This is a genomic window from Nocardia sp. NPDC050713, assembly GCF_040654315.1.
Taxonomy (GTDB): Bacteria; Actinomycetota; Actinomycetes; order Mycobacteriales; family Mycobacteriaceae; genus Nocardia.
In genome coordinates this window covers 1-56269 of sequence record NZ_JBFAHS010000019.1, presented here as the reverse complement: position 1 = coordinate 56269, position 56269 = coordinate 1, and the positions used below count along the sequence as shown (strand labels likewise).

General features: G+C 67.8%; 55 protein-coding genes and 1 pseudogene (1 of these 56 cut by a window edge). 30 read left to right on the top strand and 26 right to left on the bottom strand.

Features of this window, described 5'->3' with window-relative positions; genetic code table 11:
- The 4 genes from argB to AB0H49_RS29050 form a co-directional block, all read left to right on the top strand.
- Positions 1–522, top strand: the 3' portion of a protein-coding gene (gene argB, locus AB0H49_RS29065) for an acetylglutamate kinase (RefSeq protein WP_357255985.1). 405 nt of this gene lie to the left of the window's left edge; the window shows 522 of its 927 coding nt (coding positions 406–927); its start codon lies off the left edge, out of view; its stop codon occupies positions 520–522.
- On the top strand, positions 519–1718 hold the full coding sequence (locus tag AB0H49_RS29060; protein ID WP_355004025.1) for an acetylornithine transaminase: 1200 nt from the start codon (positions 519–521) through the stop codon (positions 1716–1718). Before argB ends, AB0H49_RS29060 begins: the two co-directional genes overlap by 4 nt.
- Positions 1718–2659 carry an ornithine carbamoyltransferase gene (argF, locus tag AB0H49_RS29055; protein ID WP_355004024.1) on the top strand — a complete coding sequence of 314 codons (942 nt, stop codon included), beginning with the start codon at positions 1718–1720 and terminating at the stop codon, positions 2657–2659. The genes AB0H49_RS29060 and argF overlap by 1 nt, the downstream gene beginning before the upstream one ends.
- A 180-nt stretch (positions 2660–2839) precedes the next feature.
- Complete coding sequence (locus AB0H49_RS29050) at positions 2840–3352, top strand: arginine repressor (RefSeq protein ID WP_355004023.1); 513 nt, start codon at positions 2840–2842, stop codon at positions 3350–3352.
- Between the two features lie 17 nt (positions 3353–3369).
- Here the strand turns inward: AB0H49_RS29050 and AB0H49_RS29045 are convergent, their stop codons facing one another.
- Positions 3370–4443 carry a YncE family protein gene (locus AB0H49_RS29045; RefSeq protein ID WP_357255982.1) on the bottom strand — a complete coding sequence of 358 codons (1074 nt, stop codon included), beginning with the start codon at positions 4441–4443 and terminating at the stop codon, positions 3370–3372.
- Positions 4444–4798: 355 nt separating this feature from the next.
- Here AB0H49_RS29045 and AB0H49_RS29040 point away from each other — a divergent pair, with 355 nt between their 5' ends.
- Genes AB0H49_RS29040 through AB0H49_RS29030 form a run of 3 tightly spaced genes read left to right on the top strand, consistent with a single transcriptional unit; the run spans position 4799 to position 6078 of the window.
- Positions 4799–5230 carry an SRPBCC domain-containing protein gene (locus AB0H49_RS29040; protein WP_357255980.1) on the top strand — a complete coding sequence of 144 codons (432 nt, stop codon included), beginning with the start codon at positions 4799–4801 and terminating at the stop codon, positions 5228–5230.
- A complete protein-coding gene (locus AB0H49_RS29035; protein ID WP_355004020.1) occupies positions 5220–5549 on the top strand; it encodes a metalloregulator ArsR/SmtB family transcription factor in 330 nt (109 codons plus the stop codon). Before AB0H49_RS29040 ends, AB0H49_RS29035 begins: the two co-directional genes overlap by 11 nt.
- A gap of 16 nt (positions 5550–5565) precedes the next feature.
- Positions 5566–6078: an SRPBCC domain-containing protein gene (locus AB0H49_RS29030; protein ID WP_355004019.1), complete on the top strand. Its 513-nt coding sequence runs from the start codon at positions 5566–5568 to the stop codon at positions 6076–6078.
- Between the two features lie 256 nt (positions 6079–6334).
- Here AB0H49_RS29030 and AB0H49_RS29025 read toward each other — a convergent pair whose 3' ends face one another.
- On the bottom strand, positions 6335–6733 hold the full coding sequence (locus AB0H49_RS29025) for a GNAT family N-acetyltransferase (RefSeq protein WP_357255978.1): 399 nt from the start codon (positions 6731–6733) through the stop codon (positions 6335–6337).
- A 56-nt stretch (positions 6734–6789) separates the two neighbouring features.
- Positions 6790–7219 (bottom strand): annotated as a pseudogene (locus AB0H49_RS29020) (transposase); the annotation flags it as partial.
- 59 nt (positions 7220–7278) lie between these two features.
- Between AB0H49_RS29020 and AB0H49_RS29015 the strand changes: the two are divergent.
- From AB0H49_RS29015 to AB0H49_RS29005, 3 genes are read left to right on the top strand one after another with little or no spacing between them, the layout of a single operon-like run.
- Entirely contained in the window at positions 7279–7467 is a 189-nt protein-coding gene (locus AB0H49_RS29015; protein WP_357256123.1) for a hypothetical protein, read from the top strand.
- Positions 7458–7814: a hypothetical protein gene (locus AB0H49_RS29010; RefSeq protein ID WP_357255976.1), complete on the top strand. Its 357-nt coding sequence runs from the start codon at positions 7458–7460 to the stop codon at positions 7812–7814. Before AB0H49_RS29015 ends, AB0H49_RS29010 begins: the two co-directional genes overlap by 10 nt.
- Positions 7805–8323 (top strand): hypothetical protein, encoded by a 519-nt coding sequence (locus AB0H49_RS29005; RefSeq protein ID WP_357255974.1) that lies wholly within the window; start codon positions 7805–7807, stop codon positions 8321–8323. The genes AB0H49_RS29010 and AB0H49_RS29005 overlap by 10 nt, the downstream gene beginning before the upstream one ends.
- A gap of 286 nt (positions 8324–8609) precedes the next feature.
- On the opposite strand, the gene AB0H49_RS29000 is transcribed toward AB0H49_RS29005, so the two are convergent.
- Both AB0H49_RS29000 and AB0H49_RS28995 read right to left on the bottom strand, forming a co-directional pair.
- Positions 8610–9098 carry a hypothetical protein gene (locus tag AB0H49_RS29000; RefSeq protein WP_357255972.1) on the bottom strand — a complete coding sequence of 163 codons (489 nt, stop codon included), beginning with the start codon at positions 9096–9098 and terminating at the stop codon, positions 8610–8612.
- Positions 9099–9916: 818 nt separating this feature from the next.
- Complete coding sequence (locus tag AB0H49_RS28995) at positions 9917–11098, bottom strand: hypothetical protein (RefSeq protein ID WP_357255970.1); 1182 nt, start codon at positions 11096–11098, stop codon at positions 9917–9919.
- Between the two features lie 487 nt (positions 11099–11585).
- On the opposite strand from AB0H49_RS28995, the gene AB0H49_RS28990 reads away from it, so the two are divergent.
- The 5 genes from AB0H49_RS28990 to AB0H49_RS28970 all read left to right on the top strand — a co-directional run bounded on the left by AB0H49_RS28990 (position 11586) and on the right by AB0H49_RS28970 (position 15391).
- Positions 11586–12182 (top strand): Uma2 family endonuclease, encoded by a 597-nt coding sequence (locus tag AB0H49_RS28990; RefSeq protein ID WP_357255968.1) that lies wholly within the window; start codon positions 11586–11588, stop codon positions 12180–12182.
- A gap of 125 nt (positions 12183–12307) precedes the next feature.
- Positions 12308–12838, top strand: a complete 531-nt coding sequence (locus AB0H49_RS28985) for a DUF3558 domain-containing protein (RefSeq protein ID WP_357255966.1) — start codon at positions 12308–12310, stop codon at positions 12836–12838.
- A 15-nt stretch (positions 12839–12853) separates the two neighbouring features.
- Complete coding sequence (locus tag AB0H49_RS28980) at positions 12854–13246, top strand: hypothetical protein (protein ID WP_357255964.1); 393 nt, start codon at positions 12854–12856, stop codon at positions 13244–13246.
- A gap of 5 nt (positions 13247–13251) precedes the next feature.
- The gene (locus tag AB0H49_RS28975) at positions 13252–14541 is read left to right on the top strand and encodes a hypothetical protein (protein ID WP_357255962.1); all 1290 of its coding nucleotides are present in this window, start codon (positions 13252–13254) and stop codon (positions 14539–14541) included.
- An 82-nt stretch (positions 14542–14623) separates the two neighbouring features.
- Positions 14624–15391, top strand: a complete 768-nt coding sequence (locus tag AB0H49_RS28970; RefSeq protein WP_357255960.1) for an ESX secretion-associated protein EspG — start codon at positions 14624–14626, stop codon at positions 15389–15391.
- Between the two features lie 115 nt (positions 15392–15506).
- Here the strand turns inward: AB0H49_RS28970 and AB0H49_RS28965 are convergent, their stop codons facing one another.
- The 3 genes from AB0H49_RS28965 to AB0H49_RS28955 all read right to left on the bottom strand — a co-directional run bounded on the left by AB0H49_RS28965 (position 15507) and on the right by AB0H49_RS28955 (position 19263).
- Complete coding sequence (locus AB0H49_RS28965; RefSeq protein WP_357255958.1) at positions 15507–17864, bottom strand: arylsulfatase; 2358 nt, start codon at positions 17862–17864, stop codon at positions 15507–15509.
- A 156-nt stretch (positions 17865–18020) separates the two neighbouring features.
- Positions 18021–18977 (bottom strand): HAD family hydrolase, encoded by a 957-nt coding sequence (locus tag AB0H49_RS28960; RefSeq protein ID WP_357255957.1) that lies wholly within the window; start codon positions 18975–18977, stop codon positions 18021–18023.
- Between the two features lie 133 nt (positions 18978–19110).
- Positions 19111–19263: a hypothetical protein gene (locus AB0H49_RS28955; RefSeq protein WP_355004001.1), complete on the bottom strand. Its 153-nt coding sequence runs from the start codon at positions 19261–19263 to the stop codon at positions 19111–19113.
- Between the two features lie 245 nt (positions 19264–19508).
- Between AB0H49_RS28955 and AB0H49_RS28950 the strand changes: the two genes are divergently transcribed.
- Both AB0H49_RS28950 and argH read left to right on the top strand, forming a co-directional pair.
- The gene (locus tag AB0H49_RS28950; protein ID WP_141812801.1) at positions 19509–20711 is read left to right on the top strand and encodes an argininosuccinate synthase; all 1203 of its coding nucleotides are present in this window, start codon (positions 19509–19511) and stop codon (positions 20709–20711) included.
- 234 nt (positions 20712–20945) lie between these two features.
- Entirely contained in the window at positions 20946–22367 is a 1422-nt protein-coding gene (gene argH / locus AB0H49_RS28945) for an argininosuccinate lyase (RefSeq protein ID WP_355004000.1), read from the top strand.
- 216 nt (positions 22368–22583) lie between these two features.
- On the opposite strand, the gene AB0H49_RS28940 is transcribed toward argH, so the two are convergent.
- The 4 genes from AB0H49_RS28940 to AB0H49_RS28925 all read right to left on the bottom strand — a co-directional run bounded on the left by AB0H49_RS28940 (position 22584) and on the right by AB0H49_RS28925 (position 25579).
- On the bottom strand, positions 22584–23138 hold the full coding sequence (locus AB0H49_RS28940; RefSeq protein ID WP_357255954.1) for a Uma2 family endonuclease: 555 nt from the start codon (positions 23136–23138) through the stop codon (positions 22584–22586).
- A gap of 250 nt (positions 23139–23388) precedes the next feature.
- A complete protein-coding gene (locus tag AB0H49_RS28935; protein ID WP_357255952.1) occupies positions 23389–24150 on the bottom strand; it encodes a 2-phosphosulfolactate phosphatase in 762 nt (253 codons plus the stop codon).
- A 267-nt stretch (positions 24151–24417) separates the two neighbouring features.
- The gene (locus AB0H49_RS28930) at positions 24418–25089 is read right to left on the bottom strand and encodes a hypothetical protein (RefSeq protein ID WP_355003997.1); all 672 of its coding nucleotides are present in this window, start codon (positions 25087–25089) and stop codon (positions 24418–24420) included.
- A 46-nt stretch (positions 25090–25135) separates the two neighbouring features.
- The gene (locus AB0H49_RS28925) at positions 25136–25579 is read right to left on the bottom strand and encodes a hypothetical protein (RefSeq protein WP_357255950.1); all 444 of its coding nucleotides are present in this window, start codon (positions 25577–25579) and stop codon (positions 25136–25138) included.
- Positions 25580–25662: 83 nt separating this feature from the next.
- Here AB0H49_RS28925 and AB0H49_RS28920 point away from each other — a divergent pair, with 83 nt between their 5' ends.
- Positions 25663–25986 carry a multidrug efflux SMR transporter gene (locus AB0H49_RS28920; protein ID WP_355003991.1) on the top strand — a complete coding sequence of 108 codons (324 nt, stop codon included), beginning with the start codon at positions 25663–25665 and terminating at the stop codon, positions 25984–25986.
- A gap of 183 nt (positions 25987–26169) precedes the next feature.
- Here the strand turns inward: AB0H49_RS28920 and ilvA are convergent, their stop codons facing one another.
- The 4 genes from ilvA to AB0H49_RS28900 form a co-directional block, all read right to left on the bottom strand.
- Positions 26170–27390: a threonine ammonia-lyase gene (ilvA, locus tag AB0H49_RS28915; protein ID WP_357255948.1), complete on the bottom strand. Its 1221-nt coding sequence runs from the start codon at positions 27388–27390 to the stop codon at positions 26170–26172.
- A gap of 50 nt (positions 27391–27440) precedes the next feature.
- Entirely contained in the window at positions 27441–28619 is a 1179-nt protein-coding gene (locus tag AB0H49_RS28910; RefSeq protein ID WP_357255946.1) for a serine hydrolase domain-containing protein, read from the bottom strand.
- Between the two features lie 173 nt (positions 28620–28792).
- Positions 28793–29143 carry a hypothetical protein gene (locus AB0H49_RS28905; protein WP_355003988.1) on the bottom strand — a complete coding sequence of 117 codons (351 nt, stop codon included), beginning with the start codon at positions 29141–29143 and terminating at the stop codon, positions 28793–28795.
- 471 nt (positions 29144–29614) lie between these two features.
- Positions 29615–30538: a zinc-binding alcohol dehydrogenase family protein gene (locus tag AB0H49_RS28900; RefSeq protein WP_357255944.1), complete on the bottom strand. Its 924-nt coding sequence runs from the start codon at positions 30536–30538 to the stop codon at positions 29615–29617.
- Between the two features lie 82 nt (positions 30539–30620).
- On the opposite strand from AB0H49_RS28900, the gene AB0H49_RS28895 reads away from it, so the two are divergent.
- A complete protein-coding gene (locus AB0H49_RS28895) occupies positions 30621–31076 on the top strand; it encodes a MarR family transcriptional regulator (RefSeq protein ID WP_355003986.1) in 456 nt (151 codons plus the stop codon).
- A gap of 32 nt (positions 31077–31108) precedes the next feature.
- On the opposite strand, the gene idi is transcribed toward AB0H49_RS28895, so the two are convergent.
- From idi to AB0H49_RS28875, 4 genes are read right to left on the bottom strand one after another with little or no spacing between them, the layout of a single operon-like run.
- Positions 31109–31687, bottom strand: a complete 579-nt coding sequence (gene idi, locus AB0H49_RS28890; protein ID WP_355003985.1) for an isopentenyl-diphosphate Delta-isomerase — start codon at positions 31685–31687, stop codon at positions 31109–31111.
- Positions 31684–32556: a geranyl diphosphate 2-C-methyltransferase gene (locus AB0H49_RS28885; RefSeq protein ID WP_355003984.1), complete on the bottom strand. Its 873-nt coding sequence runs from the start codon at positions 32554–32556 to the stop codon at positions 31684–31686. Before AB0H49_RS28885 ends, idi begins: the two co-directional genes overlap by 4 nt.
- A gap of 31 nt (positions 32557–32587) precedes the next feature.
- On the bottom strand, positions 32588–34234 hold the full coding sequence (locus AB0H49_RS28880; RefSeq protein ID WP_357255941.1) for a family 2 encapsulin nanocompartment cargo protein terpene cyclase: 1647 nt from the start codon (positions 34232–34234) through the stop codon (positions 32588–32590).
- A gap of 15 nt (positions 34235–34249) precedes the next feature.
- Complete coding sequence (locus AB0H49_RS28875; protein ID WP_357255939.1) at positions 34250–35656, bottom strand: family 2B encapsulin nanocompartment shell protein; 1407 nt, start codon at positions 35654–35656, stop codon at positions 34250–34252.
- A gap of 329 nt (positions 35657–35985) precedes the next feature.
- Between AB0H49_RS28875 and AB0H49_RS28870 the strand changes: the two genes are divergently transcribed.
- From AB0H49_RS28870 to AB0H49_RS28860, 3 genes are all read left to right on the top strand, one after another.
- Positions 35986–36771 (top strand): hypothetical protein, encoded by a 786-nt coding sequence (locus tag AB0H49_RS28870; protein ID WP_357255937.1) that lies wholly within the window; start codon positions 35986–35988, stop codon positions 36769–36771.
- A 172-nt stretch (positions 36772–36943) separates the two neighbouring features.
- A complete protein-coding gene (locus AB0H49_RS28865; protein ID WP_357255935.1) occupies positions 36944–39889 on the top strand; it encodes an acyl-CoA synthetase in 2946 nt (981 codons plus the stop codon).
- A gap of 186 nt (positions 39890–40075) precedes the next feature.
- On the top strand, positions 40076–40675 hold the full coding sequence (locus AB0H49_RS28860) for a methionine biosynthesis protein MetW (protein WP_357255933.1): 600 nt from the start codon (positions 40076–40078) through the stop codon (positions 40673–40675).
- Positions 40676–40731: 56 nt separating this feature from the next.
- Here AB0H49_RS28860 and rffA read toward each other — a convergent pair whose 3' ends face one another.
- Positions 40732–41871, bottom strand: a complete 1140-nt coding sequence (gene rffA, locus AB0H49_RS28855) for a dTDP-4-amino-4,6-dideoxygalactose transaminase (protein WP_357255931.1) — start codon at positions 41869–41871, stop codon at positions 40732–40734.
- Positions 41861–42946 carry a glycosyltransferase family 2 protein gene (locus tag AB0H49_RS28850; RefSeq protein ID WP_357255929.1) on the bottom strand — a complete coding sequence of 362 codons (1086 nt, stop codon included), beginning with the start codon at positions 42944–42946 and terminating at the stop codon, positions 41861–41863. The genes rffA and AB0H49_RS28850 overlap by 11 nt, the downstream gene beginning before the upstream one ends.
- A gap of 179 nt (positions 42947–43125) precedes the next feature.
- Between AB0H49_RS28850 and AB0H49_RS28845 the strand changes: the two genes are divergently transcribed.
- From AB0H49_RS28845 to AB0H49_RS28835, 3 genes are read left to right on the top strand one after another with little or no spacing between them, the layout of a single operon-like run.
- Complete coding sequence (locus AB0H49_RS28845; RefSeq protein ID WP_355003976.1) at positions 43126–45378, top strand: hypothetical protein; 2253 nt, start codon at positions 43126–43128, stop codon at positions 45376–45378.
- Between the two features lie 19 nt (positions 45379–45397).
- Positions 45398–45877, top strand: coding sequence for a GtrA family protein (locus tag AB0H49_RS28840; RefSeq protein WP_357255927.1), 480 nt, complete (start codon positions 45398–45400; stop codon positions 45875–45877).
- A 10-nt stretch (positions 45878–45887) separates the two neighbouring features.
- Positions 45888–46106 carry a Trm112 family protein gene (locus AB0H49_RS28835; protein ID WP_067793020.1) on the top strand — a complete coding sequence of 73 codons (219 nt, stop codon included), beginning with the start codon at positions 45888–45890 and terminating at the stop codon, positions 46104–46106.
- 7 nt (positions 46107–46113) lie between these two features.
- Here the strand turns inward: AB0H49_RS28835 and AB0H49_RS28830 are convergent, their stop codons facing one another.
- The 4 genes from AB0H49_RS28830 to AB0H49_RS28815 all read right to left on the bottom strand — a co-directional run bounded on the left by AB0H49_RS28830 (position 46114) and on the right by AB0H49_RS28815 (position 50118).
- Positions 46114–46791, bottom strand: coding sequence for a TetR family transcriptional regulator (locus AB0H49_RS28830; RefSeq protein ID WP_357256118.1), 678 nt, complete (start codon positions 46789–46791; stop codon positions 46114–46116).
- 214 nt (positions 46792–47005) lie between these two features.
- The gene (locus AB0H49_RS28825; protein ID WP_355003974.1) at positions 47006–47791 is read right to left on the bottom strand and encodes an ABC transporter permease; all 786 of its coding nucleotides are present in this window, start codon (positions 47789–47791) and stop codon (positions 47006–47008) included.
- Positions 47788–48519 (bottom strand): ABC transporter ATP-binding protein, encoded by a 732-nt coding sequence (locus tag AB0H49_RS28820; RefSeq protein ID WP_357255925.1) that lies wholly within the window; start codon positions 48517–48519, stop codon positions 47788–47790. Before AB0H49_RS28820 ends, AB0H49_RS28825 begins: the two co-directional genes overlap by 4 nt.
- A 75-nt stretch (positions 48520–48594) precedes the next feature.
- On the bottom strand, positions 48595–50118 hold the full coding sequence (locus AB0H49_RS28815; RefSeq protein ID WP_357255923.1) for a multicopper oxidase domain-containing protein: 1524 nt from the start codon (positions 50116–50118) through the stop codon (positions 48595–48597).
- 181 nt (positions 50119–50299) lie between these two features.
- Here AB0H49_RS28815 and AB0H49_RS28810 point away from each other — a divergent pair, with 181 nt between their 5' ends.
- From AB0H49_RS28810 to tyrS, 5 genes are all read left to right on the top strand, one after another.
- Complete coding sequence (locus tag AB0H49_RS28810; RefSeq protein ID WP_357255921.1) at positions 50300–51475, top strand: FAD-dependent oxidoreductase; 1176 nt, start codon at positions 50300–50302, stop codon at positions 51473–51475.
- 41 nt (positions 51476–51516) lie between these two features.
- Entirely contained in the window at positions 51517–52398 is an 882-nt protein-coding gene (locus AB0H49_RS28805) for an RNA polymerase sigma-70 factor (protein ID WP_357255919.1), read from the top strand.
- A 550-nt stretch (positions 52399–52948) separates the two neighbouring features.
- Entirely contained in the window at positions 52949–53653 is a 705-nt protein-coding gene (locus AB0H49_RS28800; protein ID WP_355003969.1) for a DNA-3-methyladenine glycosylase, read from the top strand.
- Between the two features lie 71 nt (positions 53654–53724).
- Positions 53725–54144 carry a DoxX family protein gene (locus tag AB0H49_RS28795; RefSeq protein ID WP_357255917.1) on the top strand — a complete coding sequence of 140 codons (420 nt, stop codon included), beginning with the start codon at positions 53725–53727 and terminating at the stop codon, positions 54142–54144.
- A gap of 331 nt (positions 54145–54475) precedes the next feature.
- On the top strand, positions 54476–55768 hold the full coding sequence (tyrS, locus tag AB0H49_RS28790; RefSeq protein ID WP_357255915.1) for a tyrosine--tRNA ligase: 1293 nt from the start codon (positions 54476–54478) through the stop codon (positions 55766–55768).
- Positions 55769–56269: the final 501 nt, after the last annotated feature.

Sequence of the window (56269 nt, the reverse complement as noted above, 5' to 3'; positions counted from 1 at the left end):
CTGTTCACCGCGACCCGGCGCACCGTCGACGTGGACGGCGAGGCGACCGACATCGGCCTGGTCGGCGACGTCACCGAGGTCAACCCGGACGCGGTGCTCGACCTGATCGGCGCCGGGCGCATCCCGGTGGTCTCCACCATCGCGCCGGACGCGGACGGCGTGGTGCACAACATCAACGCCGACACCGCCGCCGCCGCGCTCGCCGAGGGCATCGGCGCCGAGAAACTGGTCGTGCTGACCGACGTGGAGGGCCTCTACACCGACTGGCCCGACCGCTCCTCGCTGACCAGCCGCATCGACGCCGTCGAGCTGGCCGCCTTGCTGCCGAGCCTCGACGCGGGCATGGTGCCCAAGATGGAAGCCTGCCTGCGCGCCGTGCTCGGCGGGGTGCCGACCGCGCACGTCATCGACGGACGGGTCCCGCACTCGGTCCTGCTCGAGCTGTTCACCGGAGAAGGAATCGGAACGATGGTGACGCCCGCCCCGGCCGGGACCGGCGCACCGAACGGAACGAAATCATGAGTACTGTCGACGAATTGCAGCAGCGGTGGTCCGCCGCGTTGATGAACAACTACGGCACGCCGAAGGTCGCGCTGGTGCGCGGCGCGGGCGCGGTGGTCTACGACGCGGACGGCAAGCGCTACGTCGATTTCCTCGGCGGTATCGCGGTCAACAGCCTCGGCCACGCCCACCCGGCGATCCTCGCCGCGGTCACCCAGCAGCTGGGCACCCTCGGTCACGTCTCGAATCTGTATGCCAGCGAACCGGTCATCGAACTGGCCGAGCGGCTGCTCGCGCATTTCGGCGACGGTGAGGGCAAGGCGTTCTTCTGCAACTCCGGCACCGAGGCCAACGAGGCCGCGTTCAAGATCGCGCGGCTGACCGGGCGGACCAAGATCGTCGCCTGTGAGGAGGCGTTCCACGGCCGCACCATGGGCGCGCTGGCGCTCACCGGCCAGCCGTCCAAGCGGGCGCCGTTCGAGCCGATGCCGCCCGGCGTGGTGCACGTGCCCTACGGCGACGCGGCCGCGCTGGAGGCGGCGGTCGACGACGAGACCGCCGCGGTGTTCCTCGAACCCATGATGGGGGAGAGCGGCGTGGTGGTCCCGCCGATCGACTACCTGGTCAAGGCGCGCGAGATCACCGCGCGACACGGCGCGCTGCTGGTGCTCGACGAGGTGCAGACCGGCATCGGCCGCACCGGAAAGTTCTACGCGCATCAGGCCGTCGGCATCGTGCCCGACGTGATCACGCTGGCCAAGGGCCTCGGCGGCGGTATGCCGATCGGCGCGGTGCTGGCCAACGGCCGGGCGGCCGAACTGCTCACGCCAGGCCTGCACGGCACCACCTTCGGCGGCAACCCGGTGTGCGCCGCGGCCGCGCTCGCGGTGCTGCGCACCATCGACGAGACCGATCTGCTCGCCCACGTCGAATCGGTCGGCAAGCGGCTCAGCGACGGCATCGAACTGCTCCAGCACCCGCTGGTCGATCACGTGCGCGGTGCGGGTCTGCTGCTGGGAATCGTACTGACCCAGGATGTTTCGGCGCAGGTCGAGGCGCGGGCCAGGGAGGCGGGCTACTTGGTGAACGCGCCGAAGCCCAATGTCATCCGGCTGGCGCCGCCCTTGGTGCTCACCGAGACCCAGTCCGACAATTTCGTCGCCGACCTGCCGCTGATCCTGGACGGCGCTGCGGCGGACGCGAAGGAGATCCGGTAATGAGCGATCTGCGGCATTTCCTGCGCGACGACGACGTCTCGCCCGCCGAACAAGCCGAAATCCTCACGCTGGCAGCGGCGCTCAAGAAGAACCCCTTCGCGCAGCGCCCGCTGGAGGGGCCGCGCGGGGTCGGCGTGATCTTCGAGAAGAACTCCACCCGCACCAGGTTCTCCTTCGAGATGGGCATCGCCCAGCTCGGCGGGCACGCGGTGGTGGTCGACGGCCGCGACACCCAGCTGGGGCGGGAGGAAACCCTCGCCGACACCGGACGGGTGCTCTCCCGGTATGTCGACGCCATCGTCTGGCGCACCTTCGAACAGGTTCGCCTGGACGAAATGGCTTCGGCGGCAACGGTCCCGGTGGTGAACGCGCTGTCAAACGAGTTCCATCCCTGCCAGGTGCTCGCCGACCTGCTCACGCTCCGCGAGCGCAAGGGCGACCTGACCGGGCGCAACCTCACCTACTTCGGTGACGGCGCGAACAACATGTCGCACTCGCTGCTGCTCGGCGGCGTCACCGCGGGGTTGAACGTGACCATCGCCGCCCCAACGGGTTTCGAGCCGCTGCCGTGGATCCTCGAGGCCGCGCGCAAGCGGGCCGCCGAGACCGGCGCGACGATCACCGTGACCGACGACCCGGTGGCCGCCGCCGCGGGCGCCGACGCGCTGGTCACCGACACCTGGACCTCCATGGGTCAGGAGAATGACGGGCTCGATCGGGTCGGCCCGTTCCGCCCGTTCCGGCTCGACGCCGCCCTGCTGGCCAACGCCGAACCCGATGCCGTTGTGCTGCACTGCCTTCCGGCGCATCGCGGTGAGGAGATCACCGACGAGGTGCTCGACGGACCGCACAGCGTGGTCTGGGACGAGGCAGAGAACCGGCTGCACGCGCAGAAGGCGCTGCTGGTGTGGTTGCTGGGCAGACGCGGCGGTGCGGCGTGACCGGGCGACGCACCGCCGGGGTGCGGGGGAGGCGACGATGAGCGAACGAACGACCTGTCAGCGCGCCTCGCACGCCCGAACCGAGCGTCGGCGAAGTGGCGGCATGAGCGAATGGAGTGAGCGAATCATGTGCCAGCGCGCATCGCGCATGCCGGAGCCGAGCGGCAGCGAGGCGCAGGCATGAGCATCGATGCGACGGTGCCCGGCAAGGGCCCCGCGATCGCCCGCACCCGCGCGGGCAGACAGTCGCGCATCATCGAACTGCTCTCCGCGCACGCGGTGCGCAGCCAGACCGAACTGGCCGCGCTGCTGGCCGCCGAGGGCATCGATGCCACCCAGGCGACCCTCTCACGCGACCTCGACGAACTGGGTGCGGTGAAACTCCGCGCGGCCGACGGCGGCGCGGGCGTCTACGTCGTCCCCGAGGACGGCAGCCCCGTCCGCGGCGTCACCGGCGGCACCGACCGCCTCTCCAAACTCCTCGGCGACCTGCTCGTCTCCACCGACGCCAGCGGCAACATCGCCGTCCTACGCACACCCCCCGGCGCCGCCCACTACCTCGCCAGCGCCTTGGACCGCGCCGCCCTCCCGTACATCGTCGGCACCATCGCGGGCGACGACACCATCGCCGTCATCGCCCGCGAACCGTTGACCGGCGCCGAACTCGCCACCCGCATCGAACAACTCGCCTGAGTGGCTGCGGTTTTCGCTCACTCGGGCGCGAAGACTTCGATGGTCGGGCCGGGCTCGGCGAACGGGATGTACACATGATGGGTCGTCGGGTCGACGGCGATACCACCCATGGAGGAACTACCGGACCGGCGCACGCGGCGCGACGCGGTGACCTGGCGGCTCTCGGTGTCGATCATGGTGACGCTGTCCGTCATATTGGTGACGTAGACGGTGTGCTCTGCCGGATCGACCGCAATCGCCGCGGATACGTCACGCCCCAGCGAGACAGTCCCTGACAGGGAACGCTTTTCGGTGTCGATGAGCGTGACGGAGTGCGCCGCGAGATCGGTCACGTAGGCCGTGCGAGTCCCAGGGACGATGGCGATGCCCTGCGGGTCGTCGGTGACCGTGATCGTGTCGGTCACGGTGTAGGTGCCGGTATCGACGACGGTGACGTCGTTCCCGTTGACGACCCAGAGGTGGTGGGTGTTCGGGTCGACCGCCAACGCCAGGGGGTTGTCACCGACCGGAATCGTGGCGACGAGGGCGCTCGTTCCGGTATCGATGGCCGTCACGGTCCGGTGGTAGTGGTTGGCGACGTAGACGACGTGGCGTTCGGGGTCGATCGTGACCGCGAAGTGGTCGCCTCCCGCCTCGATCTTGTCGCGGACAGACCGGGTAGTCGGGTCGATGACGGACAACTTGCGGGGCGAGGCCAGATAGATCAGATGTGTCCAAGGATCGATCGCCATCGATTGGTAGCCGGGCGATTTCACGCCGACCGGAATGGTATCGCTGATCATCCGAGTGTCGGTGTCGATGACGTACAGCGACTCGTCATCATTGCTGAGGACATATGCTCGCCGCACCCCGGAGTCGATGGCGACGGTCTGAGGGTCCGGTACGGCCTGCAGCGAAGCCAGAACTCGGTAGGGGCCTGGACCGACCTCCGCGTACCCGTTGGTGGCCGGATCGGTCGTGGTCGGGGTCGAGATAGTGGTCGAGATGGTCTCGAGGGAGTTCGTTTGCCTCGGGGAAGCGCAGCCGCCGACGGAAATCCCGACGACGACCGCAAGGCCGATACCCCCGATCAGCCTTGTCCTGAAGCACATTCGCAGAAATCTAGCACCGCCGAGCCGAAGTGCGGCGCCCCGCCGCACTACCCCGTGCGCCGCGGTTTGCTCGGCGTGATCGGGCAGTGCGGTAGTCCGGCATACAGCGACGCCTGCTGATCTCGAGTTCTGCGATTCGTCCTCGACTCCCTGTTGGATCGGCCCGAGGGAGACGACTTCACCTCGATGTCGGCGCGGTCTCCGCGCGCAGCTTCTCGATCGGGCGGGTCGGCTCGGCGGGCACCTGCCAATGCTGGATAGATGCTGCGAACCGCAGTAGGAATTTCGTCCCTTGATGCAACCATCCGGTTGCTATAGTCTTATGCAACCAGTTGGTTGCTATACAGGAGGCGCTATGGGATTCCCTGATCAGATCGCCCGGACCATCGAGCTCACCCACCCGCCCGCGAAGGTGTGGGCGGCCCTCACCACCGCCGAGGGGCTGGCGAGCTGGTTCGGCGACACCGCCGAGATCGACCTGCGGCCGGGTGGGGACGTGCGGATGACCTGGACCGAGGGCGCGGCGGCGCACATGCGGGTGGAGCGGGTCGAGGAGCCAACGGTGTTCGGCTACACCTGGCCGATCCACGGGCTGCCCGACGACGACCCGCGGCGCACCTACGTGGAGTTCACCCTCGAACCACACGGCGACGGCACCCGCCTCACCGTCGTGGAGTCCGGGTTCGCGCAGCTGCCCGACGACGCGCACAAGGTGGCGTTCGAGGGCAACGTCGATGGTTGGAAGAGCGAGCTGGGTGAGCTCGTCGAGTACCTCGATGCGGCCTGAACTGGAGGCCACCGCCGAACGGGTCTTCGTCGCGCTGGCCGATCCGAGCAGGCGGTCGGTGCTGGCCGCGCTCGCCGCGCACGGACCGGCCACCGCGACCGACCTCGCCGATCGTCTGCCCATCACCCGTCAGGCGATCGCGAAACACCTTGCCCTGCTGGCCGATGCGGGTCTGGTGATCGCCGAACCCGGTGAACGGCGCCGCGTGCGCTATCGCCTCGACTCCGCACCGATGCAGGTGGCACAACAATTCCTGGCCGCCCTGGCACGCGATTGGGACGGCCCGCTGGACGCGCTCCGTCGGCATCTGGACGGCTGAGCGGGAAGGAAAAGTAATGAGCGACAACGATTTCACCGTCACCATCACTGTCGACAAGACGCCCGCGGAGGTGTTCGCCGCCATCAACGACGTGTGGGCCTGGTGGTCGGAGACCATCGAGGGCAGCACCGGAACCGTCGGCGACAGCTACCTTTTCGAGGTACCCGGCATCCATCGCTGCACAATGACGACCACCGAATCCGTGCCTGGCCGCCGCTTGGTCTGGCATGTCACCGACTCGTGGCTCGCGTTTGTCGCTGACACCACCGAGTGGGAGAACACCGACGTCGTCTTCGACATCACCGAAACCCCCGAGGGCACCGAACTGCGTTTCACCCATGTGGGTTTGGTGCCGACGGGCGAATGCTACGAGGTATGTTCCAACGCCTGGGGTGCTTATGTCACCGGCAGCTTGCGTGGGCTGCTCACCACCGGGGAGGGGGATCCGTTTCGGCGCACCAGCACCGCCGAGTCGGAGTTGCGCAAGCACGGCAACGCCGACCTCGTCGACCTGGACAGGCTCGGCTGATCGCCCCCGCGGCGTGATCTCCTGCCGTTATCACTACGAGGAGTGAATCGCCCTCGGTTGACATCGGATGGCTGTGCGATCGCAGGGTCCCGTATCGGGGCCCGGCTCGCAAGCAGATCTTCCGATGGCAACTCCTGGTAGAGTCGAGGGCGCGGATCTCAATCTGCTTAGGCGCAGGGCGAATTGGGGGGGTGTCTTTATGGTGTTGGTCAAGCTTGATCGGTCGTGGTTGGTTGCGCCGTGGTGGCGTTCGGTGTCAGTTCAGTCGTCGTAGGCCGGCGTTGGTGGTTCGGAACCCGCAGTTGTCGTGGTAGAAGCTGTTGAGGTGTGGTTCGTAGTCGACGTGGAGCCACTCGATACCGAGTTCGCGTAGGTCGCTGACGAGTGTCGTGACCAGGCTGGTTCCGATGCGCTGATGCTGGAAGTCGGGGGCGACCATGGTGTCGAGGAGGAACGCATGCCGACCTCCATCCCAGACCGCGTGCACGAACCCGACAAGCTGGTCGCCGACGAACGCACCGACCCATGACCTGCTGTGCCGTTCCAGGCGCGCTGTCCAAGGGCTCGGCTCGTGGTCACCGCCGAATGCGTCGGTGTGGAGGCGCGAGAGCACCTCATCGTCGACAGCGAAACGGATGCGGAGATCCGTGGTCATGCGGCGTCGTCCTCTCAGCGTAGGTCGTCATGACGTGATGTCACGTGATCGTGGCATCACGTCGATGCTGGGGCCAGCGGATTTCGGTAGGGCTGTTTGGTTTTGAGCATGGCGTAGAGACGTCGCAGCGGCGCCGGGCCAGGCAGATGAGGGCGGCGTTGTGCTTTTTGCCCTCGCCGCGCTTCCGGTCGTAGTAGGTGCGGCTGGCCGGGTCGTGCAGGCGAAGGCGGACAGGAACAGGGCGCGTTTGAGTTTGTGGTTGCCTGATCGAGCTGGTGATTCGCCGCGGATGGAGCTGCCGGATCGGTGGGTGACCGGGGCGATCCCGGCGTAGGAGGCGAGGTGGCCGGCCGAAGCGAAGGCCGAGCCGTCGCCGACCTCGAGCAGAATGCGGGCGCCTGTCCTGACTCCGACGCCCGGCATCGAGGTCAGGATCTTGGAAAGAGGGTGGCCATCGAGCATCCTCTCGATGTCAGCGGCGATGCTTTGTCCACCGCGACCACGGCGGGTCGAACGACATCGTGAGAGGCTGGATCGATGACGCCGTGAAGTACGGCAACGCCGCAGGCGTCGATCCCAAGCTGGTGCTGGCCATCGTGTACAACGAGGGCGGAAACCGGGCGGATACACCGGTTGAACAAGCGGGCAGCGGCTTTTGGGACGCGGCGAGGGAAATCCTCAACCCGATCCGTGAGATGAACAACCCGACAGACTACGGGATGTCTTGGGGCTGACCAACATCAAAGAAAAAACCTACGAGCAATTGCAGCGAGATTACCCAGAGGAATTCGGTTCGATTCGATGGGCGCGGTTGCAGTACGATGACTCGGCCGCGATCATGGCGGCCGCATATACCCTGAAACGCATCCAGGAACAGTATGGCCCGTTCGTTCCGGACGAGATGAAGGAGAAGTACAACACCAACGAATTCATGGCCGCCGGATACAACTCGGAGGGTGCGATGGAGGATTATTCAAAGCAAGCGGATCTCGGCCCACAGGTCAAGAACTATCTCGCGATGAACGAGGGCTCGTACGCGAAAGCTTCCGAACTGATAGACGGAGCCTACACATGTCGATAGTCCAATGGAGGCGTAAGCTCGGGCGGTTCACCGGATTCAGCATCCTTGCCGTCGTCATAATCGTGCCTGTAGCCTTGATTGGCCTGTTTATCTGGGGCACGATACGTGCGAAGCTGGACCCGCCCCCGGCGATGCGGCATGCCACCGCGACCGAAGTGACCGGATACGAAGCCGTCTCGACCACTAAGGCCAATTTCGACCGCCTGGTCGTTTCGAAGGTCTTCATCGGGCCCGTGATCGACCGGCCACAGGACCGCATAGTCTCCCCTGGTACGAGACTCGACGACATGGACAGGCCTGGTCCGCCCGGCGTCCAGTGGCTTGTTTACGGTAAATACGCAGACGGTTGTCACATCAGCGTCAATCGCGTGGCCGGCGGAGTCGCCCTACGCACAGCCGACGGACTGTCGGACACCCAACGCGACGAAGTATCCCGCGGCGAAAAGCTGGTGCTGGTTGCGAAATTCGCGTGCGGGGAGGGTTGGGTCCGTATGAATACCTCGCGATGAACGAGGCTCGTGCGCGAAAACTTCCGAATTGTTAAACGGAGCCTACACATACCGGTAACGCGATGGAGACGAAAGCTAGGGCGGTTCACCGCATACAGCGCCCTTGCTGTTGTCATACTCCTGCCAGTGGTTTTCATCGGTCTGATGATCTATGCGAAGATGAATCCGCCCCCGGAGATGCGGCATGCCACCGCGACTGAAGTGACCGGATGCGAAACCATCTCCACTGAAAAGGAGGATCTCAGCGGTGGCTTGGTGGTTTCGCCCGACAACTCGGCGAAGCCTGTCATACTCTGCGGAACTCGAGGTGGACTATTCGAATATCCTGACTACGATCATCTACCGCGACTTGACGGATCGTACCTTTTCCTGGCGACGAAACGAGCGTATCCCGGGCTGACCGAACATTCGGCGACGACATTAGGTCGGGCCCTGCAATCGTCTCCGCGAGAAAAGGCGGATACGCCTTTTCGAAAGAGGCTTCGAATCCGGACTTCTCCAACATCCAGTCGAGATCGCTGGGGGACGTCTGCAGGGCGATCAGATACTTTCTGTTGCGGACGATCCGCCTTTCGACCAAGAGAATCTTCCCGCCAGCGGGAATCACCCAGCCACCGAATTCGAGTGCCTCTTGTACCAGTTCTGGACTGGTCGAGGTCTCGACATCTGGCGCCGCCGCACGATCGATGATGCTTCCGCATCCAGTTCCGGCGAGCGATACCGCAGCAATCACGCCGACGACCAGAACGCGAAGCGCCCACCACGAGGCTGTCATCGGAATACCTCCCGGATCCGGGTCTGTGAGCATGTCATCGCGGTGGAGTGTGCCCGGGCCCAGCAGGCAAGTCGATTGAGCCACTCGCAGGTAGGGGCCCCTCGTAGTGCTTGATCGTCGATGATCCGTACATATCGAATTCCTTCGCCAATCCAGCCGTATGCAATGCGCCGAGCTCGCGATCAGACCATTCCGCGCCAGCAATCTCCGTCTTCTTCGTTCCATCCCAATTGTAGCGATCATATAGGTGGACTTGATAATCGAGTGTAATACGAGGCTCTGCGTGTTCTGCATTCAGCTCATAGACCGTGAGAGCCCCACAGGCGCACGCTTCGATCGAACCTATCGCGAGATACCAATCTCTATTCGTGAATGTGTAGTCTTCCCAACCCGACTGGAACGATGCAGTCACGCGGTCGCCGCCAGTTATTACCGATCTCGCGGCGATGCTCCGTACGAGTGTGGTAATTATAGTGTCGACGCGCCGCTTCAGTCCAGGGTCGTCATTCATAATCGTATCCGGGTCGAGGGTAAGATCTTTACCTGTGTTCCCGAGATAGTGTTTCAGATGACGACCAGCATTGGGCAGGCCCGCAGCGTCCGCACCAGCCGACGCAATGATCACTGTATCCAGGAACTTATAGTCGTCGTATCTGCTATACCATGGTTGGGAACCGTGTGGGCCTTGCCCCTCATCCGCGGGCGGAAACGGTGGCCGTCCCGGGATCTCGGGAGCCATCAGAGCCCTCTGATGATCGTTGTCATTGCCTCTTTCGTTTTCAATTGCGATACCGTGATCCTGCGGAAGGATGCAAAGACTAACCGGAAGTGGCTAGTCGAATAGCAGAGTCGATGCTCTCTTCCCACCAGATATTGTCACCGAAGCCGTATCTAACGGAACCCACATCGACGACCACCCTGTCCGGTATTTCGAATTCACTTACGTTGAATGCCGGAGCCGTCCGCCCAGGTGAGTATTCCAAGGTTCGGGAGATCTTTTCGACAATCGCCACTACGGCATTTTGCCTCGACTCGGCCGATCTTTTCAGTGCCTCGACTGCCGCTGCGATTTCCGACCTGATCGTTTCTCTGATCGGCTGGTTCATATACGGCGCCCATATGCCGAGAGGGAAGGTGATTCCGAAATAGGTCATCGGCTGCAGAATTCCCGCAGTCAGGCCTATCGCCTGATTGTAGACCAGCCGCTCGAGACATTCGCCTGCGTTCTGGACGATCTTGGCCACGATCTCGAGGTCGGTGCTTCGCCCAGCCACCGACTGGCCCAGGGTGGTCACGCTTGCGCTGAATGCCTGCGACGCGTCCCCAGACCACTTGCTTTGCAGCCATCTGATTCCGTTGCCGAGATTCTCCGAGGTGACGTAGTCATTGATGCCGAGAAGGTCGATCCGCTTGCCGATCGCTTGCAGAGCCTCCCAGTCGGCTACCAACGGGGAAAGATAGGCAGATGTCGGCCTGACACCGACCGCTTCGCTGAGTCGATCGTCATAATTGGAGATTAGGTCGACACTCGCACTGACCACCTGCAGAATCATGTACTGGTTCTCTGGAACCTCGGGCAAGCTGGGAAGCTGCAGAGCGCCGAATCGGCTGACGCCTTCACGCCCACCTGCCGTACCTGCCGTACCTGATTCCCCTAAGAGGTTCGTCGACGTCGCCGATATCGCGGTCGCGAAGGTGTCGTCGGTCGCTTGGTACTTGGTAGCCGCCGTCGCGAGATTCGCGCACAGAGCGCCGATTGCGCTCCAATCAGCCTGCTGTGCTGCGGACACCACACTCTGAAATTTGTCGAACGACGGCGCGAGATCAGCCATTAGTCCAGTCGACCCTGCAGGCAGGTGCACACCTGACAGCAAACGCGAGGCGTTCGACGAGAAGGTCGTTCCGAGATCCTGCAGGTCTAAATCGAATCCCGCGAGACTCGAGAGGTCAACGGTGAAATCATCCATGCCTGGTCCGGAGCGCCCGGGCAGCATCCGCATCGGCTCGAATGATCGCTGTTCGATCGCTGCGGCAGCATGTGAACGTATTGCTATAGCGGAACATTGGACTGCACCCCCTTCGGGCGCTGATCCTACAGGAAACCTGTCGAGCGATCACGATTCAGCCGACAGCAGGTTCCACATGCATGAGTTAGCGAACCTGAGCGGGCGCGGGTGTGGTCGTGCACGAACACAATCGCACCCGCCAGGCCCCGCGTCGCCCGTACCCGCGCTGGTCGGCGTCGCGCATCATCGAGCTGCCCTTCGCGCATTCGGGGCGGCAGCCAGTCCGAGCCAGCCGCGCTGATGGCCGCCGAAGGTATTGAGGTCACCCAGGCGATCCTGTCGCGCCTGCGGGGCGCTGCAAGATTCACTCGCGCACGAGGACCGTTGCGGTTCGGTCCGATTCGCAAGCGGACGCCAATCAGCACAGGCGGGACCACCGCGAAAGGCGGGTCCGTGGTGGGGTCCAATTCGAACTGCAATGATGTCCGGTGTGAGCGCTCTCGACGTGCGTGTGACGGCCGAGGAGTTCGCCGAAGGGGCGACTGCCGAGCTCGGTGACATCGAGATCGTCGACGGGCGCGTGGTCCGGCTGGTAGCTCGGAGCCCGGTGCACAGCCGGGTGGTCCGGCGGCTGGCAGGGATCCTGGAAGCGGCCCGGCGCGGCGGCGGGCCGTGCATGCTGGTGGACTCCGACGTTGCCGCACGATTCGCCGACGCGGAATCCGCAACGGCGGATCGGCGGTTGAACATTCGCTACCCCGACATCTGTATCCGGGACTGCGAACCGTACGACGTCAACACCGTGCGCGAGCACATCCTGCTGGTGGTCGAGGTCACCTCCGAGTCGACCATTGATGCCGATATCAACGACAAGCGAATTCAGTACGCAACAGCAGGCATTCCCCGCTACCTGATCGTCCGGCTGGACCAGAAGGAAGAACGCATCGAAGAGATCGAGGAATACCGTCTCGACTGGTCCGGTCGCCGCTACGCCGCCCACACGGTCCATCGACGTGTATTGCTCCTCGACGATCCGGTCGAGGCGACCATTCCATTCGACGTACTGGAACAACCGTAGCGACCAGCCCGTGGTTCGGGCCGCCCGCCTTGCCGCGGAACCGCGGAGGTGGGTTCGGGCCGTCGGGGTTGGGGCTGGTGGGCTGATAGAGTCGGGTGTCGAAGTCGGCGATCGAAGGGGAGGGCATGGCGCGCAGGATCGCGGGAGTCGTTGTCGCGGCGGCGATCGTCTCTGTTGTGGCTGCTTGTGGTGGGACGACCGAGGGGTCACCGTCGACCAGTACCAGCGCCGCGGAGGCGCCGTTGTTCAACCCTTGCACCGGGATTCCCGATGATGTGTTGCGGTCGGCTGGGGTCGATCCGGCGACGGAGGAGAGCGGGATCGCGGGGGTGCATCAGCATGGGTGGGAGATCTGTAGCTGGGCAGGGAAGAAGTATGCGATTACGGTGTATTCGACTTGGCGGACCGTCGCGGAGTTCGAGAAGAAGTCGGGCAACGTCGATTTCCGGGATGTCACAGTTGCGGAGCGCAAGGGACGGCAGTTCAAGGTAGAAGGATTCTCCAAGGATTTGGACTGTAGTGTCCTTTTCCCCTCCTCGCAGGGTGGGGTTTTGCAGCTGCAGATCCAAGGCAAAATTTCGGACGACGACCGAGAAGATCCCTGCGCGGTTCTGTATCGGGTTGGGGAGTCGATCGTTCCGATTTTTCCAAAATGACCGGGGGGCAAGTCAATGGCTGAGGAAACTCAATCACCGTGGCGGCGGCTTGCTGAGCAGGCTCGAGCTGGGGAGTTGTACCTCGATGACGAGGTAGCGGCAAGCCAAGTGATAGGTGCCTGCAAGCAACGTCTCGACGACCTCGAGGCGCTTCGGAGGCTTGCCGGACAGTGCGAGAATGTTTCTGGCTTCGGTGATTTCGATATGGCCGATGTGCTCGCAGGAAAGTTCCGTAAGCAGGCGATAGGCACCGATAGCTCGATTGATGCGATCATCGCGAAAGACGTCGAAGTCGTGCGGGACATGCGCGACATCATGGCCATCTCGATCGCGCGTCTCCGGGGCCAGGACTACACCAATTCTGCAGCGATCACCGCGATCATCGATTCCGTGGGGGAACCACAGTGACGGGCATGAACGGCGGCATGTTCAGTTGGAGCGCAGGCGATATGGGCTCCGCCATGCTGGAAGGCCTGACCGATTGGATCGCTGGCGAAGAGCGGAAACCGGGCATCAGTCCGGGAGATATTCAAGGGCGATTCAACCGGCAGCGTGACGATGTCCGGGGCAAAGCCGACGATGTCGGTTTCGATGGCGCTTTCCATCCGCGGGAAGTGCTGGAAGAGGACGAATTCGAGGACGACGATGTCGCCACTCTGCGCAGGAAGGCCGACGCGATCGATCTGACTGCGGTCGGCAACCTGATCACCGCTTGGCAGGTGGTCGGCGATCGTGCGCGCGAATCGCTCGAGACGTTCACCGGCGCTATCACCCGTTTGACCGAGGAGGGGGTGTGGCGCGGCGCGTCGAGCGACGCCGCCGTCGCGGGTGTCCGCGACTACGCCACCCACGGTGCGCAACTGTCGAACGCGGCGGCACTCACCAGCCACAAACTCGCCGAACTCAAAACGGGATTGGAGCCGACGAAGCTGCTGGTCCCATATCCGCCCGACGACCGGTCCTTCACCGACAACGCGCGTTCGTGGATCGCGGGTCGCGGCTGGCGCAGCAACTCCGAAGCGCAGGACACCGCGAAGGCCGAGGCGCTGCGGGTGCTGACGACGGTGTTCGCTCCGGTCATCCGGGAATCGGACACGAATGTGCCGGTCCTTCCGCAGCCGTACAACCCGGTGCAACCCGGTGATAATCCGCCGCCAACCGGTCCCGGTCCCGGCCCGGGCGGCCCTGGACCAGGCCCCGGCGGCCCCGGCCCGGGCGGCGGCACCCAACCGGAACCCGACCCGGACACCCCCACCGACGACCCGGACCATTCGGATCAAACAAACCCGAGCGGAACCGATCCGACCTCGACCGATCCGGCGTCCACGAATCCGGCGTCGACCACTCCGGCGTCCACGCCCACGACGAACCCGACCGGCTTGCCCGATCGCCCCGGGCCGGGCCCTGGAACCCCGGGTCCGCCAGGTCCGGGCGGCACGCCTGGGGTGCCCTCGCCCGGCGGCTCCATCCGCGGGGTGCCGCTCACGGCCACCACCGGCGCTCCGGCTTCGGCGGCGAGTCCGGCGACTCGCGCGGCGATGAGTGGTTTGGGCGGTCTCGGAGCGCCCGGCGCGCGCGGCGGGCGCTCCGAGGAGGAGTCGAGCAAGGGCATACCCGACTACCTGATCAGCAGGGAACACGGTGAGGAACTGACCGGGCTGAAGGACCTGCCCAAGGTGGTGCCCCCGGTGATCGGGGAGTGAGACGAAGCGCTGTTCGCCTGTGCACGAGCGTTTTTCGACAGGCCGCACAGTCATGGACGACGCGGCCGAATGGGGCGAGATCATGAATACCGTGCGACAGTGGCGGTTCACCGCGCTCGAATTCCGGACGCTGTGGGAATCCACGGGCCGCGACGTGCTGCCCTATCCGTTGCGCCACCAGTTCACCACCCAGTACCGCTCGGACAGCCTGCGGTTGCGGCAGGCGGCCGCGCTGGCGGTGCGGCCGCAGCTCGACGACGACCTGGTGCGGGCGGTGCACGTGCTGTTCGCGCCCGAGGCGCGCATCGAGCTGGCGGGGTACCTCGGCGTCCGGCGGGACCGTGAGTTGCGCGCCCACGCCGGCGTGCACGACGAGCACGGCGCGCTGGCCGTGCAGGAACACAGCGGCGAGGGGTACGGCGACGTGACGCTGACGTTCCTGCCCGCCGCCCGAGTGGCTCGCGCGGTCGTCGACGTGCTGCCGGAATACCCTGCGGGACAGCGTGAACCGATGACGATCCCGGTCGAAGAACTGGAGGGCCCGCCTCCCGCGGTGCGCGACGCGTGGCGGCCGACACCGCGCGAGGAGTTCGAGAAGTTCTTCGCTCGCCCCGTCCGCGCGACCGTCCACGTCGGCGTCTACCCGTGGGGCAGCGCCGACAACCGGCACATCAAGGGCCGCAAGGACTTCCAGATCACGGACTTCGACGGTGACGGCCGCTACGTCACTTTCGGCACACGCATGGTCATCGCCAAACCCACCACTCGCGAACGCATGACGGCGACGGTGCACGAGATGATCGGCCGCACCGTCGAAGAAGTTCGCTCGGGTAGCCACCCGCCCCGCTGATCTCCCGGCGCCGCCAGGCCCGGGCCCACCCCCGGCGGCGACGAACACCAGCTGGGCGAGCCCGGCGCGCAGGCGGCGTGTCTAGACGATCTGGACGGGCGCCGGTCTCCCGCTGTCACTCGCGGGACAGCATGGCGACGGCTTCGCGTTCGAGGTCGACGTACGGTTCGCCGCTGACGTCGACGGCCACCCGGTGCAGGGTGCCGCCGGTGAACTCCCACGGGAAGGTTCCGGGGTAGTCGTCCGTGACGGCCTCCGCGCTGTCACGACCCGCGTGGAGCCCTTCCCCCGCGATGCTGAACTTGCCCGGCTGGGTTCTGATCCGACCCTCGCCGACCTTGCGTTCGCCGTAGTAGAGGCTCAGCGTGCCCCGCGCGGTGCCGGGAGGATCCTCGCTCTCCTTGTCGAAGGAGGCGGCGAGGATCAGATTCTGGCCGGTGGGCAGGTCTTCGTCGGCGCTGATCCGCTGCTCGTCGCTGCCGAGGAAGTTGTAGACGTAGTGCAGCCGGTTGTCCTTGACGTACAAGGCATGTCCGCCGAACCGGCCGCCGTGGGAGAACAGCACCCCGGCCGCACCCGGTTCGGGCAGGTCGACCAGCGCGCCGATCGCATAGGAGCGGTTGCGGATGTTCACCGCGACCGACTCGGGCACTTCGGCGCCGCCGGGCCGGTAGACGTAGCGGTTGCGCGGCGGTGCGAGCTGGGGGCGCTGGGTAGTGAGAATCTCGACGCCGGACCGATCGTCCAGCGGGAACGCTTGATTGGCGCCCGCCTCGTAGAACCACAGGCCGATGAGTTCGGCGAGCTTGCCGGGTTCCTCGGCGGCGAGATCGTGCAGCTCGGCGCGGTCCCGGTCGACGTTGTAGAGCTCCCAGGTGTCATCGGGGAAGTGACTCCACCCGCTGAGGGTCGGGTGGGTGGTGACCGCTTTCCAGCCGTCGTGCCAGATGCCTCGGCCGCCGAGCATCGAGTAGAACTGGGTGTGTTTGGCGGTCGGGATGGTGGCCGCGTCGAAGCTGTAGCGCATGCTCACGCCCTGGATCGGCGTCTGGGCGTGGCCCTTCACCGTGTCCGGAAGCTCCATGCCGAGGCAGTCCAGCAGGGTGGGCACCAGGTCGACCGCATGGTGGTACTGGTCGCGGGTCTCGCCGTGCGCCTGAATCCCGGCGGGCCAGGAGATGAGGCACGGGTCGCACGTGCCGCCGTTGAACGAGTACCGCTTCCACATCTTGAACGGGGTGTTGAAGGCCATCGCCCACCCGTTCGGGTAGTGGTTGTAGGTCTTGGTGCTGCCCAGCTCGTCCAGCTTGGTCAGGTTCTCGGCCAGGTCGTCCGGGATGCTGTTGGCGAGTTTGTTCTCGTTGACCGAGCCGTCCGGGCCGCCCTCGCCGCTGGCGCCGTTGTCGGAGACCACGACGATGATGGTGTTGTCCAACTGTTCGATCTTCTCCAGGTAGGCGAGCAGGCGGCCGATCTGGTCGTCGCAGTGCGAGAGGAAGCCCGCGTACACCTCGGCCATCCGGCAGTACAGACGCTTCTGATCGTCGGAGAGGCTGTCCCATGGACGGGTGTAGTCCAGCGGTGGGAAGGGCTGACCGTCCGGGCCGCTGCGGGTCTCGGGGGTGCCGATCGGATTCAGCGGCGGCAGCTCGGTGTTCTGCGGGACCAGCCCCATCTCCTTCTGCCTGGCCAGGATCTGCTCACGCATCACCTCGTAGCCCGCGTCGAATCGGCCGCGGTAACGCTCGATCCATTCGCGCGGCGCGTGGTGCGGAGCGTGCGCGCAGCCCGGCGCGTAGTACAGGAACACCGGACGCTCGGGGGCGATCGCCTTGACGTCATCGATGTACTCGATGGCCCGGTCGGTGATGTCGACACTGAAGTGGTAGCCCTGCTCGGGCGTGGCGGGCTGCTCGACGGGATGGTTGTCGTGCACCAGATCCGGATACCACTGGTTGGTCTCCGCGCCGAGGAAGCCGTAGAAGCGCTCGAAGCCGCGGCCGACCGGCCAGTTTCGTTTGGTGGACGCCAAGTTCATCTCGTCCTCGGCGCACAGATGCCACTTGCCGACCGCGGCCGTGCTGTAGCCTCGCTCGACCAGGATCTCGGCGAGGGTGGCGCACTCCGGCGGGATATGGCCATTGGCGCCGGGGAAGCCGACGGCGCATTCGCTGATGCAGGCCATGCCATTGGTGGTGTGGTTGCGGCCGGTGAGGAGGCAGGAGCGGGTCGGTGAGCACAGCGCGGTGGTGTGCCACTGGCTGTAGCGCAGCCCGCTCGCGGCGATCCGGTCGATGTTCGGTGTCTCGATCGGTCCGCCGTAACAACCCATGGCGCCGAAGCCCACGTCGTCGAGCACTATGTAGACCACATTCGGGGCGCCGGCGGGGGCCTTCGGCTGCTCGTACGGTCCCCAATCCGGGATCGAGTCGCGGATGTCGAGGTTGACCACACCGCGGAAAGGAATTGCCATGGTGTTCTCCTCAGGTACAGCCCCCGGCCGCCAACCTAGGTAGTCGCGAAGAAGATCGCCTCACCCGCGACGGGTGATCAGCGCGCGTCACCGAGACAGCGCATCCTGCTGTTCGCATTCCGCGATCCAGACCGAAGCGCCTCCCGGTACGACGCTTCAGAACACGGTCGCCCAGTCGTTCCTGATACCGACTACTGCCCAACCGCTCTCGTCGGCGAGCTCGAGCGCCCGCTCGGCTCCCGCCACGTAGTCGAACTCGCGGTCACGATCGTCGTGGCGCACCAACATCCGCAGCGACGGCCGGTCCTGCTGCTCGGTGCACTGCAGCATCGGGATGTCCCCGTTGGTGTTCCCCGCCGCCAGCAGGGGACGCCGACCGATCCGGCTCCAGATCCGCACCGGCTTCTGTGGGCCGTCGTCCAAGACATCCGCCTCGGGTTTGCGGACGATCGTTCCGCCCTCCCAAGCCAACGAGACGCTGCTGCCGATGACGCGCTCGCGGGGAATGCCGTAGATCTCCCGGCTGATCGGTCGCATGAAGTCGCGGCCCCCGCCCGAGGCGATGTAATTGGCAAACCCATTGGCCGCCAAGAAGCCGAGCAGCTCGATCATCGGCGCGTAGCCGCACGCCGAATAGGCACGGCCGAGGGTCGGATGCCGCGCGGTACGCAGGAACTGATCGGCCAAGCGCTCGAACTCCTGCACCGGTATGCCCGCGAATGCGGCCAGCACGCCGGAAGCGAGGACGCCGACCTTGCTGTCGTCGCCGTGATAGTGCTCGACGATCACCTCGCCGAGCCAGTCGTAGTCCTTCGTGTAGGCGGCCTGCCACGGCTGGCGACCGCGCAACTCCGGGTCCTGCTCGGCCATGGCGACCAAGCGGCGCAGGATGAAGTCGAGCTGGATGGGCATCGGCTTCTCGCACCACAGCGTGCCGTCGTTGTCGAAGACGGCGACCCGATCCTCGGCCGGAACAGCGTCGGGCCCGGCGGTCACCCGACCGACGAAATCCAGGATGGCCTGTTTGACGTGGCCGTCGCGCCAGCTCGGAAGCGGATCGGCGGCCGGGGCCGGATCGGTGTGCGCGTTGTCTTCCTGGTTCGCCGCCGCCATGGATCGGCTCCTTCCTCGGCCGACTGCGCCTCCTGCGACACTGCCTCAGCCGAGTGGCCGCGCGCATCACCCGCGGCGGGCGAGGCGATCACCTGCGCGTCACCCCTGGTGGGATGCGGAATTCCGCCGCCCGTCAGGCGAAGGGATACTGCCCGCCTCCGGTGCCGGGACCCTGGTTCGGTGTGGTGATGTCGATGATGTCCTGGACGAGGTCGACGACGGCGCGACCGATGTCGAGCACGTCGTTGCCGAGGGTGGAGAATTCCTGCGCGATGAGCTGGAGCATGTCGTCTGTCCTTCGGCCCGGTCGGCTGGGTACCGTCCTCCAGAGTGACACGGAATGCGTCCCCGACGGCGGGGAATGCCTGCGGTGAGGGCGCGGGCACCCCGGTTCTGAATGGGATTGCATCGTCATGCATAATCATTTGTAGAAGGGCGCGGGCCGCCTGACCTGCGCGCCGGCGCGACCGGCCGGGGCCGCCGACGCGGCGCCCCGAGACACACCCGCACGAAACCGAGGAGCACACAGACATGTCCGAGCGCGTCGTACTCGCCTACTCCGGTGGGCTTGACACCTCCGTCGCGATCAGCTGGATCGGCAAGGAGACCGGCGCCGAGGTCGTGGCCGTCGCCATCGACCTGGGCCAGGGCGGCGAGGACATGAACGTGGTGCGCCAGCGCGCGCTGGACTGCGGCGCCGTCGAGGCGATCGTGGTCGACGCCCGCGACGAGTTCGCCGACGAGTACTGCCTGCCCACCATCCAGGCCAATGCCCTGTACATGGGCCAGTACCCGCTCGTCTCCGCGATCAGCCGCCCGCTCATCGTCAAGCACCTGGTGGAGGCCGCCAAGTTCCACGGCGCCACCACCGTCGCGCACGGCTGCACGGGCAAGGGCAACGACCAGGTGCGCTTCGAGGTCGGCATCGGCGCGCTCGCGCCCGACCTGAACGTGATCGCCCCGGTCCGCGACTACGCGTGGACCCGCGAGAAGGCCATCGCCTTCGCCGAGGAGAACAGCCTCCCGATCAACGTCACCAAGAAGTCGCCGTTCTCCATCGACCAGAACGTGTGGGGCCGCGCCGTCGAGACCGGCTTCCTCGAGGACCTGTGGAACGCGCCGACCAAGGACGTCTACGACTACACCGCCGACCCGACCGTCAACTTCGAGGCGCCGGACGAACTGATCGTCACCTTCGACAAGGGTGTGCCGGTCGCGATCGACGGCCGCCCGGTCAGCGTGCTCCAGGCGATCGTCGAGCTGAACCACCGCGCGGGCCGCCAGGGCGTCGGCCGCCTGGACATGGTCGAGGACCGTCTCGTCGGCATCAAGAGCCGCGAGATCTACGAGGCGCCCGGCGCCCTCGCGCTGATCACCGCGCACCAGGCGCTGGAGAACGTGACCATCGAGCGCGAGCTGGGCCGCTACAAGCGCCAGGTCGAGCAGCGCTGGGGCGAGCTGGCCTACGACGGCCTGTGGTTCTCCCCGCTCAAGCGCGCGCTGGACGCCTTCGTCCAGGACACCCAGCAGCACGTCTCCGGCGAGATCCGGATGGTTCTGCACGGCGGCAACGCGGTGGTCAACGGCCGCCGGTCCGAGCAGTCGCTCTACGACTTCAACCTGGCCACCTACGACGAGGGCGACACCTTCGACCAGTCGCTGGCCAAGGGCTTCGTGCAGATCCACGGCCTGTCCTCGAAGGTCGCCGCGCGCCGCGACCTGAACCAGAAGTAAGCGAGCATCCCGGCAACGAGGGTCGACGCCGACGCGTCGGCCCTCGTTCGTCGTGAACACGGGCGCGCAGCCGCGCCTGATGGACGTTTCACACACCGCGGGCGAGCGGGTCTGTCGTCCCGCCCGGTCCGGCAGCCCGCACCCATCGCGGCGGTGTGGGCCCCGGCTACCGTAGGGGCCGACGTGTTCGAGATCCGCACCGCCCGACCGACCTCACCGAGGAGACAGCACACGATGACGCAGAGCGGCAGCACGAACACCGGTGCCCTCTGGGGCGGACGTTTCGCGTCCGGACCCGCGGAGGCGATGGCAGCGCTGAGCAAGTCGACCCACTTCGACTGGGCGCTGGCTCCCTACGACATCCGCGCGTCCAAGGCGCACGCCCGGGTGCTGCACAAGGCGGGGCTGCTGTCGGAGACCGATCTCGCCGGGATGCTGACCGGTCTGGATCAGCTGGCCGCCGACGTCGCGTCCGGCGCCTTCGGTCCCGCGGAATCCGACGAAGACGTGCACGGCGCGCTCGAGCGCGGGCTGATCGAGCGCGTCGGCGCCGAACTCGGCGGCCGGCTGCGCGCGGGACGCTCGCGCAACGACCAGGTGGCGACCCTGTTCCGGATGTGGCTGCGCGACGGCGTGCGCCGGATCGCGGCGGGCGTGCTCGACGTGGTCGACGCACTGGTCGCCCAGGCCGCCGCCCACCCCGACGCGGTGATGCCGGGCAAGACCCATCTGCAAGCCGCCCAGCCCGTGCTGCTCGCGCACCACCTGCTCGCGCACGCGCACCCGCTGCTGCGCGACATCGACCGGCTTCGCGATTTCGACCGCAGGGCAGCGGTATCGCCGTACGGTTCCGGCGCGCTGGCGGGTTCCTCGCTCGGCTTGGATCCCGAGGCGATCGCCGCCGAACTGAATTTCGATGCGGCCGCAGCCAATTCGATCGACGCCACCTCCGCGCGGGATTTCGCCGCCGAGGCGGCCTTCGTGCTCGCCATGATCGGCGTCGACCTGAGCCGGATGGCCGAAGAGGTGATCATTTGGAGCACACCGGAATTCGGCTACATCACGCTCGCCGACGCCTGGTCCACCGGTTCCTCGATCATGCCGCAGAAGAAGAACCCGGACGTCTCCGAGCTCACCAGGGGTAAGGCGGGTCGTCTGATCGGCAACCTCACCGGTCTGCTCGCCACCCTCAAGGCCCAGCCGCTGGCCTACAACCGTGACCTGCAAGAGGACAAGGAACCGCTGTTCGATTCGGTCGCCCAGCTCGAGCTGCTGCTGCCCGCCATCGCCGGTCTGGTCTCCACCCTCACCTTCCACACCGACCGGATGGCCGAACTCGCCCCCGCCGGTTTCACCCTCGCCACCGACATCGCCGAATGGCTTGTGCGCCAAGGCGTCCCGTTCCGCGTTGCGCACGAGGCCGCGGGCGCGTGCGTCCGCGCCGCCGAGAACCGCGGCGTCGGCCTCGACGAACTCACCGACGAGGAATTCGCCGCCATCGACCCGGCCCTCACCCCCCAGGTCCGCGAGGTCCTCACCGTCCAGGGCTCCATCGCCTCCCGCAATGCCCGCGGCGGCACCGCGGGCACCCAGGTCGCCCTCCAGCTCGACGAGGTCCGCGCCGCAGCCGCCGCCGCCCGCACCTGGTTGCACTGAGCATTTCGACCGGCGGCCGATCGGCATGCCGTCCGACCGGCCGCCGGGTCAGTCGGCGCGGGCGAATGCGCTGACGGTGTGGAGCGGGACGGCCTCGCTGACGTCTACTTCAGTCGGACGGTTCGTCCCCGTCGGCACATGGCTGAACCGAGCGTCGGCCCGTGTCGGAAGCGGGGCCAGCGGCGGGCGTCGTGAGCGGCCCGCCACCGTCGCTGTTCAGAGGAATTCGGCCGTGTCGAGTTCGAAGTCGAATGGTGCCGGAAGGTGTAGCGGCGCACCGAATTTGGCGGTTGCCTGTTGAGTGTACTGGCCGTGATCGGGTGCCCAGAAGACGGTCACTTCGCCGTGATGGCGGTCGACCAGGAGGTACACCGGAATTGCCGCCTGTGCGTAGGCGTCGCGCTTCTCGACGCGATCGACCTCGGCATCGCGGTCGCGGCCGGACGTGATCTCGACGATCAGCAGGACGCCGGACGCATCGGCCCACGATGGCTCGGCCCGGAAATAGCCCCGTGGCGCGACCGCTCCGTCGACTCGCGAGCGGCCCTCGCGGTATGCGGGGATACGCAGGCCACGCTCGTGAAAGAACTCGAGCCCGGTCGAACTCAGGATCTGGTTGCGAATCGTCGCGGCGAACTCGTCGTGCTCGCCGTCGGGAACGGGTACCACGTAGATCCTTCCGTTGATCAGTTCGACCGATACCTCCTCCGACGACGCACGCTCCAGTACCTCGAACTCCGCAAGGCTCACGTCGGCGTCCTGGATACTCATGTGCCCAGGATAACGGGGTGGGGGACGGTCGGAGCGCGACTCGTGCCCGGCGATGATCGCCACGGGGACTCCTCTCGAGCAGGGATTGTTCTGTCTCGGAGTTGGACGGGGTAGGCCGCCTGCTGGTTCCCGTGGTGTGCACGACACCCGGTGTGTCCTCACGAAAAGGTCGTGTCGGTGTGACGACGCCCCGTGCAATCGCGTCACCAGCCCGTCGTCGGCCAGCTTGAGGTTTTGCGCCGTAGCCGGGTCACTCGGCGGGGGCGAATGCGCCGTCGGTGCGGAGCGGGACGGAGTCGCTGACGTCGACCTCACCGGCGATGGCGACGTCTTCGGCGAAGCCACCATCGCGGAGTTCGCGACCGGACGAGCAGTCCGCCAAGGTGGCGCCGATATCGCCGGTCGATTCGAAAGCCGTTCTGGCGATGGTCGATTCGGGCGACAGCGGTCCCGCGCCCGCGCTCGCCAACGCGGAGATGACCGCTCCGGCACCCAGCAGATCTTCGATGCTCGGACGCAACGCGTCGCGACCGGGCCACTGCTCGCCCGCTGCGATCACGGCGACCGGCCGATCCGCTGTGCCCCAACCCTGTCGGCGGATCCATCGGGCGACGGCGGTCGCGTTGCGCAGCGATGCGGCAAGCACTGGAATCCCGGTGACGGCAGCGGAAATGGCCGAACCGTTGGGCGACGGAAGGACGAGTCGAGGCACCGTCGGGGCGCGGCGCAGCGCCGCGGGCGACAGCGACCAGGGCCGCTGCTCGGTGACGACGCGGCGGCCGACGGCGAGCACCGCGTCCTGGGCTTCGGCGAAGTCCGTCGCGCGATCGTCGCGCCAAGGGAACGGAAAGACGCGAGTACCGGCGTCGACCGCGACGCTGACCGACGTCGTGAACGACAGCACGTCGACGACCACCACACACGCGCTGCCCGGCGTCAGCGCGAGCGCCCCCGCCACACCCCACTCGCAGCGAACGCCGAAGGACCGCTGGTCGAACCATGTTTCTCCCACCACCAAACTGTTCTAACAGAGGGCTGCCCTGAACACAGTGCGGCGCTCGTCTACGGACCCGGGGCCGACGCGGCCGCCATGAACGCCGCTGTCCGACGCTGCCTCGAGAGGGCTGGATTCGAAGCCGCGCGCGGATCGCATGCCGCCCCTGCTTTGCCCGGGCGGGTCGCCGCGCTGCGAGTCAGACGGTGGATGGCCGGACTCGAACCGGCGACTTCGGGACGAATGGGCCCGCTGGGTGGTCAGACGCGGACTGCCTCGCCGCCGTCAGTGGGCGCGGCGTTCGATCAGGGTGGCCAGGTGGAGGACGGGTGCGGCGAGGTCCGGGATGGCGTCGGGGTCGCCGAGGCGGCCGGTTTGGTAGCTGAGGAGCTCGTGGCCCGCGAGACTCCAGCGGGGGACGACGCCCTCCAGATGGGCGGCGATCAGTTGAGGGCCGACGAGCAGGCGGGCGTAGTTCGTGTCCACTGCGGTCACGCGGAAACGGTGGTCGAAATCGCGATGACCGGTGGTGACAGGTACGTCGCTGAACAGGGCGCTGCCGGGCTCGGAGAGCGCCGCGACATCGACGACCGCCACCGGCGGATAGGGCCGTTCCAGCAGCACCACCACGACAACGAAGCGGTGGGTGGTCGTGTGGACGATCTGGCCGTTCCAGGCGCTGGTCTGGTAGGAGTAGTCGGCCACGGTGACCTGGTGGCCACCGAGCTCCCCGGTCAGCGTCGCACCGAGCCCCGTCGGATTGCGCCCCGGCAGCCGCGCGGTCCACGGCACCAGCGGCGCCATCTCGAACCGCCAGCCGTGCGGTGTACCCCACTCACTGAACGTCTGACCAGCAGCCCGCCTCCTGCGCACGCGCAGCGGCAGCAACACCCCGAAACCCGCCGCCAACAGCACGGCCACGAACACGATCAGACCGATCCGGAACGCTTCCACCACGGGTCATCACATCCCTCGGTCGACGGACCCTCCCATTGTCCGCCGACTACTCAGGCCGCGCAGCCGTCTGAGATATGGCAGCGGTCGCCATCAGTGCTCCGCTGGGCGTAGTCAGAATGGGGGGATTGCCGAGGCTGTCGGCCATCGTCGCCGCGTCATAGCTTGCCGACGACGGTTGGCTGGTCGCCGAGGGCGGAAGAGTCACTGCCGGCGCGTCGGCAGCATGCTTCTCTGCGAGAACGTGCCTGCTGCGGGCCAGCAGCTGTTTGCGGTACTGATAAAGCCCATCCAGCTGCCGGTCCATCTCCCGGCACCACTCGCGAAGTTGCACGGCGTCGCCGGGCACGGTGCTTGCCATTTGCTCGACCCGTGCTATCGCGGCGGCGATCGCCCGGGCGAGGTCGCCGACGCGGGTACCCAACGTCGCGAGATCCCGTGCCACCCGCACCGGATCAGCGGGACGATTTCCGGGTTCAGTGTCCGTCGCCATCGTCGAACTCTTTCCGAATCAGGGTGATCCTGCATTCCTCAGCAGCCGGGCAGCCGCGCGGTCAGCGGCACTAGGCTGCCGCCATGACCTTGCTGCTGCTCGCGCTGGCGATCGCCTCCGAGGTGACCGCGACCGTTTCGTTGAAGTTCTCCGAGGGATTCACCAAGCTGGTTCCGTCCATCGTGGTGGTCATCGGTTATGGCGCGGCGTTCTTCTTCCTTGCACAGGCGTTGAAGCGGGGCATGCCCATCGGGGTGGCGTATGGCATCTGGTCGGCGGTGGGGGTCGCCGCCATCGCCGTCATCGGGGTTCTCTTCCTGAACGAACGACTCACCCTGGTGCAGGTCGGCGGCATCGCGATGGTGATCCTGGGCGTGCTCGCCCTCGAACTCGGCGGGTCGCACTGACCCGGTCCAGGCCGTCGGTTTCAGCCGATGAACCACCGCCTATGGGGATCCCGCGACGGTGGTCGCGACGCCGTCTTCGCAGACTCGAGGCCCGCCTCGCATGCGGTCCGACCTCTGCGAAGCTGTGCACAGTGGGAAGCTCTGCGAAGAGTCGAAAGCTCCGCGAGTCCCTTCGTGGGGGCATCAATCCTGAACGCGCACTGTATATCCCGCGTCGGTGAGCGCGGTGAGCACCTCGTCGCGGTGGTCGGGCCCGCGAGTCTCCAGAGTGAGAGCTACTTCGACTTCGTCGACGGCAAGCCAGGTCCCGGTGCGCGAGTGCACCACGTCCACCACACTCGCACCCGTCCCGCCGACCACGGTGAGCAATGCGGACAATCCGCCGGGTCGATCCGAGATCGTCACGCGCACAGCGAGATAGCGTCCCGCGGCGCTGAGGCCGTGGTTGACGATCCTGGTCAGCAGCAGGGGATCGATATTGCCGCCGGAGAGCACCGCGCAGACCGGCCCGCGCAGCTCGAGTTCGGCTGCGGCGCAACTCATCAGCGCTGCGACGGCCGCCGCGCCCGCGGGCTCCACGATGAGCTTCGCGCGTTCCAAGCACAGCAGCAGCGCCGTGGACAGCGCCTCCTCGTCCACCGTGACGATGCGCGGCGCGTGCGCGGCGACGTGCGCGAACGGCACCTCGCCTGGCAGCCCCACCGCGATCCCGTCGGCCATGGTCGACATCCGTTCCGCCCGTACCGGTTTGCCGACCGCCAGCGATTCCGGCCACGCCGCGGCCTCGGCCGCCTGCACCCCGATCACCCGCACGTCGGGCGCCAGCCGGTGCAGGGCGATCGCGATTCCGGCCAGCAACCCACCACCGCCGGTGGGTACGAGCATCGTGCCCACATCCGCCAGCTGCTCCAGAATCTCGAGCCCCACGGTCGCCTGCCCGGCGACGATGTCCGGGTGGTCGAACGGGTGGATCAGCGTGGCCCCGGTGCGCGCGGCGAAATCCAATGCCGCGTCGAGCGCTTCGTCGATGGTGTCGCCGACCTGCCGCACGCGCGCGCCATAAGCCTTGGTGGCAGCCAGTTTTGGCAACGAGGCGCCGATCGGCATGAAGACGGTGGCCTCGATGTCCAGCGAGGTGGCCGCCCACGCGACGCCCTGCGCGTGATTGCCGGCGCTCGCCGCGACCACCCCGCGCGCCCGGTCCTCGGAAGGCAGATTGGCGATCCGGTTGTAGGCGCCGCGCGGTTTGAACGAGCCGGTCCGCTGCAGGTTCTCGCATTTCAACCAGACGTCCGCGCCGCAACGTTCGGACAGCACCCGCGAGGCGACCACCGGCGTCCGGCGGATGACCGGCGCCAACAACGCCGCGGCCGACTCGATCCGTTCCAGCCCGATCAGCTCCATGGCCCCATGCTGCCATCGCGAACCGCGAGACATCCTACGATTCCGGGCGTTCAGTCCGCCTTCTTCGCGAGGCTGTGCGCCAGAGCGCCGAGCCGGGCCAAGCGGGCGTCACCGAGCGGGGTGAGCCTGCCGCCGAGCCGGTTGGTGACGAAGCCGAGCGACATTCCGGTGGCCGGGTCCGCGAACGCACCGGAACCGCCGAGCCCGAAGTGCCCGAACGCCGAGATCGGCGCGGCCTTGGACGGCATCATCGGCACGCCGTGGAATCCGAGTCCCCATGGTATGCGGAACGCGAGCACGTAATCGGGCGTGAAGACCTGGCGCTCGCGCATGTGGTCGATGGTCTCCGCGCCGAGTAGCCGGTAGCCGTCGAGGCTGCCGCCGATCGCCAGCGCTCCGTACAGCCTGGCCAGCGCCCGCGCGGAGAAGACGCCGTTCACACCGGGCATGACCGAATCGTGCAGCCGCGGGTCCGACATCAGCTCGGCGAAACCGCTGGGCGTCGTCTCGGCGGCGGCGGCGAGGCGGCGACTGCGACCCATGATCCGCGCGCCGCTCTCCCAGCTCATCCCGGCGACGGTCAGCTTCGGGAAGTTGACGGCAATGCGGTCTCGCTCGGCCTCGGGCACCCGGAACCACAGTTCCTCGGCGCCGAGTGGCTCGGCGATCTCGGTCCGCAGCACGTCGGTGAAGTCCGCGCCCGCGACCCGCCGCACCAGCTCCGCGACGAGGTGTCCGAAGCTGATGCCGTGATAGCCGCTGGTCGTGCGGTGCCGCGGGTCGGGTGCGGCGGCGGCGAGTGCGGCGGTGACCGCGGCGTCGTCGAAGAAGCGCTCCGGCGTACCGGGCAGCAGACCGCGCAGCCGGTGCAGTCCCGCGCGGTGGCTGAGCAGCGCGCGCACGGTGATGTGCTCCTTGCCCGCCGCGGCGAACTCGGGCCAGTACTCGGCGACCGGATGGTCGTAGTCGAGCAGTCCGCGTTCGGCGAGGCGGTGCAGCAACGTGGCGGCGACACCCTTGCCGGTGGAATACGCGACGGCCAGCGTGTCGTGTTGCCACGGAACGCCCGGTCGCGCGAACCCGGCCCAGGCGTCGACCACGGGCTCGCCGTGCAGATAGACGGTCAGCGCGCCGCCGCCGTCGCTCGGGCGGCGGAAGAGCCGGTCGAATTCGGCGACGAGGCCGACGAAGCGCCGGTCCACGAACTGCGTTGTCGGAGGTGTCGGCATCGAGGTTTCCTTTTCTGCTCCTTACCCAGACTAAGGGTCCGGAACACGGCCATCTGGCGCGCCCATCCTGCCTCGAGCACAGCACGCCGCCGGACCGCTACGCGATTGGGCGGCGATCAACGATTCGACCCCGCCGGTCCCACTCTCGGGAGCCGGCGGGGGAGGGGAGTAGGTCAGGCCGCCGCGGCGGTGCGCAGCGCGCCCAGTATGTCGGCGGGCTCTGCGACATCGAGGACGAGCCGGGTGAATTCCGAGCCCCTGAGCTCGACGCGCACGCCGGAGCCGTCGAAACGGGTGTCCCAGAATTCCTTGCGGCCCTTGCCGCGGAAGGTGCCCGCGGCGATCACGCCGGGGAAGAAGGTGCCGGGCGCGCGCACCCACGGCGGCCGCAGATCGACCTCGGCGGGCGCGACTTCGGTGATATCGCGCAGGTCGAAACTGAATTGGTCGCGCAGTGCGAGCAGTCGATGTCCGCCGAGCACCTTGACCGTCACTGTCGTTCCCGTGACCTCGATCTCCACCATGCCGCGTACCTCGCAATCGCCCCCGTATTTCCGTACGCCTCCAGCATCGGGCCCGCCCCTGGACTGACCCTGTGCCGATCCTGTGATTTCCCCAAGCTTCTGGACCGGAGCCTCGGCGCCGCCTGAGACGAGTTCCAATCAGGACCCGGCAGCCGCACCGGAAACTGAGAAGATGCCGCTACGTAGATATGCGCATCAACGCATGTCGATTCGAAGTGCGCACCCGCCACAACGTTCAGCATCTCAAGATCGGCAAGGAAGGCGAACGGTCTCGCGGGATCGGGCTCGGTGCCGCATCCACGGTGGTCGGCGCGGAAACCGACCGAAGGCCACCTTTATGCCGCCCCAGACCGATCGAAGGTGACCTTCATTCACCCGACCTACCTGCCCGGGGTGCCGACCGAGGGGTGACCTTCGTCGTGGTGGGCCGACCGGCGGTGGCCTTCGGTCGGGTGTGCGTGTCCTGGTGCGCTACGGGACGTAGACGATGCGGTCGTCGGTTTGGGCGTTCCACGTCTCGCCGACTTGGGCGAGGGGCACGGGACGGGCCCGCACGGCGATCGCGTCGCTGTGCACCGCGACGGCGAGTTCCGGCAGCTCCGCGAGGAAGTCGCGGGCCGGTACCGAGCCGATTCCGCTGCCGCAGATCTGCAGCCGGGACGCGCGCAGCAGCGCGGAGTCGATGGGAATCGTCTGACCGGCGATGGATCCGATCTGGATCCAGTCCAGCGGAGCGCTGCGGTCGCGGCGGGCGGTGATCATCGCGGTCATCGCTCGGGCGGACGGTTCTCCCCACACGTAGTCGATGACGACGTCGACTTCGGCGGCGCGGTGGACCTCCTCGAAGCTCACCGTTTCGTCCGCGCCGAGGTCGTGCAGTGCGGCGAGCCGGGAAGCGTCGCGTCCCGCGGCGATCACGTACGCGGCGCCGAACCGTTTGGCGATCTGCACCGCCATGTTGCCGGCGCTGCCGGTGGCGCCGAGAACGAGTACGCATCTACCCTTCTGGAACGCGATGCGGCGGCGCAGCGCGACCCAGGACGACATCGCCGGGTTCATCGCGGCGGCGATGCGCACCGGGTCGGCGTCGTCCGGCAGTAGCACGCTGCGGCGCGGGTCGATGACGGTCTGCTCGGCGAGCGTGCCCAGGTCGCCGTCGTCCACCACCGTGTACCTGAGATTTCCGTGCTGGTCCCGTACGACGGCGTCGACGCCGGGGACGAACGGGAACGTGCCGGTGCTGCTGTAGTGCGTGCCGTTCGCCCGAGCCCTGACCAGTTGGTGCAGACCTGCCGCGAGAACGTCCACGACCATCTCGTCCCCCTGAGCGACCGGGTCGGGGTACTCCCCGTACTGCGGCGGGGCGTCGAAGCTGGTGACAACGGCGGCGTGCATGGCAACTCCTCGTATTTGATTGGTATTACAAACTAAATCGAGTTTGGTTGGTAATACAAACCATGTCAAGTAGGATGCCCGTATGGAATCCGAGGACGCGCTCGAGGACGCTCTCGTCCGGACGTCGTTCCGAGTGATGGCCGTGCTCACCCGCATCGGTTCGGAGCACGATCTGTCCCTCACCCAACTGCGGCTGCTCGGCCTGCTGCGCGACCGCCGACCGCGCATGACCGATCTGGCGGCGTTCCTGGGGTTGGACAAGTCGACGATGTCCGGCCTCGTCGAACGGGCAGAGCGCCGAGGCCTCGTGGCACGAGGCAAGTCGCCGCAGGATCGCCGAGTGGTCGACGTCTTCATCACTCCGACGGGCAGCGAACTCGCGCAACGGGTGCAGGAGGAGATCCGCGCGGCCCTCGCGCCCTATACCGACCGTCTAGCCGCGGACGACCGCCAGACGCTCATCCAACTGCTCGACTCCCTTTCGGGAAGGTCGACGAATGGAAAGGCCCAGCCCGACGACTTGCGGGCTGGGCCATGACTTCGCCGCACGTGGGGGCGGCTACTCCTCGATCAGTGCGAGGCCGCGCGCCCCGCGTGATGCGCCGCGTCGGCGATCTCCAACACATCCGCCAACCACGGCGTGTAGCTCGTCGGATCCTCCGCGAGCGCCGCGCGCAGTTCCTCCGGCTGGATCCACGCGTACGCGGCGACCTCGGCGGGGTCGGGCCGCGGCACGCCGGCGTCGAGTAGCCCGATGAGCACGTGGTCCCACTCGTGCTCGACGCGGCCGGTGGCGCTGTCCCGCGCGTGATATCGGAAGACGCCGACCTCGGTGAGCGTGGTGGCCAGCCCGAGCTCCTCGGCGAGCCGCACCGCCGCCGCGGCCGCCACCGGCTCGCCGGGCGCGGGATGTCCGCAGCAGGTGTTGGCCCACAGCAGCGGAAAGCGGGTCTTCACGGCGGCCCGCTGCTGGAGCAGCACCCGTCCCGCCGAGTCGAAGAGCAGTACGGAGAACGCGCGATGGAGCCGCCCAGGCGCCTGGTGCGCCTCCGAGACCGGGCACGCGCCGACCGCGCGGCCCGCCTCGTCCACGAGCTCGACGGGCAGGGCCTCGCGGTCGGTCAACGGCTGGGCGAGGGTCTCGGTCACCTCCCCACCTTATCGGCGGCGATGAGCAGGTACTGGAAGCTGCCCTCTCGGTACGCGGTGAGGAACGGCTTCTCCACACCCGTCGCGAGCTCGGATTTCGTGCGCAGATCCCAGTACGGGATGGTGGCCGCCGTGAGGTCGACCACGTCGATGGGCACCAGGCCGTTCTCGGCGAGCGCCCGGAAGTACTCGCTGCGCGGATGGATCATGCAGCCGTAGTGCGCGTCGATCCAGCTGACCGACGACGAGCGCCCGCCGGTGACGTCGTTGGAGCAGCCGGTGATGCAGACGTAGCGCCCGCCGGGCTCCAGCAGCCGGGAGAACTCGCGGAACAGGTCGAACAGGTCGACGTACATGGTCGTCTCGTTGGTCCAGATCCCGCGCATCACGCCGCTGTCGAAGCCGGTGTCGAGCATGTTGCGGAAGTGGAACTTCACCTTGTCCGCGACGCCGCGGTGCGCGGCCTGGTCGTTGGCGAAGCCGACCTGGTACTCGGAGATGGTGACACCGTCCACCTGGCAGCCGAAGCGCTGGTTGGCCATGAAACTGGTGCCGCCACGGCCGGATCCGCCGTCCATCAGCCGGTCGCCGGGGCGGACGTCACCGAGGTGGTCGAGCAGCAGATCGGCCTGCGCGGTCTCGAGCCGGTGGAGTTCCTCGACGATCCGTTCCTGGCGGGTGTTCTCGGGACCTTCCAGCACCGAGAGATCGGGGTCGCCGATGCCGTAGTGGTGGTGGTAGAGCCCGTCGACCTCGCCGAGCTTGGTGTTGACCCGGTCGTCGTTGGGGTTGTCGTTCCAGTACGCCGCAACGGATTTCTGGTAGTTGGTGCGCAGCACGGCCTCGGCCTGGGGGTTGAGCATGGTCATGCGTGATCATCCTCTCTCGTTGCGGTACCGGCTATCCGACATCTTTGTAGCGACGACTGTCGGCATGCCAGGCGCGGTTGCCGCCCATCCATGCCCACAGTCCGACGAGGAAGCGTCGCAGTTCCGGCGATCCGCCGGCGGCCAGCGGCGCGGCCTCGCGTTCGAAGCGGTGCACGAGTTCGTCGTGGACCGCCGCGGTGTGCAGCACCGCCTCTCTACGGGAGCACCGCTCTTCGGCGGCAAGCACCGTGGGGAGGTTGAATTCCCTTCCGTTGGAAAGGTCTTCGCGTGCCATCGAGTACAGATCGTTGACCATCTGGGCGGCGAGCGCCGCGGTGGTCGTCACCCGCCGCATCGCCGGGTGGGTGTATTCCGCCGCCGACAGCTCGTAGCCGCCGAGCACGTCGATCGGCGCCATGCACGGCAGGAAGCTGTGCGGTTGGCGGTTGGTGAGGTATTCCCAGACCGGCGGCATCCGGCCCGCGCCCCGCCAGCCCGCCTCGGCGCCCAGTGCGATGAACCAGCCGCCGATCTCGGTGCGCAGCCTGGCCAGTTGCGCCGGGCCGGCGTACTGCGCGAGGTGCTCGAACGAGGTGCGGAAGGCCCGCAGGATCGGATCGGCCTGCAGCGCGCGCTCCAGCTGCGGTGCGTAGCGCGCGGGTAGATGCGCGGGATCCATGACGGCCATGCACAGTTCGAGCCGCGGACCGAGCTCGGCCTCGGGGCTGGACGGGGTGCCATCGGGAGCTCGGTCGTCGGCATCCTCCTCGCAGTAGTAGTCGTCCACGGACCACTCCGAGACCGCGCATTTGGCCGCGGCCAGCAACTGGTCGGCGTGGGAACAGTCGGGGTGGGCGAGCATGACGAGCCGTCCGAAGTCGGCCTTGCGCAGGTCGTCCAGCCTGCCTTCGTAGAGGCCGATGTCCTCGGCCCAGGCCAGCAGGCCCTCGTTCACCGCCTCCGCGAGCACGGGATCGTCGCGCAGGGGAGGCGGGCAGTAGAGCGGCGGAATCCGGGAGCCGCTGCCGACCTGCGTCGAGGCGGTGCCGAGCCCGGACGGTCCGATCCGCGCCCGCGGCGGCGCGGCCGTCGCGGGACGCACCGCCGCGGACGCGGTACCCAAACCTGTCGGCCCCAAAGGAATTCGAGCCCATGGCCGGTCCGGCTCGGACGCCGGTGTGGCTGGCGCATGCCCGTTGCTTGCCGGTGCGGCGGCCCGCCCGGTGACCCGTACCGCAGGGCCGGACGGAATCGGTGGGCGCCGCGACTCCGCCGGACCGGCCCCCTGCGCCGGGCCGACGGAGTCCGCGGCGTTCCCGTCCGGCGGACCGGACGGGGTCTCGTCGACGCCGTCCGCGACCGGAGCGGCGTCAGGTGTGGAGGGGCCGATCGCCACACTGTCCGGCGCCAGGTACGGCGTGGTCGGTCCGGCGGTGCGATCGACGGGCAGCCGCAGCGCGCCCGACCCGAGCCCCCTCGGGCCGAGCAGCCGGACCGGCGTGAACCCGGCTGCTGGCGACGGCTGGCTCGAAACATCGGGCGGCGCAGCGGATGTCGCTACCGCTTCGGCGAACAGCTCGGCGGGCGCCGCGCTGTCCGTGCTGGTGAGCAGCGCCACGACGTCGGCGGCCAGATCGTGCGTGGCGGCGGGCGCGGCGGCGCGGGAGAGCACCGACATCGGTCATCACCCCGGCTAGTCCGCCTGCCGGGCGACCAGGACATTGTCGAGCACCCCGAGGGCGTCCGGGACCAGCACGGCGGCCGAGTAGTAGCAGCTGACCAGGTAGGAGATGATCGATTGGTCGTCGATGCCCTTGAAGCGCACGTTCAGACTGGGCTCGAACTCGTCCGGAATTCCGGTCTGGTGCAGTCCGATCACGCCCTGGTCCTTTTCGCCGAGGCGCATGGCGAGGATCGAGGTGGTCCCGTTCTCGCTGACCGGGATCTTGCCGCACGGGTAGATCGGCACGCCGCGCCACGCGGGCACCCGGTGTCCGTCGACATCCACCGGGTCGGGATAGATTCCGCGCTTGGTGCATTCGCGGCCGAACGCGGCGATCGCTTTCGGGTGCGCCAGAAACATCTTCGTGCTGCGGCGCATGCTCAGCAGCTCGTCCATGTCGTCCGGGGTCGGCGGGCCGGACTCGGTGTAGATGCGCTGCTTGAGGTCGCAGTTGTGCAGCAGCCCGAAATCCGGGTTGTTCACCAGATCGTATTCGCGACGTTCGTACAGAGCCTCGACGGTCAGGCGCAGTTGCTGTTCGACCTGATTCATCGGATCGTTGAACAGATCCGCGACGCGCGAATGCACCCGCAACACACTCTGCGCCAGGCTGAGCTCGTATTCGCGCGGGGAGGCGTCGTAGTCGACGAAGGTGCCTTCCAGCAGCGGCTCGCCGTCGTGGCCCGAGGAGATCTCGATGTCGGCCTCGCCCTTGGAATTCTGCTTGTGGGCGGGTGCGGCGGCGGCACGTTCGAGTTGCTCGCGCAATGCCGGTGTGATCTCGACCATTTCGTCGAGCGATTGCCGGGGCAGCACGAGCATGGTGGTTTTGGTGACCGTCTTGACGGTCACCGGCCAGATGGCGGAGGAATCGAGCAAGGTTTCGACGCCGAAGTAGTCGCCGGTGCCGAGCATGCCGACCTTGGTCTGCTCACCGAATTCGCCGGTGCCGATCTTGGCCAGCTTGCCGTGCACGATCAGGATGACCTGATTCATCGGATTACCGAATTCCGTGACGACAGTTCCGGGTTCGAGATCGCGCTGTTCGAAACGCCGCGCGAGCGCGCCCAGTGTTTCCTCGTCGTCGAATCCGCGCAACGGCGGAAGTTCCTGGAGTTCCAGCGGTATCACGCGGGCCTGTCCGCCGTCGACGGCGAATTCGACCTCACCGTTGCCGACGGTGTGAGTCAGGCGCCGGTTGACCCGGTATACACCGCCGTTGACCTGCACCCAGGGCAGCGTGCGGGTGAGCCAGCGCGAGCTGATCCCCTGCATCTGCGGTTCGGATTTGGTGGTGTGCGCCAGCTGGTGCGCGGCGCCCGTGCTCAGGCTCTTGCGAACGTTGTTTTCCGTTTGGACTGGCATTTCGATGGTCATGCGTGGTCCTCACCTCGAGGGGTCACCGGGACGGTCGATGGTGTTTCTTGGGCACGGCAGATCAGCAGACCGGGAAAGGCCTGCGAAAGAAGAGACATTCGCGTGGAAAAGACTTGCGAGACAGTGTGTTTCCAGACGGCATTGATGGTAGGTCGCGGAAGTGTTGCGGCGCAGCAAAATTCGCGGAATTCGCCCGAACGGATTCGGATGGTTACGACATGCGTTCGATCGAGTAACGGCAGATAACGACACGGCGACGCGCGCGAACATCCTGGGATGAATGATTGATTCGCCGACGATTCGCGGGCGGCTGGCTATCTTCTTGTCCCATGTTCACGTGGATCTACGTGTTGCCCATCTGGCTGGTCTTCCTCATCATCACCGGCACCGCAGTGCTGCTCACCTCCGCGGGCATCCTGGTGTCCCGCAAGTACGTGATCCGGATCTTCGGGCCCGAACCCGGCAAGAACGAGACCGTCACGATGGTGCTGACCGTCGGCGGCGTGTTCTACGGCCTGCTACTCGGCCTGATCGCGGCGGCGACCTACGAGTCCTACGACACCGCACAGTCGTTGGTCGCCGACGAGGCCGCCGCGCTCGGCACGCTCTACCGCGAGGTAGGCGCCTACCCCGAGCCGCAGCGCACCCAGCTCCAGCGGGATCTGATCGACTACGCCGACAACGTGCTCACCGAGGCGTGGCCCGCGCTGCGCGAAGGGCGCGAGCCGATGGGCGGGACGGCTCTGGTGACCCGGTTCCAGGTGAACCTGCTGGCTTTCGAGCCGCAAACCACCGCGCAGGAGATCGTGCACGCCGCGACCATCGAACAGTTCGCGCGCTTCGACTCCGACCGCAGGCACCGGATCAACGCCACCGCGGGTGGCATGCCCGACGTGCTGTGGTGGGTCATCCTGGTCGGTGGCGCGGTCAACCTGGTGCTGCTGTGCATGTTCAGCCTGAGCCGCGGCGCGCATCTGATGCTCGGTGGCTTGTTCGCCTTCTTCCTCGGCGCGATGATCTTCCTGATCGCGGCGATGGACTATCCGTTCCGCGGTGATCTCAGCGTCAGCCCCGAGCCGTTCGAGAGCATGTATATCCACGTCATGGGGCGGTGACCGCGCTCACCTGCCATGGAACCTGTCACAGCCGACACATGAGGTCACCCCGATGTGGGAAGCTCGTCTATACGCGTGGACGGCATACTTCTCCGGGGGTCGGAAGGTGTCTCTTCGCGCCGAGCGCGCGGAGGTCGTGTGGGCACATTGCAGGGTAGGGCCAGGAGCGATGGTGAACTTCGGTAAGGAATTGGTGGGTTCGGTGCAGCGGTTGATGGCGACCGCGCAGAACGGCCTGGAGGTGATCCGCTTCGGTGGACTCACCCACGATGTCGAGTCGTCGCCCTTCGAGGTGGTCGAGCGGCGCAGGATGTATCGGCTGCGCCATTATTTCCCCGACGATGCCACGCCCGGTCGTCCGGTCGCGGTACTGGTGCCGCCGCTGATGGTCAACGCCGACATCTGGGACGTGAACGCCGAGGGCGGCGCCGTCGGCATTCTGCATCGCGGCGGAATCGATTGCTGGGTAGTCGATTTCGGTTCCCCGGCGAGCGAGGAGGGTGGCTGGGAGCGTGATCTCGCCGACCATGTGCTCGCGGTGAGCAGCGCCATCGACACGGTCTGCGAGGCGACCGGCAGCGACGTGCACCTGATGGGCTATTCGCAGGGCGGCATGTTCGCCTACCAGACCACCGCCTACCGCTTCGGCAAGGGCGTCGAGAGCATCGTGACCTTCGGCAGCCCGGTCGACATCGTCGCGGGCATACCGTTCGGACTGCCGTACGGGCTGGTCTCCGATGTGGCGGACTTCCTCGCCGATCACGTCGTCACGCGGCTGCCCATCACCGATTCGATGGTGCGGCTCGGCTTTCAGATGCTCGACCCGGTCAAGACCGCCAAGGCCAGGATCGACTTTCTGCGCCAGCTGCACGACCGCGAGGCGCTGCTGCCCAAGGAGCGCCAGCGCCGCTTCCTCAACAGCGATGGCTGGGTCGCCTACGCCGGGCCCGCGGCCGCCGACTTGCTCAAGCAGTTCGTCGCGCACAACCGGATGATGCTCGGCGGCTTCGTGATTCGCGATCAGCCGATCTCGCTCGCCGAGCTGAAGTGCCCGATTCTCGCCTTCGTCGGCGAGGTGGACGACATCGGCCAGCCCGCCGCGGTGCGGGGCATCGTGCGCGCGGCGCCGAACGCGGAGGTCTTCGAGGCCAGCCTGGTCGCGGGCCACTTCGGTCTGGTCGCGGGCAGCATGGCCACCAACCACACCTGGCCGCTGGTGCGCCAGTGGGTGGAGTGGATGGACGGCGGCAAGCCGCTGCCCGAGGAGATCTTCCGGATGTCCGAGCACGTGGCGACCAACCGCCCGCGCTCGGCGGCCACCCGGGTGGTGCACACCGCGGGGACGCTGGCCGAGGCGGGCGCGGGCATGGGCAAGGCGCTGGAAGGCATCGCCAACAACACCGTGCGCGGTTCGATCGAGCTGGCGGGCGAGGCGGCGCGGGCGCTGCCCAGGTTGACCCGGTTGGGCATGATCCAGCCCAACACCCGCATCTCGCTCGGCAAGCTGCTCGCCGAGCAGGCCAAACGGGCGCCGCTGCGCGAATGCTTCCTCTTCGATGACCGGGTGCACACCAACGCGGCGGTGCAAGTCCGCATCGACAACGTGGTGCGCGGGCTCATCTCCGTCGGCATCCGGCCCGCCACCCGAGTCGGCGTGCTGATGGAGACCCGCCCGAGCGCCCTGGTGACGGTGGCGGCGCTGTCGCGGCTCGGCGCGGTGGCGGTGCTGCTCGCGCCGGGCAGCGAGCTGAACCGCGCCATCGAACTCACCGGCGCGGAGACGGTGATCGTCGATCCGGAGAACCTGCGTCTGGCGTCGGGGAGCGGCGCACGAATCCTGGTGTTGGGCGGCGGCGAGGCCCGCGGACTCGACATCCCCTTGGGCGACAACGTGATCGACCTCGAGCAGATCGATCCCACCCAGGTGCGGGTGCCCGCCTGGTACCGCCCCAACCCGGGCTTGGCGCGCGAGCTGGCCTTCGTGCTGGTGACCGGCACCGGCGACCGGCTGGAGACCAAGCACATCACCAACCACCGCTGGGCGCTGTCGGCCTTCGGCACCGCGACCACCGCCGATCTCGACCGCAAAGACACGGTGTACTGCCTCGCGCCGCTGCACCACTCGTCGGGACTGCTGGTCAGCCTCGGTGGCGCCATCGCGGGCGGCAGCCGCATCGCGCTGGCCAGGTCGCTCGACCCGGAGCAGTTCGCCGAGGAAGTGCACCGCTACGGCGTCACAGTGGTGACCTACACCTGGACGATGCTGCGCGACATCCTCGACGCCGGAGTGTTCCCCGCCGGGCATCGGCACCCGATCCGGTTGTTCATCGGCTCGGGCATGCCCGCCGGACTGTGGCGGCGCACCACCGACCAGTTCGAACCGGCGCGGGTGCTGGAGTTCTACGCGTCCATCGAGGGCGATGTGGTGCTCGCCAACGTGACCGGGGCCAAGGCGGGCTGCAAGGGCCGCCCGGTGCCTGGCACCGCCAAGGTCGAACTGGTGGCCTACGACCCGAGCACGGGCGGCATCCTGGTCGACGATGCCGGTTTCGCCCGCCGTTGCGCGGACAACGAGGTCGGCCTGCTGCTCGGCCGGGCCTCGGAGGGCGTCGACATCTCCGAGGGCGGCCTGCGCGGGGTGTTCACCGCGGGCGACTCGTGGATGCCGACCGAGAATCTGTTCCGCCGCGACAGCGACGGCGACTACTGGCTGGTCGACCGCAAGGACACGGTGATCCACACCGCGCGCGGCCCGGTGTTCGGCCAGCCGATCGTGGACGTGCTCAACGACATCACCGCCGTCGACATGGAGGTCGCCTACGGCCTTCCGGTCGGCGACCACTGCCTCGCGGTGGCGGCGGTGTCGGTGCGGGCGGGTTTCCACCTGGAGCCGAAGGACGTCACCGAGGCGATGCGCGCCCTCGACACCGAGCAGCGACCGGACCTGGTGTACGTGGTCGACGAGATTCCGCGCAGCTCCAGCTACCGGCCGTCCACCCGGGCGGTGCAGGCGGCCGGGCGGCCGGAACCGGGTCCGCTCACCTGGTGGTACCACCGCGAGACCGAGAACTACGAAGTGCTCACCGAGACCGAGGCCCGCGCGCTTTTCGGTAACTGAGCCCGTCCCGGCCGCACCGGACCCGCCGGTGCGGCCCGGAACGTGTTGTAGATCCGCCGGATTGGCCGCGGCACGCGCACCCGGACAATTCGCGCCGCGGCGTCGGCTGGCATAGTTTGTGCGCGGGTCCGCCCGCGCGGCGCCGGAGGCCGCACCCGACGTCCGACAACCGTTCAGGGGTACTTGGTGAGTCAAAGCCTCATCTATCGCAACCGCGCCGTGTACGAGCTGCTGATGCGCGGGCTGTACGGCCGCCACTACGCGGCCAGGTACAGCGCGATCGCCGGGCTGGTGCCCGACGGCGCCGAGGTGGTCGACGTCTGCTGCGGGCCTGCGACGCTGTACACCCGCTACCTGCGCGCCAAGTCGGTCGACTACACCGGGCTCGACCTCAACGAGGGTTTCGTCGCAGGCGTCGCCCGCGCGGGCGGTCGCGGACTGGTCTGGAACATGCGCTCCGACACTCCGCTGCCGGAGGCGGACTACGTCATCATGCAGGCCAGCCTCTACCACTTCCTACCCGAACCGGGTCCGGTGCTGGACCGGATGCTCGCGGCCGCGAGCAAGGCCGTGATCGTCGCCGAACCCGTCCGCAACCTCGCGACCAGCCGCAACCGGATCCTGGCCACCGTCGGTCGACGATTCACCAACGCGGGCGACGGCCGCCAGGCGCACCGGTTCACCGAGGCGACCCTGGACGAGTTCTTCGGCCGCTACGAGCCGCGGATCGCCCAGCGCTCGCTGATCGCGGGCGGCCGCGAGAAGTTGTACGTGCTGTCCGCCTGAGACCGTCGACCGAAAGGCGCTGTGCCGGAAGTCGAGGTGACGGCAGCGCGGGCGGATCAGACGGTGAAGGCGGTGACCGCCTCGATCACCCTGGCCACCTGCTCGTCGCGCAGATCCGGCCAGAGCGGAAGGCGCACAACGGTTCCGGAGAACTCCGCGCTGCGCACGCAGGGCCGCGGCGTGCGGCCGAGCTTCAGACCCGCCGGGCTGGAGTCCAACGGCACGTAGTGGAACGGAGCCGAGATGCCGAGACTCCCGAGGTGCGCGATCAGGTCGTCGCGGCGCTGCTCGGTGGGCGTGCGCAGGTAGTACAGGTGCGCGGTGTGCGCGCGATCCTCGGGCACGGTCATGAGCCGGACGTCGTTGCGCGCCGCCCAGTCCGCCAGCCCCGCGGCGTAGGCGTCCCACACCCGATGCCTGCCGGACTGGATCGTGTCGAACTCGTCGAGCTGCGCGTCGAGCACCGCGGCGTTCAGCTCGCTCGGCAGGTAGCTGGAACCGATGTCCTGCCAGGAGTACTTGTCCACCGCGCCGCGCAGGAAGCGGGCACGGTCGGTGCCCTTCTCCCGGATGATCTCCGCACGCGCCATCAGGATCTCGTCGGTGAGCAGCAGCGCGCCGCCCTCGCCGCAGTGCACGTTCTTGGTGTCGTGGAAGCTGAGCGTGCCGAGCGTGCCGATGGTGCCGAGCGGGCGTCCGCGCCAGCGGCCGCCGAGCCCGTGCGCGTTGTCCTCCACTACGGCGAAGCCGTGCTGGGCGGCGAGCGCGAGCAGCCCTTCCATGTCGGCGGCCACACCGCCGTAGTGGATGACCACCACGGCCTTGGTGCGCTCGGTGACCGAGGCGGCCACCGATTCCGGATCCAGGTTGCCCGAGGCGGGGTCGATGTCGGCGAAGACGCAAGTCGCCCCACGCAGCGCCATCGAGGTGGCCGTCGAGGTGAACGCGAAGCTCGGCACGATCACTTCGTCCTCGGGGCCGAGCTCGAGCAGCAGACCCGCCATTTCCAGCGCCGAGGTGCACGAGGTGGTCAGCAGCGCGTGCGGCGCGGCGGTGATGGCCTTGAGCTTCGCGGTGGCCGACGCGGTGAACTGCCCGTCGCCATGGCTGTGGTCGGAGGCCAGCACGGCCTCCAGATTGGCCAGTTCCCGGCGCGCCCGGAACGGGCGGCTGAAGATGACGCGGTCAGTGCTCAACCCGGTCGGTCCCCCTGCTCGTGGTGGTGGTCAGTTCCCGCGCGTCTCGCGGGCGCGGCGTCGGTGAGTCGACGGTGAGGTACAGCGGTTTGCCCACCAGGATGTGCAGGGCGACGCCGAGGTATTCGGCGATGAGGCCCAGCGAGAACAGGATCGCGCCGGAACACAGCAGCAGCACCACGATCGTGGAGGCCCAGCCCTCCGGCGCCCAGCCGTCCGTGGTCAGCGCCTCGTACACGACGACGGCGGCCATCACCACACCGGCCAGCGCCAGCGTCACGCCGAGCATGCTGACCAGGCGCAGGCCGCGTGTTCCGCTGCACAGCACCATCTTCCAGAACAGCGAGAACAGCCTGCGGTAGTTGTAGCCGGACTCCTCGCGGCCCTCGGCGCGCAGCACCACCGGCTCCTGGACGACCTTGCCGACCACCCAGGTCAGCGCCACGTCGAGGTACACGCCGTTGGAGGCGACCTCGGCGAGCTGGCGGCCGATGTCGCCGCGGATCAGCCGGTAGCTCTCGAACCTGGTCGAATCGGGGAAGGCGAACAGCGTCGCCAGCACGATCTTGGCCCCGCGCGAGGTCAGATTGCGCAGGAACCCGTGCGGGCGGGTGTTGGTCGGCTTGGAGTAGACCAGGTCCGCGCGTCCGGTGAGCGCCGCGTCGAGGAACGCGCCGATGAAGCGCGGATCGTGCTGACCGTCCTCGTCCATGGTGACGATCCAGTCGCCGTGCGCGGCCGACATTCCGGCGATGGTGGCGGCGTCCTGACCGAAATTGCGGCTCAGCCAGACGGTGCGCACCTCGGGGTAGGTCTGCTCGAGCTCCTGCAGGACGACATCGGAGCGATCGGGCCCGTTGTCGTGCACGAGGATGATTTCCTCGACCGTGAACGCGATACCGCCCGGCGTCTCGGCGCCCGCGGTGAGCGCGTGCAGCTCGGCGACCAGTCCGCCGATGGTGTTCTCACCCCGATACACCGGCACCACAACGGAAATGCCGTGCGGCCGGTCGACGCCGGGACGTCCGTTCGCGACGGGGTCGGAGCGGTACGGGCGAGCGGAGGGAATCGGCATCAGCTGGATCAACTTTCGATGACGGTGCGTGCCGGTACTGCCCGCTGGACAGCGGGCCCCGAGCCGCGGTGAACTCTAGCACGGTGCGAACAAGGCCTTCCGTTGCAGTTCATCAGACCATCATCAACACCTCGGCGGCCGATGCCAAGCGCTGCCTTGGGCTGTAGGGTCTGGAACTCGTGACCGACAGTGCAGTACTCGACTCGCGGCCGCACTCGCGACGGGACGTCCATCGCTGGGCCGCCATCACCGTGATCGGGGTGATCGCGGGATACGCGGCGGTGCTGCTCGCCAATGTCCGGCATTACTTCACCGACGACACCGAATCCCAGTACACCGCGCTGTGGGTGGGTCTCGGCCGCGCGCTGCGCGACGGCCAATTCCCGGTGATGGTCCCGGAACAGTGGATGTCGGGCAACAACACGATGGACGACGCGGGCCTGTTCAATCCGCCGCAGTTGCTGATCGATCTGATCGCGCCCTCGGTGGACAACGTGGCGGTGTACGCGACCGTCGTCAAACTGATCTTCTCCATTGTCGCCGCGACCGGCGTCTACCGGATCTGCCTGGTCTACGGCGCGCGCCCGGCCTGGTCGGCGGTGGCCGGTATCGCGTTCCCGCTGTCCGGTTTCTTCCTTTTCTTCGATCAGGCCAGCTGGATGACCGCGCTCACCGGCACCGCCTGGTTGGTGCACGCGTGGGCGTCGTCGGTGCGCTACACCCGCGGGCTGGGCGGGCCGATTCCGGTCTTCGTCTTCCTGTACCTGACGATCTCCACGCAGTACATCTTCCCGGCCGTGGAGGCGGCGCTGATGCTGCTGGCGGTGGCGGTCGGCGAGCTTGTGTACCAACGAAAGTGGCAGCCCGTCGCGCGGCTGACGGCCGTCTCGCTGTGCGCCGGACTGGCCGGACTGCTGACCTTCCTGCCCAGCATGCTCTCGGCCAAGGTGACCTGGCGCGGCACCGCGCAGATCAACAACGACCAGTTCCTGACCGTGCCGTGGTCGGAATCGCTCAACGCCAGCCTGCCCAGTTCGCTGCCCGCCTTCACCTCTTGGTGGGGCTACGTGCAGCCGATGCCGCTGACCTACATCGCGTGGTTCCTGATCCCGGCGCTGGCGTTCGTCGACTGGAAGCGGGCCCGTGAGTCGTGGCGCGAGCTGAGCGCCGTCGCGCTGTTCGCCATGATCATGCTGATGTGGACCGCGGGACCGGGCTCGATCGGTCCGCTGCGCTGGCCGGTGCGTGTACTGCCGATGCTGGCCATCGGTCTGCTGGTGCTGGTGTGCGTCCTGCTCGGCCGCTACGGGACATTCCAGAACTGGAAGAACCGCGGTCTCGCGGCCGGTGTGCTGATCCTGGCGCTGTGGGTGCGGTCCTTCTCGGCCGACCCGCACCACGCGCTCCGGCACGTGGTCGCCGCGCTCGCCATCGCGGCGGTGGGCGCCGCAGTGGTGTGGCTCGCCCGCGAGCGGGGTATCGCCGCGGCATGCGCGCTGACCATCGTCGCCATGTTCCCGATCGCCTACTTCCAGGTGAGCGCCGCCCAGCCGACGCCGATGCCGTGGAACCTGCCCGCCGACCGCACCGAGGCGATGGCGAAGTACCCCGACTTCACCGGCACCACCCTTCAGCTCGGCGAGCGCGGCCTGCTGCAACCGGCCGACCGCGACATCGACGCCGCCTACGGCTCCCTGGTCTTCGGCAACTACGCCAGGGCGCTGGAGCTGAAGTACGTCAACGGCTACACGCCCACCGGGCACTTCTACTTCGGTGAGCTGCTGTGCATGCGCTGGGACAGCAGCGTCTGCCCGGACGCCTACCGCAGGGTGTTCGCGCCGGAGCCGAGCACCGGCCGCCCGCTGGTCGACCTGATGAAGCTCGACAGGGTGGTGTTGCAGCGCGCGCTGTACCCCGACGCGCGCGACCAAGCCGCCCCCGAGGGCTGGAAGTGGGTGGACTACCCGGGCCACGAGCGCTACATCGCGGTGCTGGAGCGCGTCGACGGTCCGGCGTCCACCGTGAACGGGCGGGTCTCGGACACGAAGAACGTGACGGCCACCTCGATCGCGGAGACCGACACCACCAGCCGCGTGCGGGTGAGCTCGGAGCAGGGCGGACGCGTCGTCTTCGCCCGCCTCGGCTGGCCCGGATACCGAGTCACCCTGGACGGCAAGCAGATTCCGATCACCACCGTGGCCAAATCCTTCGTCGCGGTGGAGGTTCCCGCGGGCACGAAGGACGCCGAACTGGTGCTGACCTGGCGTCCGCCGGGCTGGAAGATCGGCATCGCGACCATGGTGGCCGGGCTCGCGGGTCTCGGCATGCTGCAGTGGATGTACGTGCGGTCGCGGCGGCGCGACGACGAGGCGGAGACCGAAGAACGGCCCGCGGGCGAGCCGGAGCGCGAGCTCGCGGACGTGGTCTCGTGAGCGCGCGCGAGGCGAACGCGTGAGCACCGACCAGGGTTCGGTCGCGACGACCGACACGGCCGCTTCGGGTCTGCTGCTGCGGCTGGTCCGGCGGCAGGAGGTCGCCTTCGCGCTGATCGGCGCGTTCAACACGGTCTTCGGCATGGCGTTGACCGTGGGCTGGCTGACCGTGCTGCCGGACGCGGGATGGGCGCCGCTCGCCGCGGTCCCGCTCGCCTACGCCCTCGGCATCACCGTCGCGTTCGTGCTGCACCGCACCCTCGTGTTCCGGGTGCGCGGCCACGTGTTGCGCGATTTCGCGGGGTTCGTGGTGGTCAACTCCGGCGGGCTCGCGCTGAACACGGCGCTGCTCTACCTGGCCGTGACGGTGCTGCACCTGCCCGCGCAGCCCTCCGCGGTGGTGGTGATGGGACTGGTGGCGGTGGCGAGTTTCTTCGGTCATCGGCACATCTCGTTCCGCCGTCGCCCGGCCGTCGAAGCGGGCGAACCGGTCGGGTAGGTTCTCGATCATGCCCGAGGAAACCGCGTTGGACGCCACCCTGCTGAGCCTGCTCGCCTGCCCGCAGGACAAGGGCCCGCTGCTGCTGGTCCGCGATGCCGCGGGCGCCGCACTGCTCTACAACCCGCGCCTGCGCCGCGCCTACCCGATCGAGAACGGGATTCCGGTGCTGCTGATCGACGAGGCGCGCGACGTCACCGAGGCCGAGCACGAGGCGTTCACCGCCTGAGCGCACGTCACGACGACGACGGGGTCGCGGGCAGTCGCCCGGGGACCGTCTCGCCGCACGGCGCGGCTTCGTTCGCGGCCGAGCCGATGTCGCCGGTCAGGTAGCGCTGTAGCGTCGGGCCGACGGCGGCGACGAGTTCCGCTATCGGCATCGAGGCCAGCGGTTCGACGCCGATGATCTTGCGCGCCACCAGCACACCCATCAGCTGCGAGGCGGCCAGAGCCACCCGCGCGCGTCCGTCGTCCTCCGGGGTGGCGATGCGCTTGCGAACCCGTTCGAGCACCACCTCCAGCACGAAGGTGCGGGCCAGCACCGGATCGCCGCCGGTGAGCAGGCCGCGCACCGCGGCGACGATGCCGGGACCGGCGGGGGAGTCCCATACGCCGACCACCGCACCGAGGATCGTCGCGCCGAGTTGGTCCATCGGCGCGTTCTCCATGACGGTCAGGATCACTTCGGGGTCGGTCGGAAGCTCGACCACCGCCCCGAACAACTGCTGTTTGGTGCCGAAGTAGTGGTGCACCAGCGCCGGATCCACTCCGGCGTCGGCGGCGACGGCCCGGATCGAGGTCTTGTCGAAGCCCGCCTCGGCGAATCGAGCGCGTGCGGCGGCGAGGATCGCCTCCCGCGCGCCGGATCGGCCCGGCCGCCGTCCCGAACGCCCTTGCCGCTCTTCGGCTTCGATCGCATCGGCACGTCCGGACTCGTCGCGTGATCGCGGCGCCGCGTCGTCCCGCGAGACGCTTTTCCCTTCCGGGCTCTTCGACGCTCGGCGTCGGGGCGCGGCCCGCCGTTTCGAGCCTGGGCTGTGCGCCGCGACGCCTTCGTCGCTCATACCTGCGCCTCGCTGGCGCTCGGCTCCGGCGTGCGCGAAGCGCGCTGCCACGTGATTCGCTCGCTCATGCGGTCCGCCTGCGTAGTGTCGCCGCACCGAGCGCGAGCGCCACCACGGCGAAGGCGGCGACGATGGCGAGATCGCGCCACATCTCCGCGGTCGCCTCTGGGTTGGTCGAAACCTGTTGCAGCGCATCGACCGCGTAGCTCAGCGGCATCAGATTGCTGATCGGTTCCAGCCAGTTCGGCAGCTGGTCGCGCGGAACGAGCAAGCCGCACAGGAAGATCTGCGGTGCGACGACGACCGGCATGAACTGCACCGCCTGAAACTCGGTGCGCGCGAACGCGCTTGCCAGCAGGCCGAGCGCGACACCGCAGATCGCGTCGACGACCGCGATCAGCACCACCCAGGCCGGGTTGCCCGCCGCCTCCAGGTCGAGCAGTCCGAACGACACCAGGCACGCGACGGTCGCCTGCGCCGCCGCGGCCAGCGAGAAGGCAGTGCCGTAGCCGCCGAGCAGGTCGAGCTTGGACAGCGGTGTGGTGAGCAGCCGTTCGAGGGTGCCCGAGGTGCGTTCGCGCTGCATGGCGATCGCGGTGATCAGGAACATCACGATGAACGGCAGGATGCCGAGCATGCTGATGCCGACCCGGTCGAACAGCGTCAGCGGCTGGTGCGGTGCGGTCGGCGCCTCGGCGTAGATGAAGTACAGCAGCGTCATCAGCAGGGCGGGGACCACCAGGATCATGGCGACGGTGCGGTGGTCGTTGCGCAGCTGGCGCAGGATGCGGGTGGTGGTCGCGGCGTACGGGCGCAGCGTCCAGCGGGCCGGGGCGATGGTGGTGGTCATGCGGCTCGTCCCATCGTGATCAGAGTGAGAAAGGCCTGTTCGAGGTTCTGCTCGCCGGTCTGTTCGCGCAGTTCGTCGGGGCTGAGCTGGGCGAGGACGTCGCCTTCGCGCATCAGCAGCAGCTTGTCGCAGTGCTCGGCCTCGTCCATGACGTGGCTGGAGACCAGCAGCGTCGTCCCATTGGCGGCCAGCTCGTGGAACTGCTTCCACAGATCCACCCGCAGGACCGGGTCGAGCCCCACGGTCGGTTCGTCCAGCACCAGCAGGTCCGGCTGGGCGACCAGCGCGCACGCCAGCGAGGCCCTGGTCAGCTGGCCGCCGGAGAGTTCGTCGCCGCGCTGGTCGGCGTGTTCGAGCAGGCCGACGGCGGCGATGGCGGTGTCGGTGTCGTCGCGATCGCGGCCGTACAGCGCGGCGTGGTAGGCGACGTTGTCGCGGACGCTGAGGTCGGGGTAGATGCTCGGCGCCTGGGTGACATAGCCGATGCGCCTGCGCAGTTCGGCGGACCCCGCGGGCAGGCCGAGCGCGGTGACCTCGCCGGACGCCACGATCTGGGTGCCGACGACGCAGCGCATCAGCGTGGTCTTGCCGCAGCCCGACGGTCCGAGCAGCCCGGTGATCGAGCCGCGCGGGATGGTCAGCGAAATGTCGTGCAGGGCTTCGCGTTTGCCGCGCCGGACGGTCAGGTTCCGGATCTCGACGGCCGGAGACGACGAGGGATGAGACATGACGGCCTCAATTCATCGAGTGTTGAATTCACTGTGTGATGAATTTACCGCCGTCGCACCCGGCGCGGCAAGGGGTCAATGCCCGTGCCGGTGCGGGGGACGTCCGGGCTCGCCGCCGGGCTCCACGACGACGAACTGCCCCATCATGCCGAGATCCTCGTGCCACAGCAGGTGGCAGTGGTACATGTATGGCGTGTCCGGATCGGCGGGGCCGTCGAAGCGCACCGCGAGCCGCACGGTCTCGTTCGGCGCGAGGAAGACGGTGTCCTTCGGCCCGGTCAAGTGCGGCGGCGGCGCGTTCTCGCCGACCGTGAGCACGCGGAACTGCACGTCGTGGATGTGGAAGTTGTGCGGCATGCCGTCGCGGTTGTGCACGATCCAGGTCTCCGTGGAACCTCGGGTGACGGCGAAATCGATGCGGTCCATCGCCATCGGCTGTCCGTTGATGCCGCTCAGGTCGAGTTCGAAGCGGCGTTCGGTCACCGAGTCGCCGCCGTCGGGCGTGGCGGCGGGCGCCAGCGTCGTGGGCAGCGCGGGGGAGGGGCGCAGAGTCGCCGCCGCGCGCAGTTCCAGCAGGTCGAACGTGTCGTCGCCGCCGTTGAAGCGCTGGGTCCAGAAGCCGAGGCCCGCGTTCAACTTGTTGCTGCGCAACACCGTTCGCTCACCGGGGCGCATGCGCACCACGATCTCCGCGCGCTCGCCCGGCGAGAGCGGCAGCTCGTGCAGGGTGGCGGGGCGTTCGAGCAGGCCGCCGTCCGTGCCGACGAGCGAGAAGGCGCGGGCGTCGTCGAAGCCGAAGGTGTAGACGCGCGCGGTGGAGGCGTTGAGCAGTCGCAGCCGGATCAGTTCGTCGCCGACCTCGCGGTAGGGGGCCAATGTGCCGTTGATCATCGTCTGCTCGCCGAGAAAGCCGACCTCCCGGAAGATCCGGTGGGTGTCCTCGAAGCGCGCGCCGCGGAAGGTCACGTCCTGCACGATGACCGGCAGGTCGTCGACGCCGTAATTCTTCGGTAGAGGCAGGGTTTCGGTCAGCTCGTCGTCCAGCAGGAACATCCCGGCCAGGCCGCGGCGCACGTGATCCTCCGTCGCGCCGTGCGGATGCGGGTGGTACCAGAGCGTCGCGGCGGGCTGGTCCACTGTCCACTGCGGCGTCCACGTCGCGCCCGCCTCGACCATCTGATGCGGGCCGCCGTCCATGGCCGCCGGGAGGTGCATGCCGTGCCAGTGCACCGTCGAGGCCTCGGGCAAGCCGTTGCGGACGCGGACCCGAACCTGTTCGCCGCGCCGGGCGCGTAGCGTCGGTCCGAGGTAGTCACCGTTGAAACCCCAGGTCTCCGTGGCCTGGCCGGGTCGGAATTCCCTACTGCCCGCACGCATGTCGAGCTCGAACAGGCGCGTCCCGTCGGGCTCGACGCGGGACTCGGCCAGCGGCGGCACCGCGAGCTCGTTGCGAAACTCCGTGCGACCGACGGTGGAGACCGCCGCGTCCACGTACACCCAGCTGACGCAGCCGCCGATCGCGGCGAGCACGACGACGACGAAGGACGCGAGAACGACGAACAACCGCCGCCATCGACGCGGGCGGGAAACCGAAGACATGCACCGACGGTAGGAATTTCACGCTCGCGGCGACATCGGGGAGCGTCCCCATTTCGACCCTGGATCCAGCCCTGAGCGGTGTGTGACACAGGTCACTTGCTTGGGTGTCACGTTCGGCGCCGGTCGTCTGTCCCATGGTCGTCACCAACCAGCGACCGTGCAACGGATCGGAGCAACCGCCATGAACACCGAACACCGCATCGTCATCCTCGGCGCGGGCTACACGGGGATGCTGGCCGCGGTGCGGCTGGCCCGCCGCACCCGCCGCCTGCCCGTGCGGATCACGCTGGTCAATCCGTCCGATCGCTTCATCGAGCGGCTGCGCATGCACCAGATCGCCGCCGGGCAGGAACTGGCCGACCACCGGATCCCCGAGATACTCGACGGCACCGGCGTCGAATTCGTCCGTGGCTGGGTCACTTCCGTAGACCCCGAGGCGCGATTGGTCACCGTCGACGGCGATCGCGTGCTGCCCTACGACGAACTCGTCTACGCGCTCGGCAGCGCCACCGACACCGACAAGGTCCCCGGGGTCGCCGAACACGCCTGGACGTTGAACGATCCGCGCACCGCACACCGGTTCGCCGGACGGCTCGCGGCGGTGGCGGCCCAGGGCGGTTCGGTCGCCGTCTGCGGTGGAGGACTCACCGGCATCGAAGCCGCCACCGAGATCGCCGAGCGGCACCCCGGTCTGCGGGTCACGTTGATCAGCACGGGCGAGCCCGGCGCGATGATGGGGGAGCGGGCCCGCGTCTACCTGCACCGCGCGCTGGACCGGCTCGCTATAACCCGCGCCACCGGCCAGTCGGTCACCAAGGTGCTGCCCGACGCCGTCGAATTGGCCGATGGCACACTGGTTCCCGCCGACCTGACGCTGTGGACCGCGGGCGTGCGGGTATCGCCCCTCGCCGCGCGGGCGGGCATCGAGACCGACGAACGCGGGCTAATCGTCGTCGATCCGACGCTGAAGTCGGTGTCGCACCCCACCATTCGCGCCATCGGCGACGCCGCCGCGGTCCGCCAGACTTGGGGCACGATCCACGGCACCTGCCAGAGCGGCATGCCGACCGCCGCCTACACCGCCGACGCCATCGCGAAAGAGCTGCGCGGCAAGCGGGTTCGGCCGTTCCGCTTCGGATACTTCCACCAGCCGGTCAGCCTCGGCCGCCGCGACGCGGTCATCCAGTTCACCAACGCCGACGACACTCCGCGCCGCTTCCACCTCACCGGACGCGCCGCGGCGCTGTACAAGGAGACCGTCAGCAGCACACCGCCGATGGCCTTCCGGCTCAGCAAGAGGATGACCGTCGCCGTGCAGCTCTCGCGCGGTGGCCGGGCGACCCGCACAAAAGACTGACCGGTTTGCCGACTCGGTCCCGCACCAAGGAGCATGGGCTGATGACAGAGGTATCCGATCCCTTCGTCGAGCACCGGCGGCTGCTGTTCGCCACCGCCTACCGGATGCTCGGCACCGTCACCGACGCGGAGGACGTCCTACAGGACGCCTGGCTGAAGTGGCACGAAGCCGATCGGTCCGAGGTGCGTCACCCCAAGTCCTACCTGGTGCGCACCGTCACCAACCTGTCGCTCAACCGGCTCACCTCGGCCACAGCCACCCGCGAGAGCTACGTGGGGCCCTGGCTGCCCGAACCCCTGCTCACCACACCCGATTTCGCGGAGCGCACCGAGTTGGCCGACACCGTCTCCACCGCCATGCTCGTGGTCCTGGAAACGCTGACTCCGATCGAGCGCGCGGTGTTCCTGCTGCGCGAGGTGTTCGGCTACAGCCACACCGAGATCGCCGAGACCCTGGACCGGCCGGAGGCCACGATCCGCCAGATCGCGCACCGCGCCCGAAACCACGTGCGGTCCCGGCGCCCGCGCTTCGACACCGACACGACCGAACGCGCGCACGTCACCGAGCAGTTCATGGCGGCCTGCGCGGGCGGCGACCTCAACGCCCTGATGGACCTGCTCGCCCCCGACGTGACGTGCTGGTCCGATGGCGGCGGCGTCGTCACCGCGGCTCGCCGTCCACTACACGGCCCCGACCACGTCGCCCGCTGGATCCTCGGCGTGCTCGCCAAACCCGAGTCGGCGGGCATCGCCCTCGAACTCGCCCATATCAACGGCGAAGTCGGCGCACTGGCCCGCAGCGGCGGCGTCCCGGTCGCGGCATTCACCTACGACCTGATCAACGGCCGCATCGAAAACCTGCGCTTCCAGGTCAACCCGGGGAAGTTGAAAGGACTGACGTTGGGCGCGTCGACGCTGGGCTGAGCGCGTAGGTTGTCGCGGGTCGACCGACTGCTGCTCGGGCCCCACGGTGCCGACTGCGTCGATGGGGGCATCCGCGTCGGTTGCACGACTCGGACCAGTGCCAGCGATCGAAGCGCGGACGGTCGGAAAACCGCGGGATTGCGTCCACTCGCTGTGGCGACATGCACTGGGTTCCGCCGGGCAGTCCCGGTGTGGCGGTGCCGGAGTGCTCGGCGGTGGCGAAGGCAGAGTGGTGCGCGGTGAGCGCGCGGCGGTCCCGGATCGGCCCGTCGTAGCGGTGCGCGCCAAGGTTCCGCTCGGCCCTGTCTCGAAGTCCGGCCGGGTGCCGGATGAGACATCGAGACAGGGCCTAGGCGAGTTCGCGGTGTGGCGGTGCGGGATGCCCCAGCGCCGACGACCTCGGCGGCGGCACCGATCGGACGGCTTGCCCGCCGTGGGCGTGCGGGATTTCCGGCCGAACGAGTGTGTAGTGCTTCCGCTGCTGTCCGGGCCGCGTTCACCGCGCGGCGGTTGACCAGTGGTTGGGCGGCTGTCGGTGCGGTCGAGGAGAATGGCCGCTGTGTCTGTCGATGATCTCGTGGTCGAACCGCCCGCCGCCGCCCGTCGCCTGCTCGGCGCAACGTTGCGGTCGGGGCCGGTGGCCGTCCGGATCGTCGAGGTCGAGGCGTACGGCGGCGATCCGGCGGGGCCGTGGCCGGACTCGGCCTCGCACTCCGGGCGCGGGCGGACCAAACGCAACGCGGTGATGTTCGGCCCCGCGGGCTTCCTCTACGTGTACCTCAGCTATGGCATGCACACCTGCATCAATGTGACCAGCGGACCCGACGGCACGGCCAGCGCGGTACTGGTCCGGGCGGGCGAGGTCGTCGAAGGATTGGATGTCGCGCGTTCCCGTCGGCCAGCGGCGCGCTCCGACAGCGACCTGGGTCGAGGGCCGGGCAATCTGGGCACTGTCCTCGGCATCACCATGGCCGACTACGGCACGCCGCTGTTCGATCCGGCCTCGCCGATCCGGCTGGAACTCGACGGCGCGGTCGACGACGCCCAGATCGCCAGCGGTCCGCGCGTCGGCGTCAGCACGGCCGCCGATCGTCCGTGGCGGTTCTGGCTGCCGTCCTCGCCCGCGGTCTCGGCGTACCGCCGCAGTCCGCGCGCGCCTCTCGCCGCCGCGGCACCCGCGGTCGTCCCCGGCGCGGGTGGACGGGTTCGGCGCGGCGGTGCGCTGAATCAGCGGACTTCGTCCGGCAGCGATTAATTGGTCGCGAGCCCGCCGTCTTATCGGTAGAACCCGCCGCGCCCGGCGCGACCGAACCGAAGGACACGGACATGACCGCCCTCACCGCCACCGCCCCGACAACCCGTCCCGGCGCCGTCCGCAACCGCATCCTGTGGACCGTGCAAATCCTGCTCGGCTTGTTCTTCGTCCTCGCTTCCGGCATCCCGAAGTTCGTCGCCCAAGCGGACGCCGTGCGGATCTTCGACGCGATCGGCTTCGGCGACTGGTTCATGTACTTCACCGGCTTGGTCGAGGTCGCGGGCGGCATCGGCCTGCTCGTCCCGCGCTTCGCCGGAGCGGCCGCCGCCGGACTGTCGATCACCATGGTCTTCGCCGCGGCCACCCAGGCGTTCGTCATGGACGCGCCTGCGTACTCCGTCTTCCCGCTTGTTCTCGCAGCGGTGTTCGCTTGGCTGGCCTTGGAGCGTCGCGAAAGCCTGATCGCACTGCGGGATCAGTTGTCCCGCTGAGCAATTCGACAATCCCCGGCGATCGACAGATGTTCCTGTCGATCGCTGGAATTGTCGTGTGGGCGGCGTAGCAGGTTCCGCCGCGAGCCCGACTCGGCAGTCGCGGATGCGTTGGGCGGGATATCGCCGGAGACGCCATGGCCGAAACGGCTGTGTTGGACAGGTGCCGAAGTCGGTGTTCGTGCCCGAGTGCGCGCGGGCGGGTCTGGATTCGGCTGTGGAGGCGCGATAGTCCTCGGTAATCCCCTGGCCCGGCCGCTCTGCGTCGCGGAGAATCGCCCCCGGTACCTGCGCATCGGCGCAGGACAGCGGTGCGGAAAGATGGGACGGCGTGAGCGGCGACATCATCGACGAACTGACCTGGCGCGGACTGATCGCGCAGTCCACCGACCTCGACGCCCTGCGCGCGGCGCTGGCCGACGGGCCGCTGACGCTGTACGCCGGTTTCGACCCGACCGCGGCGAGCCTGCACGCCGGCCACTTGGTCCCGCTGCTGGCGTTGAAGCGTTTCCAGCGAGCCGGTCACCGGCCGATCGTCCTGGCAGGCGGCGCGACCGGCCTGATCGGTGACCCGCGCGACGTCGGCGAACGCACCATGAACTCGACCGACACGGTGGCCGAGTGGGCGCAGCGCATTCGCTCCCAGCTCGAGCGGTTCGTCGACCTGGACGATTCGCCCACCGGCGCGGTCATCGCCAACAACATGGACTGGACCGGGCAGCTCACCGCCGTCGACTTCCTGCGCGACGTCGGCAAGCACTTCTCGGTCAACGTCATGCTGGCCCGCGACACCATCAAGCGCCGCCTCGACGGCGAGGGCATCTCCTACACCGAGTTCAGCTACATGCTGCTGCAAGCCAACGACTACCTGCAGCTGCGCCGCAACTACGGCTGCCGCTTGCAGGTCGGCGGCTCGGACCAGTGGGGCAACATCATCGCGGGCGTCGAGCTGAACCGCCGCGTCGACGGGGAATCGGTGCACGCGCTCACCGTGCCGCTGGTGACCTCCGCGGACGGCAAGAAGTTCGGTAAGTCCACCGGCGGCGGCAGCCTCTGGCTGGATCCGGAGATGACCAGCCCGTACGCCTGGTACCAGTACTTCGTGAACACCGCCGACGCCGACGTCGTCCGGTATCTGCGCTGGTTCACCTTCCTCACCCGCGAGGAACTCGCCGAGTTGGAGAAGGCGACCGAGGAACGTCCGCACGCCAGGGAAGCCCAGCGCAGGCTCGCCGCCGAGATGACGACGCTGGTGCACGGCGAGGAGCACACCCGCGCCGTCCAGCTGGCGAGCCAGGCCCTCTTCGGCCGCGGCGAGCTGCGCGAACTGGACGAGCCGACGCTGGCCGCCGCCCTGCGCGAGGCCGCGGTCGACGGCGAATTGGCCGAGGTCGCGCCCGGTCAGCCGGACACGATCGTCGATCTGCTCGTCGCCACCGGGCTGTCCGAGAGCCGCGGCGCCGCCCGTCGCGCGGTCAACGAGGGCGGCGCGTCGGTCAACAACCAGAAGATCGCGGACCTCGAATGGACCCCCGCCGAGGGCGACTACCTGCACGGACGCTGGTTGGTGGTGCGCAGGGGCAAGCGCAATATCGCGGGCGTCCGGCGGGCCACCGCCAGTTGATCTTGGTGTCTTGGGTCACATTCGTGTGGCCCAAGCCCGTTTTCGGCCCGATCACAAGCCCCTGACCTGCGGAATTACATCGGTGTAGTGCGGATTTGACGCCGCGTTCGTCGCCGCGTAACTTATTCAACGTCAGAGCGACACGGACACCGACCCGGAGCCGAGACGCCAAGCCGAGAGGCTGAGCGTGGACCGGGACACGAGGTAGTACGAGGAGCGCCTGACGGCCCGCAAGGACCAGGACAATCGAATGGACTTGACTCCAGACGAGAGGCCGGTTAGGCTGGGAAAGTTGCCTCTCAGAAGCACCGGGTGAGACCGGCGCGGACGGGTGTGCGCCTGTTCTTTGAGAACTCAATAGTGTGTCGATGAATGTCAGTGCCAAATTTTGAAATTTGGTTCCGGCTCTTCACCCCCCGTGTGGAGGGCTGGACATTTAAGTCAGCTAATTTCCGGCTGGCGATTGTTTTGCTAGGTTTTCGGACTCTAGTTTAGATCTGA

Bases quoted from the DNA above. Each gene is read 5' to 3' on its own strand.
- AB0H49_RS29060 (WP_355004025.1), top strand. From the start codon at position 519: ATGAGTACTGTCGACGAATTGCAGCAGCGGTGGTCCGCCGCGTTGATG.
- argF (WP_355004024.1), top strand. From the start codon at position 1,718: ATGAGCGATCTGCGGCATTTCCTGCGCGACGACGACGTCTCGCCCGCC.
- AB0H49_RS29050 (WP_355004023.1), top strand. From the start codon at position 2,840: ATGAGCATCGATGCGACGGTGCCCGGCAAGGGCCCCGCGATCGCCCGC.
- AB0H49_RS29045 (WP_357255982.1), bottom strand. From the start codon at position 4,443: ATGTGCTTCAGGACAAGGCTGATCGGGGGTATCGGCCTTGCGGTCGTC.
- AB0H49_RS29040 (WP_357255980.1), top strand. From the start codon at position 4,799: ATGGGATTCCCTGATCAGATCGCCCGGACCATCGAGCTCACCCACCCG.
- AB0H49_RS29035 (WP_355004020.1), top strand. From the start codon at position 5,220: ATGCGGCCTGAACTGGAGGCCACCGCCGAACGGGTCTTCGTCGCGCTG.
- AB0H49_RS29030 (WP_355004019.1), top strand. From the start codon at position 5,566: ATGAGCGACAACGATTTCACCGTCACCATCACTGTCGACAAGACGCCC.
- AB0H49_RS29025 (WP_357255978.1), bottom strand. From the start codon at position 6,733: ATGACCACGGATCTCCGCATCCGTTTCGCTGTCGACGATGAGGTGCTC.
- AB0H49_RS29005 (WP_357255974.1), top strand. From the start codon at position 7,805: ATGTCGATAGTCCAATGGAGGCGTAAGCTCGGGCGGTTCACCGGATTC.
- AB0H49_RS29000 (WP_357255972.1), bottom strand. From the start codon at position 9,098: ATGACAGCCTCGTGGTGGGCGCTTCGCGTTCTGGTCGTCGGCGTGATT.
- AB0H49_RS28995 (WP_357255970.1), bottom strand. From the start codon at position 11,098: ATGCGGATGCTGCCCGGGCGCTCCGGACCAGGCATGGATGATTTCACC.
- AB0H49_RS28990 (WP_357255968.1), top strand. From the start codon at position 11,586: ATGTCCGGTGTGAGCGCTCTCGACGTGCGTGTGACGGCCGAGGAGTTC.
- AB0H49_RS28985 (WP_357255966.1), top strand. From the start codon at position 12,308: ATGGCGCGCAGGATCGCGGGAGTCGTTGTCGCGGCGGCGATCGTCTCT.
- AB0H49_RS28980 (WP_357255964.1), top strand. From the start codon at position 12,854: ATGGCTGAGGAAACTCAATCACCGTGGCGGCGGCTTGCTGAGCAGGCT.
- AB0H49_RS28975 (WP_357255962.1), top strand. From the start codon at position 13,252: ATGAACGGCGGCATGTTCAGTTGGAGCGCAGGCGATATGGGCTCCGCC.
- AB0H49_RS28970 (WP_357255960.1), top strand. From the start codon at position 14,624: ATGAATACCGTGCGACAGTGGCGGTTCACCGCGCTCGAATTCCGGACG.
- AB0H49_RS28965 (WP_357255958.1), bottom strand. From the start codon at position 17,864: ATGGCAATTCCTTTCCGCGGTGTGGTCAACCTCGACATCCGCGACTCG.
- AB0H49_RS28960 (WP_357255957.1), bottom strand. From the start codon at position 18,977: ATGGCGGCGGCGAACCAGGAAGACAACGCGCACACCGATCCGGCCCCG.
- AB0H49_RS28955 (WP_355004001.1), bottom strand. From the start codon at position 19,263: ATGCTCCAGCTCATCGCGCAGGAATTCTCCACCCTCGGCAACGACGTG.
- AB0H49_RS28950 (WP_141812801.1), top strand. From the start codon at position 19,509: ATGTCCGAGCGCGTCGTACTCGCCTACTCCGGTGGGCTTGACACCTCC.
- argH (WP_355004000.1), top strand. From the start codon at position 20,946: ATGACGCAGAGCGGCAGCACGAACACCGGTGCCCTCTGGGGCGGACGT.
- AB0H49_RS28940 (WP_357255954.1), bottom strand. From the start codon at position 23,138: ATGAGTATCCAGGACGCCGACGTGAGCCTTGCGGAGTTCGAGGTACTG.
- AB0H49_RS28925 (WP_357255950.1), bottom strand. From the start codon at position 25,579: ATGGCGACGGACACTGAACCCGGAAATCGTCCCGCTGATCCGGTGCGG.
- AB0H49_RS28920 (WP_355003991.1), top strand. From the start codon at position 25,663: ATGACCTTGCTGCTGCTCGCGCTGGCGATCGCCTCCGAGGTGACCGCG.
- ilvA (WP_357255948.1), bottom strand. From the start codon at position 27,390: ATGGAGCTGATCGGGCTGGAACGGATCGAGTCGGCCGCGGCGTTGTTG.
- AB0H49_RS28910 (WP_357255946.1), bottom strand. From the start codon at position 28,619: ATGCCGACACCTCCGACAACGCAGTTCGTGGACCGGCGCTTCGTCGGC.
- AB0H49_RS28905 (WP_355003988.1), bottom strand. From the start codon at position 29,143: ATGGTGGAGATCGAGGTCACGGGAACGACAGTGACGGTCAAGGTGCTC.
- AB0H49_RS28900 (WP_357255944.1), bottom strand. From the start codon at position 30,538: ATGCACGCCGCCGTTGTCACCAGCTTCGACGCCCCGCCGCAGTACGGG.
- AB0H49_RS28895 (WP_355003986.1), top strand. From the start codon at position 30,621: ATGGAATCCGAGGACGCGCTCGAGGACGCTCTCGTCCGGACGTCGTTC.
- AB0H49_RS28885 (WP_355003984.1), bottom strand. From the start codon at position 32,556: ATGACCATGCTCAACCCCCAGGCCGAGGCCGTGCTGCGCACCAACTAC.
- AB0H49_RS28880 (WP_357255941.1), bottom strand. From the start codon at position 34,234: ATGTCGGTGCTCTCCCGCGCCGCCGCGCCCGCCGCCACGCACGATCTG.
- AB0H49_RS28875 (WP_357255939.1), bottom strand. From the start codon at position 35,656: ATGACCATCGAAATGCCAGTCCAAACGGAAAACAACGTTCGCAAGAGC.
- AB0H49_RS28870 (WP_357255937.1), top strand. From the start codon at position 35,986: ATGTTCACGTGGATCTACGTGTTGCCCATCTGGCTGGTCTTCCTCATC.
- AB0H49_RS28850 (WP_357255929.1), bottom strand. From the start codon at position 42,946: ATGCCGATTCCCTCCGCTCGCCCGTACCGCTCCGACCCCGTCGCGAAC.
- AB0H49_RS28835 (WP_067793020.1), top strand. From the start codon at position 45,888: ATGCCCGAGGAAACCGCGTTGGACGCCACCCTGCTGAGCCTGCTCGCC.
- AB0H49_RS28825 (WP_355003974.1), bottom strand. From the start codon at position 47,791: ATGACCACCACCATCGCCCCGGCCCGCTGGACGCTGCGCCCGTACGCC.
- AB0H49_RS28820 (WP_357255925.1), bottom strand. From the start codon at position 48,519: ATGTCTCATCCCTCGTCGTCTCCGGCCGTCGAGATCCGGAACCTGACC.
- AB0H49_RS28815 (WP_357255923.1), bottom strand. From the start codon at position 50,118: ATGTCTTCGGTTTCCCGCCCGCGTCGATGGCGGCGGTTGTTCGTCGTT.
- AB0H49_RS28810 (WP_357255921.1), top strand. From the start codon at position 50,300: ATGAACACCGAACACCGCATCGTCATCCTCGGCGCGGGCTACACGGGG.
- AB0H49_RS28805 (WP_357255919.1), top strand. From the start codon at position 51,517: ATGACAGAGGTATCCGATCCCTTCGTCGAGCACCGGCGGCTGCTGTTC.
- AB0H49_RS28800 (WP_355003969.1), top strand. From the start codon at position 52,949: ATGGCCGCTGTGTCTGTCGATGATCTCGTGGTCGAACCGCCCGCCGCC.
- AB0H49_RS28795 (WP_357255917.1), top strand. From the start codon at position 53,725: ATGACCGCCCTCACCGCCACCGCCCCGACAACCCGTCCCGGCGCCGTC.